Genomic DNA, 57,671 nt, shown 5'->3' on the forward strand with positions numbered 1-57,671 from the left:
ATATATGGACATTATAATCGTCTAATTCTGGACAGGCAATACCGTCAACTTTTGGTCATTTTGGGATGGCAATAACATCTAAGTACAAAATGAAAAGTTTCAGTGTTTGTTCATAACTTGCTAATGTTTTTCTAGATAAATTTTTTGAATCACAGTAAAGCATAAAATTATCTAAGTGATCTTCAATCCCAGACAAAACAAAAAACCTCCCTAAATCTTGGTATGACCCAATAAATAGGAAGGTTTAAAATTAACCGGTATTTAATTAAAAATTAGTTGGTTACTTATGTCAGTGTTCCAATAATTACAATTTAACTATAAACCCTTGATAAGCTTGGCTTTCACCGCCATTAGCTTGCCTTATGCTCCAAACGAAGCTTATCCGCAACCATCGCGATGAATTCTGAATTTGTCGGCTTTGCTTTCGTCATACTAACTGTATATCCGAACAGAGAGGAGATTGATTCAATATTCCCTCTGCTCCATGCAACTTCAATTGCATGCCGAATAGCCCTTTCAACGCGGGAAGCAGTTGTGTTGTATTTTTTGGCGATGTCCGGGTATAACACCTTTGTAATGGATCCAAGTAATTCAATATCGTTATAGACCATAGAGATGGCTTCACGTAAATATAAATATCCTTTAATATGTGCTGGCACACCGATTTCATGGATAATGCTCGTGATGCTGGCATCAAGGTTTTTTCCTTTGCCATGAGAGGATTCATTCGATGATCTAACAGAGGAGCTAGCACGTTTTATTAGCGGTGCCGCATTTCCGCTTACTTGGCGGATATGACTCGCTAAGCCTTCCATATCAAAAGGTTTTAAAATAAAGTATGCTGCTCCAAGGTCTACCGCTTTTTTCGTAACATCCTCTTGTCCAAATGCTGTAAGCATAATGACATTAGGCTGCGGACGGTCCATTTGTCTTAATCTTTCTAACACACCTAGGCCATCTAAATGCGGCATAATAATATCTAATACCAATACATCAGGATCTTTTTCTTTTTCTTTTAACATATTTAAACATTCTTGGCCATTATACGCAACGCCTAGAACTTCAATATCATCTTGACTTGAGAGATATTCCTCTAATAAACCAACAAGTTCACGGTTATCATCAACAATACAATCCTTAATTTTTTTCACAAATCTTCCTCCTCAGTCTCGTTTTGCCATTATGTCTTATATCTATACATGATTATACCTAAACAAATTCGACAATGTGAGTAAAATTCCTTTATTTTTATAAAAAAACTTTAAAAAGCAGAGTTTATCATTATATACCTTCAATTTGCTCCTTTTTTCGACTAAAAACGCCATTTGACTTTTTGAGACTAAGGTTGTTTTGTCGAAAAATCTTTTCAACTTTATTTTACATAAATCCCAATTAAAATAAAAGCAGAAAATGAAAAATACGCCAAGAAATTGAAATTTCCTGGCGTATTACCATTTTTTTCTTAACTTACCTTTTGTTTTTGTTTTGAATAAATATCAATTCCTGCTTCATTTAGCATCCATTCAATGTGAACACCGTACCCGCTTGTTGGATCATTTACGAAAACATGTGTGACCGCACCGATCACCTTTCCATTTTGGATAATTGGGCTGCCGCTCATCCCTTGAACGATCCCGCCTGTTTTATCTAATAATTTTTCATCGGTGATTTTTATGACCATTCCTTTTGTTGCAGGAAATTTTTGCGGAACAGAGCTGACTACTTCTACATCAAACTGTTCAACTTTGTCATCCTCAACAACTGTTAAAATTTTTGCAGGACCTTCTTTTACTTCATTCGAAAGCGCGATCGGTATGGCTTTATCCATTATCCAATTGCGAATATCTTGATTAAGCTCCCCAAAAATTCCAAATGGACTGTTACGTGTAATGCTGCCAATGACTTCACGATCTCCAGAAAAGCGAGCAAGCTTTTCTCCAGGATTACCGTTGCTGCCTTTTTCAATCGATGTTACGGTCGATCGCACGATTTGTCCATCCTCAACAACAATTGGTTTTTTCGTATCCATATCAGAGATAACATGTCCTAATGCACCGTACTTTTTTGACTTAGGATCATAAAAAGTCATCGTCCCGATTCCTGCCGCAGAATCACGAATGTACAAACCAATTCGATAAGATTGATCATTTTCATCTTTAAGAGGATAAAGCTTTGTTTTCACTTCTTTTTCTTCTCTGGATAGAATTAAATCAAGAGGTTTTCCTGTTTTCCCAGCTTCTTGAATAAACGGGGTTACATCACTCATTTGTTCAATTTTTGTGCCATTGATGCTTGTAATGATGTCTCCGACCTGAACACCAGCTAATTCACCCGGAGATTTCTTTCCTTCAGTTGTATTGATTTGGTGATGTCCAACCACCAAAACGCCAAGGGTATTTAATTTTACACCAATTGATTGTCCGCCTGGAATCACTTTAAAATCTGGAAGAACATTTACGCCAACCTTTTTAACAGGAAAGCCTGCAAGATCAAATACAACTGCACCTTCTCCCGCTTTTTTACCATGAACATCAAGTGTTTTACCATCACTATTCTTTTGAACTGTAAATGCCTCTTGTACATCTAGTTGCGAAGCCGTTACAGGAATTGAACTTTCCACGCTCACTTGCTGTGACTCAAACACCGACAAACTTGTTGGTATTTTAACGTATTCCTTTACTTCTTTTACAAATCCTAAACACATGAATGAAACAAGGAGAATTACACCAACTATTTTTCTCATTTTATCTATTTGCAATAACTTTCACTCTCCTCGCTCCTAACCCACACCACAACTATATATGGCTACAGTTTTAATTTAGCCTTCTCAACGCTTATTTATAACTTCAATCATTAGAAAAAAGAAGGTTTTGTTGTAAGTTTTAAGCATAATGAAATTTTTTTATCCTTAAGCAAATAAAAAGCCGCCTAAAGGCTGCTTTTTATTGTTATTTCTTTGACGTATGGGCTAAAGCAAGCAGCTCTTTTGCATGCTCCTTTGAAAGCTCGGTCACTTCTACTCCAGCAATCATACGACCAATCTCTTTAATTTTTTCTTCTTCATTAAGTGGCTTTACACTCGTTTTTGTTCGACCTGATTTGGTTTCTTTCGCAATATATAGATGGGTATCTGCCATTGCAGCAACTTGAGGAAGGTGGGTAATGCATAAGACCTGTGAGCCATTTGAAACGCGATAAATTTTTTCTGCAATCGCTTGTGCGACACGTCCGCTTACACCTGTATCCACTTCATCAAATATGATCGATGTAATCCCTTGGTGTTGGGAAAAAATGCTTTTCATTGCTAACATAATTCGTGACAGCTCTCCTCCAGATGCTGTTTTACTTAAAGGCTTTAAAGGTTCACCAGGATTAGTCGATAAATAGAATTCTACATCATCCACACCGGTTGGAGTAAATTTCACTTCGTTAAATGTGGTTATTTTTTCTGCAAAATGTACGTTAAAGGTTGTTTTTTCCATATATAGCTCTTTTAACTCGCGATGAATTTCATCTGTTAATATATCAGCGAAGTTTCTTCGAATACTTGTTAGGTTTTTTGCTTCAATTGCCAAATCCTTAAGAATCGAATCAAGCTCTTTTTTTAATTTATGCAGGTGACTGTCACGATTTTGAATTTGATCGATTTCCTCTTCAATACGTGCCGAATACGTTAAAATCTCTTTTACTGTTTGCCCATATTTACGTTTTAAATGAGTAATTTCATTTAATCGACCCTCAACAAAATTTAAACGCTCCGGATCAAATTCCAATGAATCCAATTCATTTCGAACTTGATAGGAAAGATCCTCAAGTAAATAATACGCATTTGAAATGGTTTCCGATAATTCCTTTAATGTTGCATTGATTGAGGAGACATCTTCTAAATTGCTCATTGCATGTCCGACCCAGTCCAATCCCTTTTGCTCACCATGAAGGGAATTGTAGCTGTTTTTTAAGGCTTCATAGATTTTTTCAAAATTGGAAATTTGATTTTTTTCCTTCTGAAGTAGCTCATCTTCATTAGGCTGTAATTCTGCTTTTTCAATTTCATCTAATTGAAACTGAAGGAGATCAAGACGGTGAGCCATTTCCTGTTCATTTTCGGAAAGTTGTTTGATTTTTTTCTGTAAATTATCAAAGCTTTTAAATATTTGAAAATAAGCATCTATCGCTTGTCTCACTTTTTTTCCGCCATATTGATCAAGCAATGTTAAATGATTTTCCTCATTCATAAGCTCCTGGTTATCATGCTGTCCATGAATATCAACTAAACACTGGCCGATTTCTCTCAGAATGGCAATTGTAACCAGCTTTCCATTTATTCGGCAAATACTTTTACCTGAGGAAGCTACATCTCTGCGTAAAACAATCATTCCATCACTGATATCGATTCCGAAGTTTTCACATTTTGTATAAACTGGATGTTGTTCATCATCAATGAGAAATAACCCTTCAAGCTCAGCTCGTTTTTCCCCAAATCGGACAAATTCCGAGGACCCTCTAGCCCCCGCAAGTAAATGGATTGCATCAATTATAATCGATTTTCCCGCTCCAGTTTCACCTGTTAACACCGTTAATCCTTTTTCAAAGGAAATCGTTAATGATTCAATTATGGCAAAGTTTTTTATTGATAATTCCGCTAGCAAACAGAATCACACCTCTTTTGGATAAATGTATTCATATTTCTTTATCATACTTGATTTATCAGCTGCCTTTAACTGAAACCTTTGAATGGATGAAAATCCTTAAATTTACAGCATATCTAAGAAACGTTCAGAAATCGTTTCAGTATCCTTTGCAGTTCTGCAGATGATTAAGATTGTATCATCACCGCAAATGGTCCCTAGTACCTCATCCCAATCAAGATTATCAATTAAGGCACCAATAGCATTGGCATTTCCAGGAAGAGTCTTCATCACAAGCATATGTCCGGCAGAGTCGATTTTAACAAAGGCATCCATAAGTGCACGCTTTAGTTTTTGTAATGGGTTAAAGCGCTGATCTGCTGGCAGGCTGTATTTATAACGCCCATCAAGCATCGGCACTTTTACTAAATGTAATTCTTTAATATCACGAGAAACCGTTGCCTGTGTAACATTAAAGCCCATTCCTTTTAATAAATCAACTAATTCATCTTGTGTTTCAATATCATTATTTGAAATGATTTCTCGAATTTTAATATGTCTTTGCCCTTTATTCATAAAAGCACCCCTTTTGCAATGATGCATATCTTTTTAATTTTGCATGTTTATACTTTTCATCTTATATTAAAAACCTTAAAATGTACAGGTTTTAAAAAGATTAAGTCTAGAAATACTGCATAAAAAGCTGAGTAAAGGGGGAATCATTATAATTTTAGAATAAAATCACACATTCACTTTTTGCATGAATATCCAGAACATTCCGATTCTATAAAAATTCATGACAATCCATAAAGAAAACTCGTCGACTGGCGAGCCTGAAAGGCGAAGACAGAGGCGTAGGTGCTCTTATATTTTATACTTAAAATTGGCCACTACGTCGAATTCCTTCTTCGCTGGCAATTTATGCTTTCTTAAAACTTGAAAAAAACAGGATCATAGCATATGCTATTCTTCCTGCTTAGCTTTTTGTTTATTTTCTTTTAAAGTGGAATGAGCTGCCTCGACAATGACAGGAGCTGATTTCTCCAAGTGGTTTTTTCCTTGTTCTTTTACACCTTCATAACGAAGATGTAATAAAAATTCAATATTTCCATCTCCACCTGTTATCGGTGAATAAGATAGGTTATAGACATCAAACCCCTCTTTTAACGAAAACTCAATCATTTCCTCTAATACAAGCTCATGAACTTTTGGATCACGTACGATCCCTTTTTTGCCTACTAACTCTCTTCCGGCTTCAAATTGCGGTTTAACTAAGGCGACAACATCACTATGAGCCACTAAAATCGTTTTTAGCACAGGCAATATCAGCTTTAGTGAAATAAAAGAAACATCTATCGAAGCGAATTCCGGCAACCCTTCCTGAAAATCAGCAGGTGTTGCATACCGGAAATTGGTTCTTTCCATGACAACAACTCGCTCATCCTGCCTAAGCTTCCATGCTAATTGATTGTAGCCAACATCTAACGCATATGAAAGCTTAGCACCATTTTGCAGAGCACAATCCGTAAAGCCGCCGGTTGAGGAGCCAATATCGATCATGATTTTATCCTTAACATCAATGTCAAACTCTTTAAGTGCTTTCTCAAGCTTTAGTCCCCCGCGGCTAACATAGGGAAGTGTATTCCCTTTTATTGTTAAGACGATATCACGGGAAACTTTTTCACCTGGCTTGTCTAAGCGTTCTTCATTACCATATACGAGGCCTGCCATGATCGCACGCTTCGCTTTTTCTCTTGTTTCAAACAAGCCGTTTTCAACAAGAAGAATATCTACTCGTTCTTTTTTCGTACTCATGATCTTAATACCCTTTTCTCTTTTTCAGGCATCATCGCTCTTAATTGTGCCACAACATCTTCTTTCGTCATCCCGATTTCTTCAAGAAGTTTCGACACACTGCCATGCTCAATAAAACGATCAGGAATACCCATTCTTGAAATCAGTGATTGATGATAATTATGTTCTTGAGCAAACTCTAAAATAGAACTGCCAAAACCTCCTTGCAAAACAGCTTCCTCAATCGTCAGCACTGGTATTTGCTCTGTAAAGATTTCATGAAGCATTTGGTCATCTAAAGGTTTAATAAATCGTGCATTGACAACACGTATCGCTTTACCTTGTTTAGCCATAATCTCTGCGGCTTCCATTGCCATTTCAATCGTCGTACCAAAGGTAAGTATCACCGCATCGCTGCCTTCTCTAAGAACTTCCCAAGTACCAATTGGGATTTCTTTTAGCTCTTCATCCATTTTCACTCCGATACCGTTACCGCGCGGATAGCGAAGAGCAATTGGGCCATCATTATATTTTAAAGCTGTATTAACTAAGTGCTGTCCTTCATTTTCATCCTTTGCCATCATAATGACCATATTTGGCAAATGTCTTAAAAAGGCAATATCAAACACACCTTGATGTGTTTCCCCATCTGCACCGACTAGTCCTGCACGATCAATACCGATGAAGACATTTAAATTTTGGCGGCAAATATCATGAACAACCTGGTCATATGCACGTTGTAAGAAGGTTGAATAGATGGCCAGAAATGGTTTCATATTTTGCGTGGCAAGCCCTGCTGCCATCGTTGCAGCATGCTGCTCGGCAATTCCTACATCGAACATCCGATCCGGAAACTCCTCTGCGAATGCTTCAAGCTTTGAACCAACCGGCATAGCTGGAGTAATTGCGACAATCCGCTCATCTTCTCGAGCGAGTTTACGTACGGTTTCACTAACAAGCTTGCTCCACGCAGGACCGACAACTTTTGGCTTTACGAAATCACCCGTTTCAATTTTATAGGGTCCTGTTCCATGCCAAGTACCGATGGTATCTGTTTCAGCAGGTTGATACCCTTTTCCTTTCTTCGTAATCACGTGAAAAAGAACGGGGCCTGATGTCTTTTTAGCGTATTGAAGATTTTCAAATAAATCTTCGTAATTATGGCCATCGATCGGACCTAAATAAGTAAATCCTAATTCTTCAAAAAATACTCCTGATACAAGCATGTATTTCAGGCTGTCCTTCACTCTTTCAGCAGTTGAAGCAAGCTTTCCGCCTACAGCAGGTATTTTCTTTAATAAATATTCAAGTTCATCTTTTACCCAATGATACTTGCCTGCTGTTCTAAGGCGCCCAAGCACATTATGAAGTGCACCAACGTTTGGAGCAATCGACATTTCATTATCGTTAAGAACTACGATAATATCTTTTTTCTCATGACCAATATGATTAAGAGCTTCAAGAGCCATCCCGCCGGTAAGAGCTCCATCACCTATAATCGGAATGATATGCTCTTTTGTTTTCTTTAAATCTCTAGCTATAACCATTCCCATTGCAGCCGATAATGATGTTGAACTATGACCGGTTTCCCATACATCATGCTCACTCTCATTTCGTTTCGGAAAGCCGCATAAGCCTTTGTATTGACGAAGCGTATCAAATTCATTCGCTCTTCCTGTCAAAATTTTATGAACATAGGATTGATGGCCAACATCCCAAATAAATTTATCCTTTGGACTTTCAAAAACTTTGTGAAGGGCGATGGTTAGTTCAACCACACCTAAATTCGGCCCAATATGCCCTCCTGTTTCTGATAGCTTTTCAATTAAAAATTGCCTGATTTCCGCACTTAGCTTTTCAAGTTCATTAATGGAAAGCTTTTTTAAAAAGCGCGGGTCTTTAATGGATAGAAGATCCAAATGGATCACTCACTTTCGGATTCAGTTTGATTCTATATGACTGTTTACTTTTATACATTATATTCTCTTCTTTATATTTTAATGTAAACTTCTTATATTTAAAAATGGATGAAATAAGATTTATACATCGAATAACTATGCGCAAGCAAAAACTTACCATAAAATAACGGTAATTACAATGATTAAAGTGAGGGGCACCTTGCTTTCAGAATGAAAATAGTATAAAAACCGCTACCAATCGGGAACGGTTTTAAAATCTATACTTGATTAATGGTCTCTATTTGCCATTAAGTCACACATTTGATAAAGCAATTCAGACCGAACTGATAAATTGTTGAGAATCTCTTTTGCAAAGTCGATATGATCATTAAGTTTTTCCTTTGCTCCTTGCATTGTTAAAATAGAAGGATAAGTTGTCTTTTCATTTATTGTATCAGAACCAACTGGTTTTCCTAAAATCATTTGGTTTCCTTCAATATCTAAAATATCATCGCGAATTTGGAAGGCAATACCAAGGTGGTAAGCAAACTTTCGCAAGTTATCGATATCCTCTTCAGGAGCCCCTGCTAAAATGGCGCCAGAAATAATGCTAAAGCCTAAAAGCTTGGCGGTCTTATTTTCATGAATGGATTGAAGCTCAGAAAGTGTTAGCTTTTTGACTTCCCCTTCCATATCTGATACTTGTCCGCCAACCATTCCCTCTGCACCAGCTGCATTTACAAGCTCTGAGACAATTCTAAGCTTCTTGTCAGCTGGCAGTAGTTGGTCATTGACAATTAATGAAAAGCTTTGAGTTAATAATCCGTCTCCAGCCAAAACTGCCAATGCTTCTCCAAAAACCTTATGGTTCGTTGGCTTTCCACGTCTTAAATCATCATCATCCATACAAGGAAGATCATCATGAATAAGTGAATACGTGTGAATCATTTCAACAGCACAAGCTGTACCAATCCCTAAATCTTCTGATTGTTTGTATGTATGAAGCAGGGCTAACACAAGAATTGGACGAAGCCGTTTCCCCCCTGCTTCTAATGAATATCTCATGGCCTCCTTTAATGAATGAGGTGCTTGAAGCTTTTCAATATATGACGGCAGGGCATTTTCAATTATCTGTTTACGTGAATGTAAAAATTGATTAAGCTGTATGGTCACGCTTTTTCTTCCTCCTGCAGCTCAAATGGCTTTAATTGCCCATCTTCACGTAAAATATAGTCCATTTGCTTTTCAACTTGCTGAAGTTTATCATGGCAAAGCTTGGAAAGTTCCATTCCTTTTTGAAAATAATCAATTGCCATTTCCAGAGGGACATCCCCCTCCTCAAGTTTGCCAACAATTTCTTCTAATTTTTGCATGGCAGCTTCAAAAGACACTTCATCTTTTTTGGGTTGTTCTTTACTCATTTATGGATCGCTCCTCTATTCCCTGTACTTGACAATCCAATTGTCCATCTTTTAACTGTACTTTTATTGTCTGACCTTGTTCAATATGCTCAATGCTTTTGATCAGCTTATTTTCATAATATACAAGGCTGTAGCCCCTGTCCATTACCTTTAACGGGCTCAGTGCATTTAGTTTAGCAATTGCTTCATTAAATTGCGAATGTTTTACGGTTAATAGTGAATTCATTTCACGCTTAAGCTTTTTAATGTAAGATTCATATGCGTCTTTTGAGCGATTAATCTGCTCTTTGGGATGTACATTTGCAAGCCTGTTTTTCAAATAGGTGAATGCATCTAACTTATGATTGACAGCCCTTTTTCCTTCCTTTTGAAGACGTTCTACTAGCATATCCAGCTGCTGCTCCTTTTGTAAATAAAGCTGTTTTGGATACCTGAAGGCATAAGAAGTTTGTAAATGGTTTAACCGATCTTTTTTTGAGGTTATTTTTTCCCGAATGGATCTCTTCAATCGATTTTGACGATCTATTATCCGATCCATTAACTCGGAAAAATGAGGTACAGCTAGTTCGGCAGCACCCGTCGGCGTAGGGGCACGCAAATCTGCTACAAAATCGGCAATCGTATAGTCTGTTTCATGACCGACTGCAGAGATAATTGGTATCTGTGAAGCAAAAATTTCCCGAGCTACAATTTCTTCATTAAACGCCCATAGCTCTTCAATCGATCCTCCACCACGTCCAACGATTAATACATCAAGTGTTCCCAATTGGTTGGCTATTTTGATTGCTTTTGCTACAGAGGCACCTGCTTGAACCCCTTGTACAAGAGCTGGGATAAGGATGACCTTAGCTAGAGGATAACGGCGATTGATCGTCGTTAAAATATCACGGATTGCAGCACCTGTAGGTGAGGTAATAACCCCGATCTGGTTTGGATATTTTGGAATCGGCTTCTTATGAACTTGATCAAAAAGTCCTTCTTTCTGTAATGTCCTTTTTAATTCCTCATAGGCTAAATAAAGGCTGCCAATGCCATCCGGCTGCATTTCTTTGACATAAACCTGGTAACCTCCGCTTTGCTCATAAACCGAAATTTCACCACGAAGCAGCACCTTCATTCCGTTCTTAGGTTTGAATTTAAGCGTTTTATTTGAACCGGCAAACATGACAGCTTGAATTCTCGCCTTTTCATCTTTTAGGGTAAAATACATATGTCCCCGGCTATGCAAATTAAAGTTGGAAATCTCCCCCTTTATCCAAATGTCTGCTAAATGAGGATCCACATCAAATTTTCGTTTAATATACTTTGTCAAGGCTGTAACGGTTACATATTTTATTTCACTCATAGGACACTCCCCTTAACCTGCACAGTAACGTTTCGTGCAGGGATGAGGACGGAGCAAAAATATGAATCTCCGTCCTCTATAAATACTTATTTTTTTTCAAGAAACTGTTTTGCAGATTGGACTGTATTATGTGCCAGCATTGTAATCGTCATTGGCCCAACTCCGCCTGGAACTGGTGTCAGGTAGCTTGCCACCTCTTTTGCTTCGTCAAAAACAACATCACCGCATAATTTGCCGGTTTCGAGTCTGTTTACACCTACATCAATAACAACCGCACCTGGTTTAATGTCTGCACCTTTAATGAAATTAGCTCGGCCAACAGCAGCTACTAAAATATCTGCCTCTTTTGTATACGAAGATAAATCTTTCGTTTTTGAATGGCAGTAGGTAACCGTAGCATGTTCATTTAGCAGAAGCTGTCCAACTGGTTTCCCAACAATATTACTTCTTCCAACTACAACAACATTCTTGCCTGTAATTTCAACTCCAACTGATTTAATCATTTCAACAATTCCCGCTGGTGTACAAGGTAAAAATGTATCTTGACCCGTCATCATACGGCCAATATTGATCGGATGAAAACCATCTACATCCTTTTCAGGCGAAATTTTTTCAACAACCGCTGTTTCATTAATATGTGAAGGAAGCGGCAATTGGACTAAGATCCCATGATATTCGTTATTGTTATTATAATGGTCAATAACATCAAGTAATTCTTTTTCTGTTAATGATTCAGGGAAGTGCTCTAATTTAAAACCTACACCGATTTCTTCAGCAGCCTTTTGTTTTCCTCTAATATAGGAGAGTGATGCAGGATTGTCACCAACTAAAATAACCACAAGCTTTGGTAATAATCCTTGTGCTTTAATTTGCTCTACCTCTTTAGCAAGCTCACTTCTTTTGGTTTGCGATAATTGTTTTCCATCAATAATTGTTGCTGCCATTTCTATTTCCTCCTCATTCTACCTTAAACCTTTAAAGATTTTGTTTAATTTTAGAGAGAACACCGTTGACGAATTTACTTGAATGATCATCACCAAACGCTTTAGCTAATTCCACAGCTTCATCTAAGGTTACATTAGCCGGGATATCCTCCTCATACTTCAGCTCATAAGCAGCCATACGAAGAATTGTTTTATCAATATTTGCTAAGCGATCAATTGTCCAGTTCACAAGGTGTGGAGCAATTAGCTCATCGAGTTCCTTTTGATGCTCAATTGTTCCGAAAACCAGCTTATTCATAAATTGATCCGGATCTGCGTCGTCTAGTACATGCTCAATGGCTTCGTTTGGATCTATCTTGCTTACATTCACTTGAAATAGCGCCTGTAGTGCCTTTTCTCTTGCTGTTCTTCGTTTCATTCTTCTTGCTCCTTTAATTAATTAGAAATGTCGAATGTCATAATGTGATCATACCACATCTAACAGTCAGATTCATGCCGAAAATGAAGGTTTTTATGTAATTTCCGAATGAAAAGGGTTTAACCTCAAAAAATATTCGTTATTTATTTTTTCTTCTACTTACAATATAACCATGCTATAAACATTCTATTAATCGTGCAATATTTTTACTATCAACTAATGATAGTGTCATTCTTAAAAACAAAAGAAAACCAAAGGGACATTCCCTCTGGTTTTACTTTTTACATCTCTTGATCTACCTCTATTTCCTGTGTTTTTGCTTCAAATTGAACGCCAACAACATGGATGTTTACTTCATTAACTTCTAATGCAGTCATGTTAAGTAAAGCTTGGCGGATGTTGTCTTGAATTTTCTGAGCAACGGTTGGAATAGATACACCGAAAATCATCACACAGTATACATCGATAATGATACCTTCTTCAGCAAGCTCAACCTTTACACCCTTGCCGTGGTTTTTCTTTCCTAAACGCTCTACGACGCCTGCAGCAAAGTTTCCTCTCATTGAGGCTACACCTTCAATTTCAGATGCTGCGATACCGGCGATTACTTCAATCACCTCAGGAGCAATCTCTACCTTGCCTAAGCCGTTGTACTCTTGATTCATTTCTAAAACATTATTAGTTTCTTTCAAGCCTCAGCACCTCCAAATGATTTTACGAATCCATGATCTTATACAATTCTAAAAACTTGGTGTTAAAATCACCTGAAACAAATTTTTCATGTTCAAGAAGCCGTAAATGGAATGGAATGGTTGTTGAAATCCCTTCGATAACGAACTCACTTAAAGCACGCTTCATTCGGGCAATAGCCTCTTCTCTTGTCGCGCCATATGTAATTAGCTTTGCGATCATTGAATCATAAAACGGTGGAATGGAGTATCCCGGATAGACCGCTGAATCTACTCTAACACCTAGACCACCAGGGGGCAAGTACATCTCAATTTTCCCTGGAGAAGGCATAAAGTTCTTTTCCGGATTTTCGGCATTGATACGACATTCAATCGCCCAACCATTAAAAGTAACATCCTCTTGCGCGACAGATAGTTTTTCACCCGAAGCAACTTTAATTTGTTCTTTAATTAAGTCAATGCCTGTTACCATTTCCGTTACAGGATGTTCGACTTGAATACGAGTGTTCATTTCCATAAAGTAAAACTTCTTGTTAATGTGATCAAAAATAAACTCAACTGTTCCCGCGCCAGTATAGTCAACAGCAGCAGCAGCCTTAACAGCAGCCTCTCCCATTTGTGCACGAATGGTTTCATCAAGGGCTGGTGATGGCGTTTCTTCTAGCAGTTTTTGGAGTCTGCGCTGAATTGAGCAGTCACGTTCACCAAGATGAATAACATTTCCATGTGAATCAGCCAATACTTGAATTTCTACATGACGGAAATCCTCGATGTATTTCTCAATATAAACACCAGGATTACCAAATGCAGTAGCCGCTTCCTGCTGGGTAATTTCGATCCCTTTCACAAGAGCCGGCTCATCTTGGGTTACGCGAATACCTTTTCCGCCTCCGCCTGCCGTTGCTTTTATTATAACAGGATATCCCATATCATTTGCCAGCATTTTTGCTTCATCGATATTCTCAATAATTCCTCTTGAGCCTGGGACAATTGGTACACCTGCTTCACGCATTGTTTCTCTTGCCACATCTTTCGTTCCCATTTTAGAAATGGCTTCTGCACTAGGACCGATAAAAATAATATTGCATTCTTTGCACAGCTCTGCGAAATCAGCATTTTCTGCTAGAAAGCCGTAGCCTGGATGAATGGCATCACTGCCTGTCAATTTTGCAACACTAATGATATTTGTAAAATTTAAATAGCTATCCTTCGAAGCAGTTGGACCAATACAGTATGCTTCATCAGCAAGCTGTACATGCAATGCATCACGATCAGCTTCTGAAAAAACAGCAACTGTTTCGATTTCCAATTCTTTACATGCCCGAATGATTCGGACAGCAATTTCTCCTCGATTCGCAATAAGTACCTTCTTTATCATCATCAAAACTCCTTACTCAGGCTTTACAAGGAATAAAGGCTGACCATACTCGACAAGCTGTCCATTTTGAACGAGTATTTCGACGATCTCACCCTTCACTTCTGCTTCAATTTCATTGAAGAGCTTCATTGCCTCTACGATACATACAACAGTATCTTTATTTACTTTAGAACCTACTTCAACATAATTGCCGGCTTCAGGTGAAGAAGCAGCATAAAACGTTCCTACCATCGGGGAGGTAATCTTATGTAAATTGGCTGTATCTGCTTTTGGCTCTTCTACTTGGTGTTGTTTTGGAGCCTCTACTGCAGCTGCTTGTTGTTGTACTGGTGGAGCTTGTACAGTTTCAACAGCAGGTGAAGTGACAATATTACGTACGACTGTTTCTACCTCTTGTGATTGCTTTTTCATTTTTATTTTTGAACCTTCATGTTCGAATGAAAATTCATTAATTGAGGAACAATCGATTAATTTAATGATTTCTCTAATTTCTTGTATTTTTAGCATGCTTAGGCACCCCTTTAATTCTATAATCATGTACAAAAAACATGATCTCCTAATTTATAGGCTAGTACTAAAACTAAGTCCCATACTAACATCTTACGATACATTACGGGAGAAATTCAACAATAATTGTACCCATTTCCTCAGGTTTCTAGTGATAATATAAATGAAAACGCAAGGCTCTGAGCATTCTGCGACATTCATAAGACGCTCAAGAATAGAAGGTATTCTTTTACCTTCTATTCCTGAATAGCTAGACCCAAGAGGAGTTAGGTGCTGGCAGTCAAATACGCGACGTCCTGTCGCACGGCATGCACTTGCACGTCCTGTGCTTCGGAGCTAGACACAAAAACTAAGTACAAAAAGTTATATTTTCTTCCTTATCCCCAAGTCCTAAAAGTAAAGACTTCGTTTTCTTATACTAACATTCTTAAGATTTAAAATTCTAATACAACAAAAAACCTATAGGGTAGACATTTAAAGTGTCTACTCTATAGGATCTTTTTAATCACTATGTTCTTTTTATTTATTGTTCAAATGTTACAATCACTTCATCTGTATTGTCCATTTCATCTCTAACAAGCTTTAAAATCTTGTTAGCTGCGGACGCGTCATGATCTTTTGCTTTAACAGTAATTTTGACTTCGTCGCCTTCTGCACGTACTAAAGCATCATCATAGCCTTGTGATTTAATAAGTGTTTCAAGTGTTGCTTCTTTTTTGGCTGCTTCCGCTAATGCTTCCATTTCATCTTTTGCTTTGCTTTTTTCTTCAGGAGTTGCTTCATTGCTTGCAACAGTTGCTTCTAAATCCTCGACTAATTTGCTGCGATTGGCATCTAGCTCCAGTCGTAATTCTGCGAATAATTCATCACTAGACACTTGGGAAATAACTGTACCATCTTCAAGTTCTTCTGTTTGAACTTCACCTTCTGTAGATTCTTCTTCTGCTTCCCCTTCAGATGTGCCTTTTTCACCAGCTTTACCTTCATCTGCAGGTTGTTTTTCCTCAGTTGGCTGCTTTTCCTCTGCCGGTTGTTTTTCTTCAGCTGGCTGTTTTTCTTCTGCCGGTTGTTTTTCCTCTACAGCAGGCTGTTCTTCGGCTACTTCTTCCGCTGTTGTATCTTCAGTAACCTCTTTTTCGTTTTCAGTCATGACGACATTGCTAGGATCCCCTTCAGGAGATGTCACGTAATAAACAGATAGCACCACCACTAAACTTAACATTGTCAGCAACCACACCGTTTGTTTTTTCAACATCATCTATTCATCCTCCTTTATTTTTTTCGAAGCAACGGCTACACGATGGCTAGGTACATCTAAAACACGCGTAACCGACTCAACTATGGTTTGCTTTATATGAATGTTGTCAGCACCCTGGGCGACAATTAAAACACCGCGAATCTCAGGTTTTTTTGTTTCTACGATGATCGGAGTCTCTTTTTCCCCCTCTTGAATAATGACAACCTTATTATCTGATGAACTATCTTCTACGATTCTTTTACCGCCTTCTGGATCGGTTTCTTCAGTGACTTGTGATTGATTGACACTGTCTTTTTCAACCACCTTTCGTCCTGTCGAGTCAACATTTACGACTACAGATACATTCCCTACACCAGAAATCGTTTCTAATACCTCTTTTAATTGATTTTCATATTCTGCTTCATAATCAGATATAGTGCGAGTATTTTCTCCCTTTGTTTGCTTAAACACTTCTGTACTTACTTCAGTAGAGGTAGAAGAAACTGGAAGTGCATTATTTTCTTGGTCATTACCAGTAAATAGATTGCTAATAAGCATAAACGCAATCCCTAATACAAAAACAAGGACAAAATATTGATATTTTGATGGTTTCTTAGAATCTGACTGGCCAAGTAACGACTTTAGCTTTTGGATGAAGCTATCTTTACTGCTCATTTAATGACACCTCCCCCCCTTCCAATTCGAGTGAGATTTTTTCTTCTTGTACTTCCCATATTTTTGCTAGAAATGCTGTAATGTCATCGGAATTGAGCTTTGTTTCTGTAGCAGTTTCAACATCCTTTGATAGGTTAATTGAAACAGGTTCAACTTCTTCTACCGCCTCTACTCCATCTTTGTTAGCTTCCTCCGTTGCTACATTCGGTTCCAAGATGACCTTAATATGCTGCAGATCCTTATGCGAATCTATGATATCTGCTTGTGCGGATTCGGAAAGAAGGATTTTATCAATCGTTACATCATAGTTTTTCACCAGCTCCTCTTTTACCATCGTTTTCATTTGGACAGCCATTTGTTCTAAAATATATGCACGTTGTGAGGCTTGTATTTCTTTTTTCTGAAATTCTATTGAATTTTTTACTTCATTTTCTTGCGATGGACCAGCAGATTGAAATTCTGAGAGGATTTCTGTCATATCTGCAGAAAATAAGGTGAAGATTGGATTGATGATGACGATAATCAATAATAAGCTGATCACCATTTTTGCATATTTCTGCATAGAAGAATTTGGCAAAAGTAAATCAATGACTACGGCTAGTAAAATAAAGACAATGATATTGGTAATCCAATCTGTTAAAAACTCCAAAGCGGATTCCTCCTCACCTCATCATAATCGTTAAATTTCCTGCAGCGATGATGACGGTTAAGCTTAAAAAAAACATGAGTGAAACAATAGCCAAAGCTGCAAAGATATAGATAACACTTTTACTAATGATGTCAAGGCAAGTGATAACAGGACCACCGCCAAGTGGCTGGAGAATCGAGGCTGCTAGTTTATAGATAAACGCAAGTGATAACACTTTAATCGCCGGAAATGCCGCAATAAATAACAGGATCGCAACCCCTATCACCCCGACCGTATTCTTTAATAAGATGGATGCACTTATAACCGTATCCGTTGCATCGGTAAACATCCTGCCGAGCACAGGAATGAAATTTCCGGTAATGAATTTTGCCGTTCGAATCGTTATGCCGTCCGTAACCGCGGCAGAAGCCCCTTGGACCGAAATAACACCGAGAAAAATGGTTAAAAACGATGCGAGCAGACCAATGCTGATATTTCTAAGAAGTCCTGCAAGCTGTGTAACCTTGTATTGATCTGTTAAGGTACTAACAATATTTAATAAAGCGGAAAGAAATAGCAGCGGCAGCACAATATTCTGAATCAACAACCCGCTCGTATTCATTAAAAAGATAATAACCGGATGAAAAAAAGCAGCAGAGGCTAGTCCACCTGAAGAAGCCATTAAAGCTAATAACAGCGGAATCAACGCAAGAATAAAATTTGTCATAGAGTGAATGGCATCGTTTGTATATTGAATCGCAACATGAAAGCTATTCAGCGCAATAATGATCAGAACCATATAGACAAGCGCGTAGGCAACCTTGCTTACCGTGCTTTGATTGAATGCATTTTGCAATAACTGCAAAAGCATGCTGAAAACCGTTAAAAGAATTAAAGTACCTAATAATTTTCCATTGGCAATTAGCTCGTGAAATAAAAATTGCAAAAAGGCTTTCATCCATTCCTGAAAGGATAGTTCCTTTTCCCCGCTTAAAAATTGCAGCAAACTTCCTTTTTGGCTTTCAGGTAAAAAGCCGCCATATTCTGTCATCACTTTATCCCAATAGGTTCTTATATCCTCCACATCGAGCTTTTCTACCTGCTCCTCAACCAGCACGCTGGCATTAGGCAGTTCAGCTTGTTCCGTCTGTTCTGTTTGTTGGGGTGTCTCAGAGGCTTGTACATTTATTGGGATGATTAGAAAAAAAGTAATAAAAAGAAGGGAAAGCGCCGTTTTCATGAATCCACCTCCAACTAATCCTAAACCATTAAGATGAACCTGGAATCATTCCAAGAACAGTTTCAATTATGACGGATAAAATCGGAATTGCCATTGTCAGGATCAGGATCTTTCCTCCAAGCTCAATCTTTGAAGCAATCGCACCTTGTCCCGCATCTTTTGTGATTTGCGCCCCAAATTCAGCAATATAGGCAATCCCGATAATTTTTAAGATAGTTTCAACATAAATAAGATTGACATTCGCATTTATCGCAATTCGTTCAACCATTCGTATAATTTCATACACTTGATCAATTAAAAATAAAAAAATCACACAGCCAACAAATACAACAAGCATAAAGGCGAAGGAAGGCTTTTGCTCTTTTACGATTAGGGCTAAAAAGGTGGCGATTAACCCCAGTCCGACGATTTGAATGATTTCGATAACAGTCCCCTCCTTACCCTTGGAAAAGAAAGACCGATTTTATTTTTTTAAATAAATCATCTACAATTGATGCAACCATGAACAAGATATAAATAAAGCCTATTAGTGTCACCCATTGTGCATATTCTTTTTTCCCCATTTGATCTAATATGGTGTGAAGGAATGCAACGACGATTCCTATCCCGGCAATTTGAAAGATCGTATTAATATCTACGCCCACCTTCGACGACTCCCTTCCACTTCTACATCAGTAATATTACAACGAGCAATCCTGCTAAAACACCTAAGCTTTTCATCATACGTTCATAGCGATTTTGCCGATCAATGGCATCAGCTTCTTCTCTCTGTAAGTGTGAAAGCGTTAGCTTGATATGTTTTTGCTGTGAGATTCGATCATGCTGACCAAGTGTTTCGCCAAACTGTTTCAATACTTCATACTCACCCTGTTTTAATGCGGTCATGTTCCAAATGCTTTGAAGACTTTCCTCCCAGGCCCCTTTTACACTCGTATGGCCTTTGACAAGCTTGTTGGCGAATTGTTCAAAAAACAATGATAATGGTTTAGGTAATTGCTTTGAGATATTTTGAGCCGCAACGATTAATGAAGTATGCCCATACATAATCTCTGCTTCTAATGATTGAAGGGCTACCTTTAATTGTCTGAGCTGCCTCGTTCTTTCACTAAAATGTTTTGCCATTTCGAAGCCTGCCCATGTTGTTGCAAGAATAATGAGGATTGCACCCATCCACTTAATCATTTAGTCACACTTCTTTCTAAAATTAACTGCTCGCCATGCTGATTAAGAATTTGCTGAACGGTTCCAGGGCCGTTTTTTCTAGACAACTCCAAGTATCGATCAAACACTTTCGCTTCAAATAACGTCCTTAGTGTTGGGCGATTCATTAAGTCACCGGCATGATATCCATGTACAGTCACAAATAACTGAACACCTGCATGTACGGCTTCCATAACAGCCTCTGCATCTTCCTTCGTTCCTATCTCATCTACAATCAATACATCAGGACTCATGGAACGAATCATCATCATCATGCCTTCAGCTTTTGGACACGCGTCCAGCACATCAACCCGTTCACCAAGCTGATGCTGCGGAACTCCCTTTACACATCCTGCAATTTCCGATCGTTCATCAACAATGCCTACCTTGTTTGATTCGATCTGATGAAAACCACTGCTTATAATTCTTGCAAGATCCCTAAGCAAAGTCGTTTTCCCTGTTTGCGGCGGTCCAATGATGAGCGTATTCAACCATTTCCCGTCATATAAATAAGGAATGTACCTTTCAGCAACTCCAAGCTTTTCCTTTGCAATCCGGATATTAAAGGATGTGACATCCCGAATCGCTTTAACTCGTCCACCTTCTGTAATCACTCGTCCAGAAAGACCGACACGATGTCCTCCGCAAACCGTTATATATCCCTTTTTCAACTCTTCTTCCAGTGTATAAATTGAATATTGGCTTAGCTCGTTTAAAAGATTGATCGAGTCTTCATACGTTGTGATAGATGATAGGAAAACAGGTTTACCCATGATGACAACCTCCACCCTTTTCATCACACGGATACGTATCTCTTCAATTCGAGCAATACTAGCAGGATGTAGTTTCTTAATCTGATGACTAATTGAATCCGGAAGCATCTCAATAATTTCTTTCACACCGCTTCCTCCTATAAGGCTATTCGTTACTTTCAATGTATGCATGCTTGACCACATTCATGACTTAATTGTCCTGATGATTTTTACCGCTACTTATAAATGCCGAATAAAATAAAAAATACACCCAAGCCGATAAAAATCAATTTTGCATATGACAATTGGTCGGCAATATGAAAGATCCCAATTGTCATTGTGACAATAAAAATAACCGGACCCACAATAGCAAGTAGCGAATTAATTGTAACCGCTTTTTTTACATCATTGAACACTAACATTAAGATAGCTGCGGTTAATTCAATTGAAGCGGACACAAAGCGTAAACCAGCCATCGTTAAAACCGTTGAATCAAAATGAGAGAAAAATCGTTTCATGTGGTCCTCCTAAAATATAGTTTGTACACCATATGCGAGAGGGCGGAGATTTAGACAAAGAAGGTTGATATTTAGATAAAAAAGGAATTAAACAGGGAGTGTAATTATTTGTTACATACAAAAAGAGGCGCCCTAAATGGACACCTCTTCTTTAATTTTATTGTCTATGCACGTGAAACGTAAGAAGCTTCAGCCGTATTAATAATTAAGCGATCCCCTTCATTAATAAAGAATGGAACTTGAACAGATAAACCAGTTTCTAACTTAGCTGGCTTAGAGCCGCCTGATGCAGTATCACCTTTAATGCCAGGCTCAGTTTCTACAACCTCCAGCTCGACTGTGTTTGGCAATTCAACACCTAATGTCTCTGTACCAAACATCATGATTTGTACTTCCATGTTTTCTTTTAAGAATTTTAATTCATATTCAATTTGAGCTGAAGATAATTCAATTTGGTCATATGTTTCTGTATCCATGAATGCATGTTGATCGCCATTTGCATAAAGATATTGCATTCTGCGTGTTTCAATTTGAGCTCTTGCTACTTTTTCACCGGCACGGAACGTTTTCTCTTGAACAGCTCCTGTGCGTAAATTACGTAGTTTTGAACGAACAAATGCAGCACCTTTACCTGGCTTAACATGCTGGAAATCCATGACGCGCCAAATGCCGTTATCCACCTCAATCGTTAATCCTGTACGAAAATCGTTAACTGAAATCATGAAAAAAGTCCTCCTAATAGCTTAAATAAGGGATGTAAAGATTCTACCTTAAACTTGTTAAGTTAGTCTCTATTCCTATATGTAAAAGTATTCCCTATTACAAAATAATAAGATCTTTTGGTGAATGAGTAAGCGACTCATTTCCGCTTTCTGTAATTACTGTATCATCTTCAATTCTGACGCCGCCTAGACCAGCTATATAAATCCCAGGTTCAACAGTTACCACCATGCCTGGTTCAAGAATTGTATCAGATCTAAAGGATAAAGCAGGTCCTTCATGGACTTCCATTCCTAAACCGTGGCCAGTTGAATGTCCGAAATACTCACCATAGCCTTGTTCAGTAATATAGTCCCTGGTAAGTGCATCTGCCTCTTTCCCTGACATACCTGGATTTATTCCATTCATGCCGCGCATTTGTGCTTCAAGAACAATTGCATAGATATTCTTCAGCTCATCACTTGGCTGGCCTATGGCAAACGTTCTCGTGATATCTGAACAGTATCCTTTGTAGTATGCACCAAAATCAAGTGTAACAAAATCACCTTTTTCAATTTCTTTGTTACTTGCTACACCATGCGGCAAAGCAGAACGATAGCCTGAAGCAACAATCATATCAAAGGATGAGGATTCAGCACCATTTTTTCTCATAAAAAATTCAAGTTCATTTGCAACTTCAATTTCTTTTAAACCAGGTTTTACAAACGTTAAAATATGCTTATATGCAGCGTCAGCAATCTCAGCTGCTTCCTTTAATATCTTAATCTCTGCCGATGACTTAATCAAGCGTAACTTTTCAACCGCACCTGACACTGGTAAAAATTCTGTGTCTGTTAATGCATTTTTATAGGATGCATAAGCTTGATAGGTTAAATGATCCTGCTCAAAACCAAGCCTTTTAATCCCTAATTGTTTAACAACGGCTGTAACCTCTTCTATGATAGGTTTGGTATGCTTGACAATCTCATAGCCTTCTACTTCCTTTGCGGCTTGCTCTGTATAACGGAAATCAGTTATAAATACAGCTTTATCTAAAGAAATGACGGCAACACCAGAAGTACCTGTAAACCCTGTCATATATCTGCGATTAAATTTACTTGTAATTAATAGTCCATCAATTGATAATTCTTTGAATCGATTGCGGATTTTTTCTAATTTAATCATTGGTTACCTCCTCCTACTCTCTCCTTTAATGCCAGCATTCCCAGTTCATACCCTTTAAATCCCAGACCGATGATTTGTCCGATTGTGACTGGAGCTGTTACAGATGTGTGACGAAATTCCTCTCTAGCGTGAACATTTGATATATGTACTTCAATAACCGGGAGTGTTACTCCTGCAATTGCATCACGGATCGCATAACTATAATGTGTAAATGCTCCTGGGTTCAAAATAATCCCATCAAACTGACCTTCTGCTTCATGAATGGCATCGATGATATCTCCTTCATGATTTGATTGAAAACAAGTTACTTCTATCTGTTCTTTTTCACCAAACGACAATAATTTCTTTTCTAAATCTGTTAACGTTTCTGAACCATAAATGGCAGGCTCACGCAATCCAAGTCTATTGAGATTTGGACCATTTATAACTAAAATCTTCATGACAATTCTTGCACCCCTTTTCATAAGAAAATAATCTTTCATCATTAATTTCTTTTTTACGAAAAAAAAAGAATGTTCAGCTAATGAACATTCTATCACAACTCATCTCTTTCACACTATGATCTAATTCTCATTATTTGTATTTAACTCATTATAATCGAATGAAATCGAGTAGCCGACAAAAAGACCATATAAAATATAAAGGCAGACTGTTGTCACAATTGTCCCTCTTGGCAATTCAAAAATTCGCTTAAGGTCCGGGAACATCGGGTTGAGAATAAAAAAAACAAGTCCCCATAAGGCTGCTCCATATGCGATTCCAATCCACATTGAGGTAAACCGCTTTAATACGGCGTAATAAACCAATGCAACTCCTATAGAGATAACTCCGATTAATACAATGCTAATATATTCGCCAAGTGTTCCATTTTTCCAATCACCTAAAGCAATTGGCTGGAGGATAAGACTCGGTTTAATTTCGGTATAGTTCAAAATAGAAGCTAAGTATGCCAGTAAACTCCAAAATACACCGCCTATAAAACCTGTTGAAATCACCTTCCCTATTTGTGATACAGGCTTTTCCCTTTTGTTTTGCTCAAAGCGAGGATTGTCTTCTTCCTTTACATCATCTGTCTTCTTTTTATCATCTGCCATTTCACTGCACCTCCATTTACTACTATGTCCATTTTTATAAAAGTCATGTTTTTTCCCTATTTTTTACTTAAATGAAAATTACATGTCTAGTAAATAGAAGCATGGGTATAATGTAAATAAAGGAATTATTTCCAGCAGAAAACTCCCTTGGACGATTATTTTTAAAAAAAGAGCACAAACGAAGACATAATGAGCTTACCTGCAAATATCACGCTAGAGGTTTCCTTCTAAATTCTGTATTATATAGATAATAACTAAACAAAGTTTGTCTTATAACCAAAGGTGTTAGATCCTTTGAGACAGATTATGGATAAACAGAATAGATAGGTTGGTGTCTCATGTCAAATCAAAAAAAGCCTGCATATGGCGGGCAAGCTGTAATTGAGGGTGTTATGTTCGGTGGCAAGCATCATTATGTAACGGCAATCCGCAGAACGGATCAATCCATTGATTTCTTTCATTTAAAAAGAAAAAATCAACCCGTATTATCAAAGCTTAAAAAGATTCCTTTTTTACGGGGGATTGTAGCGATTATTGAGGCTAGTGCCAACGGCTCTAAGCATTTAAATTTTTCAACAGAGCGTTTTGAAGTTGACCCTAAAGATGATGAAAAAATGGCAGAAGAAAAGAAGCAAAACGAATCAAAGCTGGCGATGTGGCTTGGTATTGCCGCTGTAGGGGTTATCTCATTTTTCTTCGGAAAAGTAATTTTTACCCTTCTTCCTGTGTTCCTTGCACATTTTATGCGTCCGCTAGTGCCATCAGTTTTCGGGCAAATTCTAGTAGAAGGTGCATTCAAGCTAGTGCTGCTATTAGCATATATATATGCTATATCCTTCACACCATTGATTAAACGCGTATTCCAGTATCACGGGGCTGAACATAAAGTCATCAATACGTATGAAAACAACTTGCCGCTTACAGTGGAAAATGTACAAAGTCAGTCAAGGCTGCATTACCGATGCGGCAGCAGTTTCATCTTGTTTACTGTGATCGTCGGTATTTTCGTTTATACTCTTGTACCTTTGGATCCATTGTGGCTGCGAATCGTTAACCGTTTAGCACTTATTCCAGTCGTTCTAGGGATTTCGTTTGAAGTATTACAGCTTACAAATAAGCTTCGTGATGTACCTGTCTTACGATATTTAGGATATCCAGGACTTTGGCTCCAGCTGTTAACTACGAAAGAGCCAACAGATGACCAGGTTGAAGTCGCGATTGCAAGCTTTAATGAGCTTATGCGTAAAGAAAAGGAAACAGAAACAGAATTATCAGAACAAATCGTTTAATCTAATCTTTTTTGAAGGAAAAAAGACGGAACGACACGAATTTAAAATGAATAAATAGAAATATAGACATTTCGTTTTTTGTTGTTCCGTTAGCACTTCTATAAATATAAAGCAGTTTCCTTCATTTACCCTGTGAGGTATAGCATAAAATTGGTTTTATTCATATTGATTGGTATCTTTTATCGGAGGTGGTTATATGAATCGTCGTGTGGTGAATGGAATCGTTTTGGCAATTATTTTATTAGGTGCAGTTGGATTAATATCAACTTTACTATCTGATCCGTTGTGGCTATTAAAACAAATTGCGATCTATGCTGCTATTGCTGGAATTATTTATCTCGTCTATCGAATGGTGATGAAACGGAAATTAGGTAAGGAGTATTCCTCCTATGCCAGAGCAGCAAAGCGTTCAAAAAGACGTTTCGACGACCGCAGCAGCCGTGGTTCAAATGTCAGAAACATAGCCCATGCTAAAAAATCAACAAAAACCTCTGCCATTAAAAAGAAAAGACAACCATCACATTTAACGGTGATTGAAGGGAAAAAAGGCAAAAAGAAAAACCGTGCATTTTTCTAATAGGTCCAACTTTTAAGAAATTCGATTGTTCGACTTCTACCTAGCTCAATGAGAGCTAGTTTTTTTTCTTCATTTAAGTTCCATTCCGTTGAAACAAGATGATCGACAGGTAAAAAAATAATATTTTTCTCATGTTTGCTTGAAATGTGCCGACTGTCGTGTGCATCTTTCATCGTTTCAAATAATGCACCAAACATGTCAAATGCATTACGAATCTTTTTTTTAGGCCGCTCCTTTTCATTTGAACTTAATTTGATCCCCAGGACCGGCCTCGATTTAATCGACTTTTTCGATTGATAAAACAGCCAAATTGGAAAATTACTTAACACTCCCCCATCAACAATGATATTACTCCCTGTCGAGCTCGCAAGCCTTACCGGTTCAAAAAAATAAGGTAAGCTGCAACTCATTCTTACTGCCCTTCCTACAGAAAACGATTCAGGATTTATTCCATATTTATGAAGATCATCAGGTAGCACGATTAGTCTGCCATTTGTTAAATCAGAGGCAACAATTCGAAGTGAACCGCTTGGAATATCGGCGAATGTAGTAATTCCTTTCTTTTTTAACTTTGATATAATCCATTCTTCTAGTTTAGCTCCTTTATATAGTCCAAGATTCCAATACAAAGAAATCCATTTCATGAAAGCAAACGGCAAAAAGGATTTTCGTTCATCAAGAAACATTGTTAGGTCAACTTCTTCCATCATCTCTGCTATTTCCTCAGCAGTATATCCGGCAATAATAAAGGCAGCGATAATAGAGCCAGCACTCGTCCCTGCTAAGCGCTTAAATTTATAGCCATTTTCCTCAAGCGCTTGATATGCACCAATCAGGGCAAAGCCTTTAATCCCTCCTCCTGATAAAACACCATCAATATACATGTCCTTCCCTCCCTTTAGCCTCTACTTTATAGTGTAAGAAGCTAAAAGTGAAAATAGACCAATTGAGTGAATAACTGCTTTATGACCAAAACTACAACAAGCCCTAAAGACTTATCGCCATTTATGGGCTTGTATCATAATTTCAATGCTTCATTTTAGGATCTAATACATCGCGTAAGCCGTCACCCATCAAATTAAATCCCAATACAGTTAACATGATGGCAACCCCAGGAAAAAATAGTGTCCATGGCGCCTGAACTAAATACTGTTTTGAATCAGCGAGCATTTTTCCCCATTCAGGTGCTGGTGGTTGAGCCCCTAAACCGAGAAATCCAAGTGCAGCAGCTTCAATAATCGCTGTAGCAATCGAAAGTGTTGCTTGAACAATTATCGGTGTCAAACAATTGGGAAGGATGTGCATATATAAAATGCGCCTATCCTTCATCCCGATTGCTTTGGCAGCCATTATATACTCTTCTTGTTTGACACTTAAAACCTTTGACCTGACAAGCCGCCCAAAGTTGGGAATATTGATAATGGCAATCGCGATTAACGCATTTTGCAATGATGGTCCAAGAATAGCAACAACAGCAATCGCTAACAAAATACTCGGAAAAGCAAGCATGATATCAAAACATCGTGAAATGATCGTGTCTGCCCATTTACCATAGTAACCGGCAACAATCCCTAAGATTGTCCCAACAATTGCTGACCCCAACACTGAGAAAAAACCGACCCATAAAGAGATTCTCGCTCCATAAACAATTCGGGAAAAAATATCTCTGCCGAAATCATCTGTTCCAAACCAGTGCTCACTAGAAGGAGCTAGCAGCCTTTTGGATAATTCTTGATCTTTGAAGCCATACGGTGCAATAACCGGTGCAAGCAAGGCCAGAATAATAAAGAAGAGAACTATCCCTAATCCAATTAACGCTAATTTATTTCGACAAAAAGCTTTCCCCGCCTCTTTCCATGGAGATAATCCCTCCAACTTAACCTCGGAGGTTGTAATGGATGGTTGTTTTGCAAGCTCTGCCACTTATTTCCCCCCTTTATTTGGTTATGAATGGTAGTTAATTCGCGGATCAATCAATGCATATAACAAATCGATGATTAAGTTAATGACGACAAAGATAGCAGCAATCAATAAAATACCTGATTGAATCACAGGGTAATCTCGATAACCAATTGCATCATAAAGATACCTGCCGATTCCCGGCCACCCAAAAATCGTCTCGGTTAAAATCGCCCCTCCTAACAATAGACCTGTTTGTAGACCGATAACTGTTAAGACAGGAATGATGGCATTTTTCAAAGAGTGCTTATAAACGACCCAAAACATGCTTACACCTTTCGCTCTAGCCGTACGAATATAATCGGATTTAATCACCTCAAGCATTGTCGAACGTGTCATTCTAGCAATAATGGCCATTGGAATCGTTGCTAACGCAAAACTTGGCAGGATAAGATGCTGAATCACTTGTCCAAATTGATCCATTCTGCCTTGAATCAAGGTATCTAGTAAATAAAGATTCGTTATCGCCGTTACCGGGTTCCTAACATCTTCCCTTCCTGTTGAAGGCAGCCAGCCCAATTCAATCGAAAACGCCCATTGCTCCATCAGACCAAGCCAAAATATCGGCATTGAGACCCCGATTAAAGCAAAAATCATGGCAAGGTAATCAAACCATGAATGAGAAAACCAGGCACTAATGATTCCAGCATTTACTCCAACAAAAACAGCGATGACCATCGCAACCACGGTTAATTCAATTGTTGCAGCCAAATATGGCCAAATTTCTTCATTTATAGGTCCTCTCGTTCGTAAAGAGATTCCTAAATCACCGGTGAGGAGACCTTTTATATAATCAACATATTGGATATACCATGGCTCATCAAGACCTAATTCCCTTGTTAAGGTGGCAATGGCCTCCTTTGTTGCCTTTTGTCCAAGAATCACCTGTGCCGGGTCACCTGGTATCGCATGAATAATGGCAAAAACAATGATGGTCATTCCAAATAAAACAGGAATTAACGAAAATATACGCCGAACAGAATAAGCAATCATATCGATTCACCTCATAAATTAGGCTTTGTAAAAAGGGGAGGTCCTCTCCCCCTCCTAACCTTATTTAAATTCTACCTTTGTTAAAGGTTCTGATCCTGTCGGATGCGGCAAATAGTTTGCAAGATCACTAGATCCTGCTAATAAAGGTGTTGAATGAACTAAAGGAACCCATGGTGCATCCTCATGGATAATTTCTTGTGCCTGTTTGTATAACTCATTGCGTGTTTCTTGATTAGTTTCCGTCTGTGCCTTAATCAACACTTCATGGAGCTTATCATTGCTGTAGTAAGAATAGTTGTTGCTTCCAATACTATCCTTATCTAATAGAGTATATAAGAAGTTATCAGGATCTCCATTATCACCAGTCCAGCCAAGCATGTATGCATCGAACTCACCCTTAACCGCTTTATCTAAATAAGTCGCCCAATCGACGGACTGGATGTTTGCTTTTACGCCAATTTCAGCAAAAGATGCCTGAATGACTTCTGCAACCTTCATTCCCTCCGGCATATATGGACGTGCAACAGGCATCGCCCATAAATCCATCTCAAATCCATCAGGGTATCCAGCTTCAGCTAACAATTGCTTCGCCTTTTCCTGGTCATATTCATAATCTTTAATCTCATCATTATAGCCTTCTATTGAAGGCGGCATTGGATTTTTGGCCGGTTCTGCCTTACCGCCATAAAACGCATCAATGATCGCTTGTTTATCAATCGCATGGCTTAAGGCTTGACGGACAAGCTTGTTATCAAATGGCGGACGGTTTGTCGTAAAACCTAAATAACCAACATTCATTGAAGGTCTTTCGATTAACTGAAGCTGATCATTTCCTGTTATGGTTTCTTCATCAGAATTATTCACACCGTCCATTAAATCGATTTCGCCATTGACCAACGCGTTTAACCGCGCCGTATTTTCTGGAATCACACGGAAGATAACTTGATTTAATTTTGGATAGCCTTTTAACCAATAGTTTTCATTCTTTTCAAGCACGATTCGATCATTTTGCTTCCACTCTACAAACTTAAACGGACCTGTACCAACTGGATTTTTTCTAAAATCTTCTCCATATTTTTCAACAGCTGCCGGGCTCGCAATGCCAAATGGAGACATCGCTAAATTTTTTAAGAAAGGCGCTTGTGGTCGATTTAGCACAAATTGAACAGTATGTTCATCAATTGCTTTCACTTCTTTAATCACATGACTCTCTTCCCCTTTATAGCCGCCAAACATGCTGTAATATGGAAACTGGTCCTCATTCCCATTCATCCAGCGATTAAAATTAAAGACAACTGCCTCTGCATTAAAATCTGTCCCATCATGAAATGTAACACCTTGGCGAAGCTTGAACGTGTAAGTAAGAGCATCTTCTGATACAGTCCATGATTCTGCAAGACCCGGATGCAAGGTTGTATCCTGCTCCCCGTACGAAACCAATGTTTCAAAAATATTTTCCGTAACCTTAAACGTCTCTCCTTCAGTAGTAGTGATTGGATCCAAAGAGGTCGAATCCCCGCCACGGCCAAATACAAGCGTGTCCTTCTTTTTCGCATCATCTGATGGTTTTCCTTCAGTACCAGCCTCTTGATTTGAGCTATTGCATCCTGCTGCAATTAAACATAGTGCCAAAACCAAACTTAAAAACAACTTTACCTTTTTTCTACTCATTTGCTTACATACCCCCGTTTTTATTTTTTATCATCAAGCTGTAAGCCATTAATTAACTAAATGACATGCAACATAATGACCATCAATGCTTCGATATTCAGGTCTAACCGTTTTACAACGATCTATACAAGCTGGACATCTAGTATGAAACGCACAGCCGGACGGCGGGTTTGAAGGACTGGGAAGCTCTCCGGAAATGGTGATTGTTTCTCTTTTATAATCAGGATCGGGTATAGGAACAGCAGATAGAAGTGTTTTTGTATAGGGATGCATCGGATGTTCATAAAGCTCATCACTTTTCGCTAATTCTATTAATCTTCCTAAATACATCACCCCTACCCGGTCACTTATATGTCTGACAACTCCAAGGTCATGGGCAATAAATAGATAGGTCAGCTGAAATTGTTTCTGAATATCCTGAAGCAGATTAAGAATTTGTGCTTGAATGGAGACATCTAGAGCAGATACTGGTTCATCAGCAATAATTAATTTAGGCTTTGTCATTAAGGCTCTCGCAATCCCAATTCGTTGACGTTGACCACCGCTAAATTGATGCGGATACCTTTTTGCGTGATAACTGCTTAATCCAACGATTTCAAGCATTTCTTGTACTCGCTTTTTCCTTTCGGCTTTCGAACCAATCCCGTGAACAATAAGGGGCTCCTCCAGGATTTTTTCAATCGAGTGCCTTGGATTTAATGAAGCATATGGATCTTGGAAAACCATTTGGATATTCCGACGGGTTTTGCGTAATTCTGCTTTTGATAGTTTGGTTATCTCTTTATCTTCAAAGAGGATCTGTCCATCACTAGCCTCTACTAATCTCATGACCAATCGGGCTGTGGTAGACTTTCCGCAGCCGCTTTCTCCAACAATCCCTAATGTCTCACCCTTTTTCAAGGAGAAAGAGATGTCATCCACCGCTCTTACTTCCCCTTTTTTCTTTCCAAAAGGTCCGCCAGTTATCGGATAGTACTTTTTCAGGCCTTCAACTTTAAGAAGTAACTCTGACATCTTTATCAGCCTCCTGTTTCCCTTTATGCAAGAAGCAGCGAACCTTATGGTTAGGAAGACTCTGCTGATATAATGGCGGAGCCTCTTCAAAGCAAAGCCTTTTTGACGTTTCACATCTTTCAGCAAACTTACATCCTTTCCGCGTACTACCAGGTCGAAGGATCGTTCCAGGTATACTATATAAACGGCCTCTGTTCCCTCGCAGGTCTGGCACTGACTTTAATAGACCGATTGTATAAGGATGCTGCGGTGCTTTTAAAATCGTCCTAACATCCCCTTGTTCAACGATCTCTCCAGCGTACATCACAACCACTCGATCACAAATCTCAGCTACGACTCCTAAATCATGTGTAATAAGAATAATTGATGTATTGATGTTTCTATTTAAATTCTTCATAAGCGAGAGGATTTGAGCTTGTATGGTGACATCAAGCGCTGTAGTCGGCTCGTCCGCAATCAGTACGCGCGGGTTGCACGCCATTGCCATCGCAATCATAACCCGTTGTCTCATGCCGCCTGAAAGCTGATGGGGATATTCGGTTATTACCTCACTAGCCCTTGGTATCCCGACTAGATGCAGCAATTCTATCGTTTTTGCTTTTCGTTCTTTTTTTGTAAGCCTTGTATGTATTCGAAGTGCTTCACTTATCTGGTTACCAATCGTAAATAACGGGTTTAAAGATGTCATTGGCTCTTGAAAAATCATCGCAATTTGATTCCCTCTGATTTTCCGCAACTCTTGTTCTTTTAGCTTTGTTAGATCTCTGTTTTCAAACTCAATAGAACCATGGTCAATCTTTCCGGGAGGCCTTGGAATCAATCCCATTGTTGCTAAAGATGTTACACTCTTGCCGCTTCCTGATTCTCCAACGATTCCCAAAATCTCCCCTTCCAATAACTCAAAGCTAATTCCGTCGACTGCCGTAATGGCACTTTGGCCTGTATGAAAAGATACCTTTAAATCCTTAATTTGCAAAATCGGTCTTTCAGTCATTTCATCACCTGCCATCTTTATTTTTATAAAATTTAAAACTATCAAAATATAACAAATGCAAGTAGGGACAATTATGACACAAAACCTATTTGCCTCTTGCTAAAATTTGTCGGAAACATCCAAGAACTTTTCGACAGTTTTTATTTTCTTTTATCCCTTTAAAGCACCTTTTTTTTTAAAGCGTTGCATCTTAACACAACTAAAAACTATTGCTTTTTTCAAGCAGGAGTCAAAATTAGAGTTCTTATTCATAAAATTTTATTAAAATAATTTAGAATATAGTAACAAAATTTTAGTTAGATGCAGTCATTTTCACCTGAAATAGATGTTCAATATTTCATTTGATGACTTTTCAGCTACTATGATGGACAATTAGATTTTGGACACTCCGACTTGCAATAAAAAGCCCTATGAAGCAGGAGTTTCAATCCTGCTTCATAGGGCTTTTTTGAACTATTGTTCTTCATTATTTTTTTGAATACTTCTTAACGTATCAATCCGTTGTTCATTTTCTTCGAAGTATTGAACAAGATCACCGATGCGATCGATGGCATTCCAGCTTAAATGATGTTCAATTCCTTCTACATCATTGTAAATCTTATCATCATCAACACCAATTATTTTTAGAAACTGTTCTAACAGCTCATGGCGATATACAAGTCGTTTGCCAATTTTTTTCCCTTTATTTGTTAAGACAAGTCCACGGTATTTTTCATATATTAAGTATTCATCTTTATCAAGCTTTTGAACCATCTTTGTGACTGAGGAGGGATGTACAGCTAATGCTTCTGCTATGTCAGAAACACGGGCATATCCTTTATCTTCTATCAGTATATATATTTGCTCAATATAATCTTCCATGCTAGGTGTTGGCATGCGTTTCCCTCCAAATTGCCGATCTTTTTTAAACGAAATCATATCAATTTTACATGAGAATAATCCTCTTTACAAGAAATATGGAATCTTCGGGCTATTATCACTATTTTTTCCATTTGGGTCCTAACCACGAAAAAGGATCTGACATTTGCCAGACCCTACTTCAGTTATGCTTTTTTACAATCCGCATTTAAGCTGCGCACCGCAACTCGTACATGTATTACAGCCGCCAAGATCTTCTACTGTACCTTCACGACATACAGGACATGTATTTCCGACTTCATTTCCTATTGTAACATCTGTTGAGCGCAGATCATTAATAGTATCAACAAGAACGACTTTTCCTTTTTCTTTTGTTGCTACGTCCTCTGTCTCATCAAACGTGTTTTCTTCTGCTTTTAATGTTAATACTTGTGTGTCACGGCTTCCGTCTACATAAACTGTACCACCTTTGGCACCGCCTTTATATAAACGCTCGTAAACTTTCTCTACCTGTTCCACAGTATAGCCTTTAGGAGCATTTACCGTTTTACTGATTGAACTATCAATCCAGCGCTGGATGACACATTGTACATCTGCATGTGCCTCAGGAGCTAATTCCATTGCGGAAACAAACCATGATGGCAGATTATTAGGATCTGCTTCCGGATGGTTATCTAAATACTCTTGAACAATATCAGCTTTTACTTCAATGAATTTCCCTAATCTTCCGCTGCGGAAATAAGAGAATGAGAAGTAAGGCTCAAGTCCAGTTGATACACCAACCATTGTCCCTGTTGATCCCGTAGGTGCGACAGTTAATAGATGTGAGTTACGAATACCGAACTCTTTCACACCTTCTAATATATCAGCAGGCATTTTACTCATGAAGCCTGTTTGCGTAAATGCTTCCCGAAGACGATTGGTTTCTGCTTCATTTTCGCCAACCAAGAAAGGAAAGCTGCCTTTTTCTTTCGCTAATTCGATGGACGCACGATATGCTGTTGTTGCAATCGTTTCAAATACCTTGTCTATTAAGACATTGCCTTCTTCTGAACCATATTCTGTCTCACAATAAATAAGCAGGTCGTGCAAGCCCATTACACCAAGACCAACACGTCGTTCACCAAGTGCTTGATATTTGTTTTCCGGCAAGAAGTATGGAGTTGCATCGATGACGTTATCCTGCATTCTCACACCGACTTCAACGGTTTTTCTTAATTTATCAAAGTCGACTGTTTTTGTTTCTTTATTGGCCATTTCTGCTAAATTGACAGCAGCTAAATTACACACACTGTAAGGTGCAAGGGGTTGCTCCCCACATGGATTTGTCGCAACAACTTGTTGACCATATGCTTTTGCATTTGTCATGTCGTTTGCGTTATCGATGAAGAAAATGCCTGGCTCTGCTGAATAGGTTGCACAAATATTAATTAGGTTCCAAAGCTCTTTTGCTTTGATTTTACGATATGTGCGAACCTTGTAGCCGAGCTTTTCCCATTCGCGTACATCACCGACTTTATGCCAGTTTTCATTGTACGCCTTCATGTTTTCTTCATTGTAGCTTTCTACATCCGGGAAACGCAGTTCATAATCAGCGTCCTTTTCAACTGCATCCATAAAGTCTTTTGTTAACGTTACAGAAATATTTGCACCTGTTAGGAATTCAGAATTATGAACACTGTAATTACCGCCAGTGCGAAGTTTTATCTCTGCATCTTTGATGATTTTTTCACTGAAACCGCCTGTTCCAGGGATATTTTTGTAGTTAACGATCCCTTGGTACATGTCGATTTCCTGTTGTGTTAGCGGAGTGAATTTTAATTTATCTTGAGCGTATTTTTTGATCGCTTCATCATTTGTATTTTCGATTAAGTATCTTAGTATACGTGGATTCTGCATTTTTGAGATGATGAATTCAATGATATCAGGATGCCAATCTGCCAGCATAATCATTTGAGCTCCTCTGCGAGATCCGCCCTGCTCAACAAGATGCGTCAACTTCGCAATATCATCCAACCATGATACAGAACCAGATGATTTACCATTTACTCCGCGTGCAAGTGTATTGCGCGGACGTAAGGTTGAACCGTTTGTTCCAACACCGCCGCCGCGGCTCATGATTTCCATTACCTGCTTGCGATGCTCGGAAATGCCTTCACGTGAGTCTTTAACAAATGGCATGACATAGCAGTTAAAGTATGTTACGTCCGTTCCTGCGCCTGCTCCATAAAGAACACGACCTGCAGGAATAAAATTTAAATTAACAAGCTCTTGATAAAACTTTTCGAACCATTCTTTACGTTTTTCTTCCGTTGCTTCCACCGATGCTAATCCCGTTGCATTTCGTTTTGCAATTTGTTCGTAAAAGATTTCAAGCGGTTTCTCAATGACGTCTAACGAGCGTTTTACGATACCTGTTTCCACTTCCTCAGGTTTGTCTAAAGAATGACGATACTCCTCTTCAACAAGTACGCTTGCCGTTTTTGCTTGCCAATCAATTTCTTTAATGAATCCAAGTCCTCTTGCCGGGAATTTAGGATCCTCTTTAATCGTGAGAACGACAAAGTCTCCTTCAGAAAGGGTGATTTTCTCCGTATCCTTAAACGTATAACGGTCAAGCATAACGAGTCTTGATACACCCTTATGAGTTAACTTCATATCCTCAGTAATTGGATGAACCTGCGGAAATGCTGCGATATCTTTGTTAAGCTTCTCCACATTAATGGCCATCTTTTGCTCAGTACCAACAGTCATTGTAACAACTCCTCTATCTATCTCTCTATTAATGTTCTGATTAAACTTACCATATCCGACCACATTATTCAATATATAGTGTCTACAATTTTGCAAACAATACTATATATAGTTTTTTTGGTCAACATCCATCCAATTTGTCAAATCAAAAACTTATTAAAAAGCAAAGAAAAAGTACGATTGAATAAGATATAGTTCTAAAAAGGATGGATTTTGAAGAATTTTGTCACTTGCAAGATGAAAGTTGTCAAAAAAGATTGATTTATAAGGATTTATCATAATTTGTGTCGAAAAAATTACTTTTTGTATTCAACCGAGTACACCTTTATCAAATTGACAACAAGCTTTTATTATAATAGATTTTTATATAAATTGCATTTGTTTTACTAGCTATTTTTTCAAAGAAAAAAGACGCAACCTAAGCGATCACGTCTGCACTTATTTTCTCGTTTACCTTTTAAAATTCCACTCATCGCTCTCATATTTCTTTTTTGCTAAAGTTTCGACAATTTCAAGCTCTTCATGTGAAAGAGTATATGGCTCTAATTCAATATTCAAGCCTTTTTCAAAGCCTTCTTTAAAAGCTTTCTTCGCTTCCTCTATTATTACTGGCTTATCGCGAAGAGTATTTGTAGCAACAGCTTTGTTTTTAAAGGCACGTTGCATCCGTTCTCTAACTCGATCATTCGGATATTTAAATAGGTCAAATAACAGATCCTCATCTAAATCAAGCAGGATCGAGCCATGCTGAAGAATAACACCCTTTTGCCGTGTTTGCGCGCTCCCTGCGACTTTCCGCCCTTCAACCACAAGCTCATACCACGAAGGGGCATCAAAGCACACAGCAGAACGAGGTGACTTCAGCCCTTGCCTTTCCTCTTCCGTACGCGGAATCGCAAAATACGCATCAAGGCCCAGGTTTTTAAATCCTTCTAAAATCCCTTCTGAAATTACGCGATACGCTTCTGTTACCGTTTTAGGCATATCTGGATGCCCCTCGGAAACAATGACGCTATAGGTAAGTTCCTTATCATGCAGAACTCCGCGCCCGCCTGTCGGCCTTCTAACAAATCCTAATCCGTATTTTTTAACAGCCTCTAAATTTATCTCTTTTTCTACCTTTTGAAAATAACCGATCGAAAGAGTAGCTGGATTCCAGCCATAAAATCGAATGGTAGGCGGTATTTTCCCTGTACTATGCCAATCTAATAAAGCTTCATCCAAAGCCATATTAAACGCTGGTGAACAATTGCCCGAATCAATATATCGCCAAACTTCCTTCGTCATAACGTAACCCTTCTTTTTTAAAAATTTTACTATTTAAGTCTAGCAAAACTTTCGAAAGAAGGAAATAATATTGCATGTTAGCTAATGACAATTAAGACGAGCTTTTATATAATAAGAGAGGTTTACTTTAGAGTTCTTAAGAGCTTACAATTAGAAAAACATACATAAAAGGGGTCGAGCATTTTGACAACAACATGGTTACTCATTATTTTAGCAGCAGCACTAATCGGTTACTCTGCTTTTACTTTTTTCTATCAACGCAAAATCATGAAACACCTAACAGAAGAAGAATTCCGTACGGGCTATCGTAAAGCACAATTAATTGATGTTCGTGAACCAAACGAATTCGAAGGCGGTCATATTTTAGGTGCTAGAAATATCCCGTTATCTCAATTGCGTCAACGCTATAAAGAAATTCGTCAGGACCAGCCAGTTTATCTTTACTGCCAAAACACTGTACGCAGCGGCCGTGCAGCACAAATGCTGAAACGCAAAGGATATAGTGATTTAAATTGTTTAAAAGGCGGATTTAAAGGCTGGACAGGGAAAATAAAGAAAAAAAATGGATAAAATAAAGCAGACTCAGTACATAGCTCTTTATCAATTACGATAAGACTGTGACTGCGTCTGCTTTTTTTCTTTATTTTGCAAAGCCCATTATTTGTTTAATAACGGCCAAGCCAGATCTTTGCTCATGTTTAATTCTTTCTTGCCTGTCCTGATGCTGCTTTAGAAATGCTAAGAAACGCTCCTCACGTTCATCCGTTTGCTTTTGAACAAGTTCCCGTTCACGGCGAATTTCTTCCTTATAAAGCTCACGCTCGGATTCAGACACCTCCGACAATGAGCTGATCATTTCCTGAACATCGGAAAACTCAATACGGGCAACCTCAGTTTGCAGCTTAGCTGTTCTTGCTATCTGGTTGTTTACCGACTGCACAACATTTTGCTCCAGCTGCTTTAAGCGTTCATCTAGCTTTAGAATTCCCTGCACTTCATTCGATTCGATAAAAGCAGTAAGTTTTGCAAGCGACTGCTTTAGCTCCGAAACATCCTGCTCATCAAATTGAGCTTCTTGTTGCAATGATGAACCATTTTGATTTTGCAATAATTGCTTAATCGTTTGTGTATCTAAATTGCTTTCCTTAAACGATTTGATTTTCCTAAGCATTTCAATGTTCTCAACCGTAAGAAGCCTTGTGTTTTTGTCATCTCGTTTAAATGATAAAAACTCTGGAAATTCTTCCTCCCAGTTTTTCAATAAGTAAGCCTTTTCTCCGACTAATGAAGCCGCCTTTGAAATCGTTACATATTTTGTTGCCAATCTATCCACCAACCCTCTTTTTATTTTTTGCTAACCTATTTATTCTTCAAGGGCTGCAGCGTTTTCCTTCATGTCGACAAAGGTTCTAAAAACTAGTCATAACACTAGTGAATCTCCTGCTTTTCGGCAAGGAAGCACAAAAAAACTGACTTGCTAGTAAGAGGATCCCTACAGCAAATCAGTTTTTTCGACTTAACGTTGGTATTTTAAAATTGGCTTACGAGCAGCTGTTGTTTCATCTAGTCGTTTCACAACTGTCGTGTGCGGTGCTTCTTGAACAATTTCAGGTGTCTCTTCCGCTTCCTTGGCGATCTGAATCATTGCATCAATAAAGGAATCGAGAGTTTCTTTTGATTCCGTTTCAGTCGGCTCAATCATAATACACTCTTCAACATTTAAAGGGAAATAGATCGTTGGCGGATGATAGCCAAAATCAAGCAAACGTTTTGCAATATCAAGCGTACGTACACCAAGCTTCTTTTGACGCTTTCCGGATAACACAAATTCATGCTTGCAATGCTGATCAAATGGCAAATCATAATATGGCGCAAGACGGCGCATCATATAATTTGCATTTAAGACAGCAAATTCTGTTACAGCCTTTAATCCATCTGGCCCCATTGTACGAATATACGTATAAGCACGAACATTGATACCGAAGTTCCCATAGAATGGCTTTACACGGCCAATCGATTGCGGACGATTATAATCAAAATGATAGCCTTCTTCCGTCTTAACAAGGACAGGTTTTGGTAAAAACGGAAGAAGATCTGCTTTTACGCCAACCGGACCTGAACCTGGGCCGCCGCCCCCATGCGGTCCTGTAAATGTTTTATGAAGATTAAGATGAACGACATCAAATCCCATGTCTCCTGGACGCGCTTTGCTCAATACAGCATTTAAGTTTGCTCCATCATAATATAGCTTTCCGCCAGCATCATGGACAATTTTCGCCATTTCTAAAATATGCGCTTCAAATAATCCGAGCGTGTTAGGGTTAGTTAGCATCAATGCAGCTGTATGCTCGTCAACAACACGTCTTAAATCCTCTAAATCCACCAATCCATTTTCATCTGATTTTACCGTCACGGTTTCAAAGCCTGCAACTGTTGCTGATGCTGGATTCGTTCCATGTGCCGAGTCCGGAACAATCACTTTTGTACGTTTCAAATCATTATTGGCTTCATGATAAGCACGAATCATCATAAGTCCAGTCCATTCACCATGAGCCCCTGCCGCTGGTTGCAGCGTCACTTCATCCATGCCAGTGATTTCCTTTAAGTGCTCTTGAAGATCAAATAAAAGCTCCATTGCTCCTTGAACTGTAGACTCATCTTGTAATGGGTGAATATGCGCCAGACCAGCCATCCGCGCTACATTTTCATTGATTTTCGGATTGTATTTCATCGTACAGGATCCTAATGGATAAAAACCGGAATCAACACCATGATTGCGTTTAGATAGTGCCGTATAATGTCTCATAATATCGAGCTCAGATACTTCAGGCAGCTCTGCCTCTTCACTGCGAAGATAATCAGCAGGAATGAGTTCTTCTAATGACAATTCTTCAACCTCAAGCTCAGGCAGACTATACCCTACTCGTCCTTTTTTGCTCAGTTCAAAAATTAATGCTTGATCTTGATTATTCATTGCCATCCCCCAATTCCTTCACAAGTGTGTCAATTTCTTCTTTTGTGCGCAGCTCTGTTACAGCGATAAGCATATGGTTTTCAAGCTCAGGGTAAACTGTTCCAAGATCAAAGCCGCCGATGATCCCTTTTTCTAATAGCTGTTTATTTACTTCACGAACTGGTTTTGTTAGCTTTACAACAAATTCATTAAAAATAGGCTGTGTGAAAGGTACTTCCAATCCTGCTCTTAAACATGCATTTTTCGCATAATTGGCCTTTTGAATATTTTGAATCGCCATCTCTTTTACCCCTTGCTTGCCAAGTGCCGTCATTGCAACCGAAGCAGCAAGGGCATTTAATGCCTGGTTTGAACAAATATTGGAGGTCGCTTTATCACGGCGAATATGCTGTTCACGTGCTTGGAGCGTTAAAACAAAGCCGCGTTTTCCATTTTCATCAGTTGTTTGACCAACAAGACGTCCTGGAACCTTTCTGACCAGCTTATTCGTAACGGCAAAATATCCGCAGTGCGGGCCGCCAAATGCTGTTGGAATCCCGAATGGCTGTGCATCACCTGCAACAATATCTGCACCGAATGCGCCAGGAGGGGTTAATGCTCCTAATGCTAGTGGATTAGCTGAAACGATAAACATGCTTTTCCCAGTATGTGCGATCGGTTCAATTTCTTTTAAAGGCTCAATATGGCCAAAAAAGTTCGGATATTGAACCAATACTGCTGCAACATCATCCGACATTTCGTGTCTTAGTGCCTCTAGATCAGTTACACCATCTTTTATCGGCACTTCAACAACCTCAATATATTGGCCCTTTGCATAAGTTTTAATAACATCAAGAGATTCAGGATGTACCGCTTTTGACACAAGGACCTTTTTCTTTTTCGTTTGACCGGCAGCAAGCATTGCCGCTTCAGCTAATGCTGTCCCGCCATCATACATTGAAGAATTTGCAACATCCATACCGGTTAACTCACAAATCATTGTTTGAAATTCAAAAATGGCTTGCAGCTCACCTTGAGAAATCTCTGGCTGATATGGTGTGTAAGCAGTATAAAATTCTGAACGAGAAATCACATGATCAACGATGACCGGCATGTAATGATCATATACCCCTGCACCTAAAAATGAAGCATGGCTTCGTAAATCTTTGTTTTTAGCCGCTAATTGGGAAAGCTCTTTTAAAAGCTCTGTTTCCGATTTCGCTTTTTTAATATTGTATTCTCCTTTAAAACGAACACTTTCTGGTATATCTTGAAACAGCTCATCAACAGATTGTACACCGATGGCTTGTAGCATTTCCTGCTTATCCTGCTCGGTCATTGGTAAATAGCGATGATTCATTGCTTGTGAACCCCTCTCATAGTTGAATGTTTTTTTCTTACTATTATTTCTTTGGGCGTTTGTAAAAAGGTGTCGTTACGACAACAGCTTTTAATCTCTTTTTACGAATTTGAACTTCTACCTCTGTTCCTAGCTTTGTATATTCGGCTTTTAATAAAGCCAAACCAATGTTTTTCTTTAAGGTTGGAGATTGAGTACCAGTCGTAACAATGCCAATTTCTTCATCACCAGCAAATACTTCATACCCATGGCGTGGAATACCTTTGTCAATCAATTCAATACCGACCAATTTTCGTGCCGGGCCGTTTTCTTTTTGTTCCTTTAATACAGCTTTCCCTATAAAATCAACTTCTTTATTCGGTTTTACCGCAAACCCGATTCCTGCCTCGATTGGGGTAATATCCTTTGATAGCTCCTGTCCATAAAGCGGCAGATTTGCTTCAAAACGAAGGGTGTCACGAGCACCTAATCCACAAGGGATCACACCGTTTTCCTTCCCCGCTTCTAAAATACGTTGCCAAAGACCGACAGCATCGTCTGCAGCACAATAAATTTCAAAGCCGTCTTCACCTGTGTAACCTGTTCTTGAAACAAGTACCTTGGACCCTGCGATGTTAACACCATCTTTAAATTTAAAGAATTTTATTTCTGATAAATCCGTATCGGTAAGTGATTGCAGCACGTTTTCCGCAACTGGACCCTGAAGTGCTAAGAGAGCCACCTCATCTGATATGTTTTTAATCGTTACGTCGCCAAATAAATGAGATGTTAGCCATTCAACATCCTTTTCAATATTTGACGCATTAATCACGAGCAGGAAGTCATCCTCTGCTTTTCGATAAATAAGCAAATCGTCAACAGTTCCACCATTTTCATAACACATAGCTGTATATTGTGCGCCGCCATCCTTTAATAAAGCGACATCGTTGGTCACGATCTTTTGTAAAAAAGCTAGGCTGTCTTTCCCGCGGATCTCGACTTCTCCCATATGTGATACATCAAAAAGACCTGCTTTTGTCCGAACGGCTTCATGCTCTTCCTTAATAGAAGAAAACTGAACCGGCAAATCCCAGCCGCCAAAATCAATTGTTTTTGCACCGTAGCTTTTATACACGTTATATAATGGTGTTCGTTTTAACTCTGTCATATTGGGTAGACTCCCTTCAATTTTTGGTAAACTTATAAAGTGAGATTTAATTGAAAACATCAAAAAAAGGACATAGAACTCCCACTATCTTATAGTAGAAGTCTCTGTCCTTTTACCTGAAAGTTTACCTTATGTATAAGCGGCAAAGAACTGCTTACACTTGCCACATAAGGCTTTCCCCTTTGGTAGTTTGCTGACTTTTGCAAACACTCTCCAGAGCCGCGTCAAATAAGAGTCTTTTTGCCTGAGAGATTCACAGTTGTTTGCTCCTTCGGCGCTATATACCTTAGCTATAGTCTCTCCCCTTATTCTCATCCGCACATATTTCATTTTCAAAGTGGTTATACTACTTTAATAAATGACGATGACATTCAAACATTTCTAGTAAAGAAGAATGTAACAATTAAGAACTTTCTTTCTTCACTTACATCCTACCATGAGGGCAGGGTTTCGGCAATCTATTTTTTCCTTAACATTAAAGTTTTTTCATATAAGAATGTTCGTGTTTTTAATGATTCATTTATATTATTAGCTTTAAAGCCATTTTTTCTAACGAAATCGTGAACATTCCCTTGCAGCTTTGATTAAGAAAGGACTGTCATTCTTATGAATGTAAAGACATACTTTGATTCCTCTTGGGAGGAAGGTTTTTTTGAAAGACTAGAAAATGATGGGGTTTGGTCAAATTGGGAACTCTATAAGCTTTGCTATGAAGTGCAACAGCACACAGCCGTTCCATCATTTGAAGGCTTACAGGCGCCTAAGCACCTTCCGCATTTTACGCCGCTTCCCCATCAGTTAGAGGTAGCCCGAAGAGTTGTAGAAAAAATGAATGGAAAAGCTATTTTAGCTGATGAGGTTGGGTTAGGAAAGACAATCGAAGCAGGGCTTATTCTAAAAGAATATATGATTCGCGGCTTAGTAAAAAAGGTGTTAATTTTGGTTCCCGCCTCTCTCGTCTCCCAATGGGCCCGCGAGTTAAATGAAAAATTTTACATCCCTGCGGTCGAACAAAAGAAAAGCTATGTTTGGGAAGCTTATGATGTTGTTGTATCCTCCATCGATACTGCGAAACGAAGCCCGCATCGGGAAATCGTTTATGAACAAAACTATGATTTAGTCATTATTGATGAAGCTCATAAGCTAAAAAATAATAAAACCAAAAACTATGAATTTGTCCAAAACCTTAAGAAAAAATATTGCCTCTTGTTAACAGCAACACCTGTACAAAATAGAGTGGAAGAAATTTTTAACCTAGTTTCTTTATTAAAGCCAGGCCACTTAGGAAATGAATCTTATTTTTCAGAAGCATTTTCTGCAAAGGAACGGTCATTAGAGGACCATGAACACTTGCGTGAGCTGATTAATAAGGTCATGATCCGGAATCGCCGCGGCGATACAGGCATTGATTGGCCAAAACGTCATGTAAATACGGTACCAATTGAATTTTCAGAAACAGAACAAAATCTTTATGACACGATCACAGCATTAAAGGCTTCTTCAAAATATGCTGCCAATGCATTTTCGATCATGACTCTGCAACGTGAAGCATGCAGCAGCCGTGAAGCCGTATATATGACATTAAAGAAAATGCTCGATCGTCCTGAAGAGGAAGAAGCCGCCTTACCTAATGAGGTTATTAAGGACATTATGATTGCTATAGACGGCGTCACGCAAAATACAAAGGCACTAAAGGTCGTTGAACTGATCAAAGAGATTGATGACAAAGTTATCATCTTTACAGAATATCGGGCAACACAATTTTATCTGCAATGGTTCTTACAGCAACATGGCATTACCTCTGTTCCCTTCCGCGGGGGCTTCAAACGTGGAAAAAAAGATTGGATGAAAGAGCTCTTTAAAAATCGAGTACAAGTGCTCATTGCCACAGAAGCAGGGGGCGAAGGGATCAATCTGCAATTCTGTCACCATATCATTAACTATGACCTGCCATGGAATCCGATGAGGCTTGAACAACGAATCGGCCGGATTCACCGCTTAGGACAAGAACATGATGTGCATATATACAATATGGCCACAAAAAACACAGTAGAAGAGCATATTTTAAAGCTGCTCTACGAAAAAATAAATTTATTTGAAAAAGTCATTGGTGATCTTGATGAAATTTTAACAAAATTAGAAATTAAAAATTTCGAAGAGCATATCCAAGACATTATAATCAATTCGAAAAGTGATGGCGAGATGAAGATTAAAATGGAAAACTTAACGTCAATTCTTGATTATGCCAGTGCCTCTCAGGATCAGAGAAAGGCAGCTGGAGGAGTTCAATAAACGCAATGGCGGAAAGGTGGAATTGTCATGCAGCAGGAAAAAATTCACAGCTATTTGGAAAGTTTTTTCACAGCCAATTCTTGTGAAATTATCGAAAACGAGCCAGGTCATTTAACCGTCCAATTAACAATCGAGATGGACAAGGAATTAATGAATCGGCCCTTCTATTGGCATTACCTCGAAAAAACAAATGGAGTTCCAAACCCAATGAAGCTAACATTGATCACAGACCAACAAAAAGCACCGGCAGATTTAAAGGGCGAGGTCATGCATTTTGGTGCACCTCGCCTTCATCAAATTTTTCAAACCACCACAAAATTGGGAAGCTATATCCGCTTATTTGAAAAAGTCAATGCGTCTTATGGAAACACCCCTTTACACCCATGGCTTGGGATGAATATCATGGTTTCCTACCAATGCGACATGAAAAAGGACAAACTTTATTCCATTGGTTTACATCTCATAAGCGGTACATTAATAGAAAACTTTCAAGATAAACTAGAAACTCTTGAGCTAACACCAAAAATTCCGGACCTCTGCTTTAATTTAACACCATTAATAAGACCACAGAGCGGAATAAGAAGAATCAGGCAATTTATTGAACAAAGCATTAGCGAACAAGACCACACATGGGCAGATTCTGCTAGAAAGAGATGGAACGAGGATCTCAAACTATTAGACCACTTTTACGAAGAGTTAGACGAAAAACCGGAAAGTTATCATTTAGAAAAGGATGCTTTACGTGAACTTTATGAACCGAGAATCAATATCTCTATTCAGAATGGCGGGATTTTTTATTTAACCCAACAAGCTATTTTTTAGTAAATATTCTCTTGTGAGGCTGTTTCAAACCAATAGGTTAGAACTGTTTGAGACAGCCGTTTTATTTTATTAGCAGCTCTTTTCGACAAATTTCCCATCGGTCATTTAATAATAAATTTAAGATTCCTTAAAATTAACTTAAAGAAAAGTTTAAATAATTTACAAAAAACTATTCAAAATAGGTATTTTCACCCTTCTCATGTTACAAACATATTAAATTCACCCCAATCAAAATAATTTTTTCCAATCGACACCGTTCTGCACACTTCCTTAAAATACCTTTTTATAATAAGAATAGTTAGAAAGTCAGATATAGAAAAAGGACTTTTGAATGAATAAATATACAATATCAGTAAAAGGGCAAACCTGTTGAAAAATAGGGACGCAAAGTCACAGATCTAACGTTCTACTATGATGGCTGGGCTGCCTGAAATACAGGCTAGTATTTTAGGAGGGTAAAAAGTTGAATATTGAAATTATTGATCAAATAACTAAGGATGGCCATCTTGACCGGGAATGGGTGGAGCTCATTTTAGAAGCACTTGAAGTCGGCATTAGCGTAGAAGAAATTAAAGCGTTTTTAGCAAAGAAAGGAAATCCTGCCCTAAGTCAAGTTAGGTAAGACCATGTAAATTTTTTGCTAAGATGTTCTTCATATAAAACAAATGCCTTCTTTATATGTTATACTAGTGCTAACAAGGAAGGTGATCTTTGACGTGATTGGTCCACGAATTAAAAAATACCGAACTCAAAAAAATTTATCTTTATCTGAGCTAGCTGAAAGAGCAGGAGTTGCAAAATCCTATTTAAGTTCGATCGAACGCAATCTCCAGTCAAATCCTTCAGTTCAGTTTTTAGAAAAAGTTTCATCCGTATTAGGCGTGTCCGTTAACACCCTCCTCGATGAACAAAGTGAAACAGACCCAAAGGAACTTGACTACGAATGGAAAAAGCTCGTCCAAGACGCCATGCAGTCTGGTGTCTCCAAGGAACAATTTCGCGAGTTTTTGGAATTTACCAAATGGAAGCTACAGAATGATAATGATAAATAAGGATGAGCACGGTTGGTGATGATGATCGCCGATGTGCTCTTTTGTTTGGGATTGTTCGTTTTCTATTCTCTTCATCACGATTATTGCTATTTACAATCACTAAGGGAGAGAAATATTAATCTCCCCCGCCGCCATCTCCTCCTGAATCACCGCCAAAGCTGCTAAATGAATCATTTGAAGAATCACTATGTCTCTGTTCATGTTTAGGATCGGAATCACCTATCAAATTTGGTGGAATGAAGGTTGAGTTATGTTTTCTCGATTTTTTGTTTTTCTTGCTCTTCGTACTAACGATTACAGCTATGATCATAAAAAACAATGTAATGAAAAAAAGAGTAGAAATAATGGCTTCCATCTTTTATCCTCTCCTTTTTCGTTTTACTTTCATGTATTCAATTGTCAAACCCTTACCATCTATGAAAATGTATAGCTTTCATGTAATTGGAAATAAATACATAGTAAGGGTGGTGTCAACATGAAAAAATGGATATTTTTTCTTACTTTACTATACGGTTTAACTTTTTCTCCGGTTTCATTTTTATCGGATGCTCAGGCAGTTTCCCAAAAAACCTGGGAAGAAGTTGCTGTCAATGAAACAAAAAAACGATATCCGTTATCACAAGTACTGTTTTCACAGAAAATTTGGGACAATTCAAAAAAGGATATCACGGTAAAGCAATATCGGTTAACTTTAAGAGAAGGTATGGAGGACTTTGCGGTCTATACAACCATTACCTATGATTCTTCCACTGGCGAAATCAAAAAGATTCAGGTTATTCCTGAAGCATAAGAAAACAATAAGTGCTGGCTCTATTTAATAAAGGAGTCAGCTTTTTGATTTCTTTCATGATAACATAAATCCAGTGTGGAGGTTTTTCAAAAAATGAAAACAATTTTTAAAAGCTAATAAAAAACGATACAATTCCACTATAAATTGTACCGTTTTCAACCTCATTTTTTTCGTTTATTCAACATCAGCTTTAGAGAAAAGGGAAGGACGCCAAACCACCTATTGCTGTAAAATGTTGATGATGTTTCAACATTTTTTCGTTCTTCACGAAGCTGCTTTCTAGCTTCTTTAGGGGTATCCATATATTTGACGATTTGTTGTGTTACATATTTAACATAGTCATTAGCAGACAAGGCAAAAACACCTCTAATCTTTTGTTATCACCTCTATTTATTGCCAAAAGCCATTTATTTTAGTCGTGTTTCGATTTCATTTACGATTTCTTCAATGCTTTTATTTGATGTTTCGATCAGAAATGTGCAATCTTGATAGTGCTCTTCACGCGAAAGATATAATTCAGCAAGTTGCGCTTTTGTTTTCTTACTGGCAAGCGGTCGATTTGTATCAGTATGAATGCGATCGTAAATAATGTCTAAGTCGGCATGCAATGAGATCACATATCCATGCTTTTTCATCCATTGGCGGTTTTCTTTTTTTATGACGATTCCTCCGCCGGTGGTAATAATAACATCATCCGTAGGAAGCTCTTTAAGAATAGTCGTTTCCTCATTTCGAAAGAATTCCTCTCCATAGTTCGTAAATATCTCTTTTATCGTCATATTCAGCTTTTTCTCAATTTGTTGATCTGTATCAAGTACTGGCAAAGCAAGCTCTTTAGCCAAATATTCTCCGATTGTTGTTTTTCCTGCGCCCATAAACCCAGTCAAATAAATTGCCTTCAACGCATAAATCCTCCACGGTTTTCTTTCTACAATAACACAAGAGCTAATATTCAGACCATAAGATCATTTCATTTTTTGATAGATCAAATTGATATCTTGCTTTATTCACTTTATTTCTTATTGTTTTACATGTTAAGTGTACTTCATAAATGCTTGGAGATAATTCTTTGATTTCATATGAAAGGCTCCCATTTATTGTATTTGATTGATAAGACGTGATAGGTGTGGCTGATTGGCTTTTGATTTCCAAAAGTGACTGATCTACCGCGAGTTGCATTAAATTTTCCAGTATATAATATTGCTCTGTTTCCGAATAAAACCGTTTTTCACTAATCAGGACACTTGAAATATAAGCAACGATAAACAAACAAAAGAGGATAACACCGAGTGTGGTTGGAAAAATAAATCCTTTTTCATTCCTCATATCTCATGCCCTATCCCTCATAAATCGAAAGGTATATTGAAATTCATTTCCAGCTTTACTTACCAAAGATAACTGGATCCCAGAAGGCACCTGTTTAAATTCAAGTGTTTTTACTTTTAGTAAAAACACTTCATGTCCTGTTCCATACACCTGTCTGCGAATCATATTAGGATAGTAATGAACACTAACCAGTTTCCCTTCATTATTTGTAAAGGTTATTTCCGTTGTTTTTACAGAAAGATTCTTTGCCTCATTTAATTCTTTTTGTAATTGAATAACAAAGAGTTCCCATTCAAAAGGTTTTAAATCATCTGAATGTTGAGAGTGTGTAAGTAAAAAATGGAGGATAACGGAAAGCGATGTGATAATAATCGAATAGATAAAGAAGGATAAAATTAAATTCAAAAACGTATATCCTTTTTCATTATGAAACCAGATAACATACTGATTTTGTTTTTTCGAATGAATTTTTCCAAGATAAGCATGCCTTTGAATAATTTCTTTCCTCCTCCCATGTTAAGGTATAGTGTACATTATCCTTTACAAACTTTTCATTTAACTTTGGAGCTTGATCATAAAATACCTGTTGTGTTTTTTCGTGCAGTATCTTATAGGCTTGTAATGACTGTTGGGCGTTAAGTCTTTCTTGTGTTAAGAGAACAAGCTGAGGAATGAGAATTGTGACAATCAAGCTCCACATACTGAATGCTGCGATTGTTTCTGCAAAGGAAAATCCCTTACAATTTTTCAATATTCATCCTCCCCTTTCCAAGATAAAAAACAGCTTTATAGGTTGTTTCATGATAAGTGATGTGTAACGTTCCACTTTTTTGAATAGATCCATTGCCGTTATACGTCACCCGATTTTTAAGTGTAACTCCTTCGATTTTTATATCAGCATGGTATTTCCTTGTAAGTAAAGTTTTATTTGTATCAACTGATACCACTTTGTATTGATGCTGATCTACTAGAAATAAAATATATACGGTTGATTCATTCACTAATGCAAATTGTTGGGTAAGCAATACATCCTTTTCAAATTGATCTAAAAACGTATCTATGATTTTTTTATGATACATAGGTACAATGTTCATTATTACAGTTAAACTCATAATACTTGCAATTGATAGAACAAGCAGTGATTCGATAAGAGTAAAACCATTTTTATTGTGTTGCTGCTGCACCTTCAGTTACCTCACCATTAGCAGATATCGTCACACTGCTTCCATTTGGACATTTCGGCGATTCTCTCAAGTAACCTGCATCCACTAATTGATCCACAGTAGGCGTGGCATTGTTTTCAATTTCATATGCGGTTACTTGTGCTTGCACCATATTAATTAAGCCTTCACAGCCTTTCTCTTGAATACTAGCATTATGCTTCGTTACATTCGGTATTGTGATTAGTAATAAAACCGAGATCACTAATAGGACGATAAGCATTTCAATAAGTGTAAAACCCTTTTGATTGTTCATTTTTCCCTCCTACAAATTTTCCATCATATTGTACAATGGCAATAGCATAGATAAATAGACAAACAGAACAACTACTCCGACAAAGGCGTAAATGGTTGGTTGGATAATGGCCATCGTCTTAATAATTTTATTCTCCAGCTTTTCGATCACAAATTGACTATACATAAATAACTCCCTGGCAAGCTGTCCATTCGCTTGTCCATGTAAAATGACAAGTGCAAGCTCCTTTTCATAAAAATGGCTATCTTCAATTATTTGATGAAGCTGTACCCCCGCTTTTAATTTTTCAATAAAACGGCTGGCTTCTGTTCGATAAAATGGCAATATATTTTGCTTTTCAAAGATTTTTAGGCTTTCAAACGTAGAGAGTCCTCCCCTTAATAAATTACTAAGCTGAAGAGCAAAAAAATAGCTATGCAGCATACAGAAAATCCTTTTAACGATTGGGATTTTAATCATAATCTCCATTTGTTCATCGATCGGCTTTTTCTTAAAAATAAAAAAATAATAGAGGATGATCATTATTGTGATGATGAATCCACCTATACCACACCACTTCAACAATGCAAAAAGAACTAATAGAAATATAGAGAAAAAAGATTGTTCCAAATTCATTGAATTGTAAAGCTGCTGAAATTGCGGACTTATAACCGATTGTACAATGGAAAGGATGATACTGACGGTTATAATTAAAAAGATTGGATAGCGAAGGATTTTTGCAAGTTTATCTAAATGAGTCATTTTTTTGTGAAGAATTTCGCTGCTTGCTTTTAATGCAAATTCCATATCACCATGCTGCTCTGCAAAATAAAGGTAGCTCAATACATCGCGGTGAAAATGCAATTTGGAAAGAACTGATCGAAATGAATGCCCTGACGAAAGCTGGTTTATACAAATTAATAAGTCACTCTTTTTACTGCCTTGTTCATTGACATAAAGAAAACTTAACGCTTCGTTCAAGGTATAGCCCTTTTCAAGCATACTGCTTAACCTTTTTAAAATGTCTGCTTGCTCCTTCAAGCTCCATTTATCTTTAATCTTCATATCGAAACACCCAACGGTCATATGAATTTGGGTATAAATAACCTAAAGCAATCCCCTTTTTAATGACATCTTTCAGCATCGGATAGGAATAAGCTGCCACTTCTCCCTTTGCTTCCTTTACAACAGCAGCCAGGTTCTTACCAAAAAGTAATTCATAGACACTTAAGCGTCTTTTTTTTCTGAGCTTTTTACAGTAAGGGGGACATTCTCCTTCGCAAAAAGGGCATTTTAACTGAACAAGCCGTTGAGCAGAAACTGCAATCAAGGTTTGTTCAATCTCTGATAAACTGACATCAAACTCCAACAGCCTATAAATCGCTCCTTTTGCATCTCTTGTATGCATGGTAGATAAAACCAAATGCCCTGTTAGGCTTGCTCGTATGGCGATTTGAGCCGTCTCCCGGTCACGAATCTCACCTACCATTATGATATCAGGATCATGTCTTAAGATCGCCTTTAAACCAGCTGCATAAGTAATACCTGCTTTCTCATTTACCTGAACCTGCATCACCTCTGCACTTTTTGTTTCTACAGGGTCCTCAAGGGTAATAATATTTCGATTAAAATGACGCTTAGCATAATGAATAAGCGAATAGAGAGTTGTTGTTTTGCCTGAGCCAGTCGGACCAGTAAAAATCATCAGTCCGTGAGAATGGTTTAATATGGAGAGCAGCTTGTTTGTTGTAGCAGGAAATAATGATAGCTGTGTAATTGGCGGAATTTTTTCTTGAGGCAAAAGCCGGATAACAAGGCTTTCTTCATGGATGGTTGGCAATGTAGATAAACGAAGATGAACATTAACATTTGTTGTTGTTATGGAAAGTGCGCCATTTTGCGGCCGTCTCCTCTCTCCAATATCCATTGAGGCAAGAAATTTAAAATGCGAAATAATCCGCTCACATATTTCTTTTTTCATGCTGTGCTTTTCAATCAGATCGTCATCAATCCGGAAATGAATAAGTGTTTCTTTTTCTTTAGGAACGATGTGAATATCTGAAGCTCGTAGGGCACATGCTTCTTCAATCAGCCGTTCACTAAGTTGTTCAATGGATTGCATGGTCTCATCTCCTTTCTGTTGCTTGCTACAAGGTCATTTTACAAGATATCTAACGGAATATCACATTGAGGAAAGAGAATTTTAAAGGATGGAAAATATGTTTTCTAACAATAAAAAATCAAAAAAAGATAGATAATCATTAAAAATATGTTATAAAAACTAAAAATTAGTATATAATACTAAATGTTATTAAGGAGCAGGAAGGATATTTGAGCAGTTACATCGATGGGCTATAGCCAAGCGGTAAGGCAACGGACTTTGACTCCGTCATGCGTTGGTTCGAATCCAGCTAGCCCAGTTATAAGAAAAGCGCAAGGGCCTTGAACAGCTTTGAGCAAATAAGACGAATTGAAATAGAAGGTGCTTTTTGCCTTCAATTCCAATTTGGCTAGACCCTAGAGGGGCTAGGCTCTGGAGCTAGACACAAAAACTATGTAAAAATTTTACCGTGCGCTTATTCATATTATAAGAACTTTAAAATTTCCGAATTAAAGTCGTCTGTATACATGGCAGACGACTTTTTTACTGCTGTTCTGCCTCTTTTCGTATCTAATTTTTAATCAATGGCTCCTTTGAATTGTTTTCTTTTTGCGATCCTGTAAACGCTATTTACAAGTATGTTAGCGTTACATTATAATAATTAAAGTAATGGACTTGTATGTTAGAGTATGATTTGTCAAAAGCTATGATTATGAAGTTGTATCAATCAACCATCATTACGTTTTGAACCTGTTATCCAACAGGGCAACAATACAGCTTAGGGCAAAGCCAACAAAGGAGGGATACATATGGATCGTATGTTCCGAGTATTAGGGTTTTGGACAGGAATCTTCGCAGTTATGTTTTATCTTGGTGACATGAAGACCACGTCCTTACTATTTTTCGGACAAACCGGGTTTTTCGTCTTTTTATCTTACTTAAAATTATCAGAGCGCATGTACATTTATATTTTCGGTGCTTATTTAACAATTTTCTTTGTCGGATTTACGTATTGGACAACATTCATGATGATTCCTGGACAAACTGCGGGTCATTAATTCAAAAAAACAGGCAGCCTAGGCTGCCTGTTTTTTTAGAATCCATTTAAAAACGGATTTCTTTCCATCTCTAGTTCAATGCTTGTTTCAGGACCATGCCCAGAAAGCACAAGAGTTTCCTCTGGAAGTGTGAGAAGTTTATCATGAATGCTTTTGATTAATTGCTGATGATTTCCGCCTGGTAGGTCTGTTCTGCCAATACTGCCGGCAAACAGTGCGTCACCAGAAAAGACCAAGCCTGCTTCAGAGGAATAATAGGATACACTTCCAGGTGAATGTCCGGGTGTTTCAAAAACCTCTAAAGAAAAGCTGCCGATGTTTAATGTTCCTTCCCCTTTAATAAGTTCATCAGCAGGTGAAGCACTTATTTCCCCTGCCATAAAATATTGCGAGCCATTTAAAGAAGGGGCTGTCAGCCACTCTTTCTCATTTTTATGTACATAAACAGGGATGTTCCATTCGTTGCGAATCTCATCTACAGCACCAATATGATCAAAATGGGCATGTGTCAGTAAGATTGCTAATGGTTTTAAATGTTGCTGCTGTAAAATATTTGTTAACTTATGTGCGTCTCCGCCAGGGTCGATCACTAGGCACTCATTCTTATCGTTTGAGAAAAGATAACAATTTGTTTGCAGCGGGCCTAATGGCAGTTGTCTCCATTTCATTTTATTACCTCCAACTTATTCAATCCTCTTTTATTTTACACTATTCTTCTATTATACGATATCTCCATACATGACTGAATTTTATTATAAATGGTCATGCTATACACAAATGATGTAGATCAGTGTCCATCTAATTGGAAAATAAACTCGACAAACGTCATGAAACCGATTAAAATATTAGAAGGACTTGTTTGTATCTTGATATCATAAGCGATACAATGAAAACGATCTACATACGTAAGGAGGCTTTTTTAATGGGCTTAATTATTATTTTTGGACTTGTTACCATTCTTGCCATTTTCGGATTTATTCGTTCGCTAAGAGACAAAAATCTTCTTGGTGCTTTCTTTGCATTTGGAACATTAGCTGTATTCGGATGGTTTTCAGTTATGACTGTACTTCATCATGGATTCCCAACAGCACACTAATTCGAAAAAAACTGAAGCGCTCTAGTGCAAACGTAAAAAAACGAAGGATAAAAACCCCTTAGCAAAAATGCTAAGGGGTTTTACATTTAACCTTTTTTCATTATTTCTCATTAAGATGTCTTTGGACACTCTCAAGTTTGCCTTCCATCGTCGTTTTTTTGTCTCGGCGGTCATCAATCCGGATATTTGTAGCGACTCTTTGAATCCCTTTAGCAAATGGTGCTTCATGAATGGCTGTAATGACTTCAAATAATGTAGAAAGCTCGCCTTCAATGATCGTGTTCATTGGAGTTAATTGATACTGAATTCTCCCCTCATTTTCGTATTTCTTTAAAATATGTTGAATATCTGCTACATATTTACTTACGCTTGGATCATTTGTTCCTAGTGGAATCACGGTTACATCTACAATTGCCATCATATCTTCCTTCCTATTTCAGTTTAATAAGTTCTTTTACTGCTTTGTTCTTTATATCGATTATATGTTCATACCTTGCTCCAAAGAGTGCGTATTTACCATTTGGAGACAGTATAAGTGGAAAATTTTCCAAGTTATCTATCAGTGTTTCCTTTTTCTCTGTTTGCAGGTCAAATGCTACTAATGAAAATGAGGTCAATGTTTCATCAGCTTCAATCATATAAAACATATCTTCTTTCGCATTCATGTCGTAATAGGGAATCGCCCATTCTGAGTATAACCCAACCAAACGTGTTGACATTTCGGCTACTTGCTTTTTATTCTCCATATCATAAAACCGGACAACAGCCGTACCTTGGTCATCAACTAATTCAATGGTCGAAATTTCATTTTCGAAATTCGTATTTGCCACTACATTTTCTGAAAGAAGGGCCTCCTCTTCAGTTTCGAAATTATATGCATAAAGTGGGGCAGTAAGTGCCGGAGATTCCTGATCCCATTTGAGATAAGTTATCTCTTGATTATTCAGCCATTGTATAAATGGAATTTGAATTGGATTTGCTGTGATGCTTTGTTCCTTTACATTCATGATATATGTTTGAAATGTCCAATCCTCATTAAAACTTGAGACAAAAAGCTCCTGGTGATTCATTTGGTTCCACGTATATTGCAATTCGTACGATTCTATTTTCGTTTGAAATTTAACCTTTGCCTGTGAATCCAACACAATTAATTCAGCTTCATAGCTTGTAGGACTTGTATGAACAAGAAACAGGCTTTGATCAGAGTTTGCTTGAAGCTGGACAATTGGTGCCTCAGTTTCAAAAAAAATGGAGGATTTACCAGTAATTAGATTATATGTATGTACAGTGGAACCGCCAGAATGATTGGTAATATAAAGAATCGTTTCATCATCTTTCCAGTCAGCAACTGAATGAAAAAAGCTTTCATCTAATTCTATAGGTAGTTTGGCTTCTTTTTCTATGGATTGGTTTTTTGACGTTTGTGGAAGCTCCCTTTCAGGTGAAAGCTCATTGTTTTGTTCTGGTTGATGAGATGGATTACAGCCTGCACCAAGAAGTAGAATGAACATAAGTAGGAAAAGAATTTTACTTGCTCTCATCAACTCCTCTTTCACCCCGTTTCTCTTTATATTTAAAAGTTATTCTTCTCATAGAAAAAATACGCTTTACTATATTTACGTTAAAAAAAATGTTTTGTTTCATATTTTAGAAAAAAGCAAGTCAAAAAGGTATTGGGTGATTCCAACACCTTTTATGGTCTACATATATAAAGCAGCTAAAAAGATCCCTTTGCTTTTACGATAAATGTCATCAAATTGGGAAAACGGCAATGGATTAACACCAAACCCCAATTCTACTGTATATCCTGGCTTTCTCCAGTCATTTACATACCAATCCCTGAAACCGGCATGACTGTCAATATCCCTAACAGCCTTATAGCCGCTTAGCCTTTCAAATTCATTGACAATGTTCTCTGCCTCTTCAGGTTCTCTTCTTAAATAGCCCCAATAAATTTCCTCACCTTGGGTATGAAAAGCAAGCACACGATCGAACTGGCGCTTCCTAACAAGGTTTGCCAAGGCAATCGCTTCAGGCTCTGTTAAAGGAGCATCTCCAGGGTAATCACGAGGTGCTGGTGATTTAGGTATTTTTCGCTCTTTTTCAATTTCCCAATTAACAGGATATTGATTATTTAAATCAATTCCCCTTATATTTGCTTTCCATTGTGAGAAATCTCGGCTGTTGTTATTGATCTCAAGAACAGAGGCTTGGAATGACGATTGATCAGGTAATCCATTCAGCACTAAATCAACACCATCAGGATTTACCATTGGTACAAAAGAAATGGTTGTAGCATGATACAAGGATAAACAATTAAGATCTTCAAATTTCTCCCCGCTGACTAGTGCTTGTAAATAATCACCCAGCCAGTGCATCATAATACTCGTTGTAATCCATTCATTCGCATGAAATGAACCATTCATATGCACTTTTTTTATCCCTCTGCCTATTGTTAGCTCAATAATTGGGCTGCCTAATACACTATACCCTATAATCTCCTTTTTCATAAATGGATACATTAATAAAAGCCGGTCAATCTCTTTGAATAACCCTTTAGAATCATAAGGCTT

General features: G+C 38.0%; 65 protein-coding genes, 1 tRNA gene and 2 riboswitches (1 of these 68 running past the window's edge). Of the genes, 11 read left to right on the forward strand and 55 right to left on the reverse strand.

Annotated features, from left to right (window positions below; translation table 11 throughout):
* Positions 1 to 55: 55 nt before the first annotated feature.
* The 28 genes from Q1B07_RS05425 to Q1B07_RS05560 form a co-directional block, all read right to left on the reverse strand.
* Positions 56 to 196 carry a hypothetical protein gene (locus Q1B07_RS05425; protein WP_299095825.1) on the reverse strand — a complete coding sequence of 47 codons (141 nt, stop codon included), beginning with the start codon at positions 194 to 196 and terminating at the stop codon, positions 56 to 58.
* A 154-nt stretch (positions 197 to 350) separates the two neighbouring features.
* Positions 351 to 1,151 (reverse strand): sporulation transcription factor Spo0A, encoded by an 801-nt coding sequence (gene spo0A, locus Q1B07_RS05430; RefSeq protein WP_299832115.1) that lies wholly within the window; start codon positions 1,149 to 1,151, stop codon positions 351 to 353.
* A 311-nt stretch (positions 1,152 to 1,462) separates the two neighbouring features.
* Entirely contained in the window at positions 1,463 to 2,743 is a 1,281-nt protein-coding gene (gene spoIVB, locus Q1B07_RS05435) for a SpoIVB peptidase (RefSeq protein WP_299088092.1), read from the reverse strand.
* A gap of 205 nt (positions 2,744 to 2,948) precedes the next feature.
* Complete coding sequence (gene recN, locus Q1B07_RS05440; RefSeq protein ID WP_299088070.1) at positions 2,949 to 4,649, reverse strand: DNA repair protein RecN; 1,701 nt, start codon at positions 4,647 to 4,649, stop codon at positions 2,949 to 2,951.
* 105 nt (positions 4,650 to 4,754) lie between these two features.
* A complete protein-coding gene (gene argR / locus Q1B07_RS05445; protein ID WP_299088069.1) occupies positions 4,755 to 5,204 on the reverse strand; it encodes a transcriptional regulator ArgR in 450 nt (149 codons plus the stop codon).
* 387 nt (positions 5,205 to 5,591) lie between these two features.
* Positions 5,592 to 6,443 carry a TlyA family RNA methyltransferase gene (locus Q1B07_RS05450; RefSeq protein WP_299088068.1) on the reverse strand — a complete coding sequence of 284 codons (852 nt, stop codon included), beginning with the start codon at positions 6,441 to 6,443 and terminating at the stop codon, positions 5,592 to 5,594.
* Positions 6,440 to 8,341: a 1-deoxy-D-xylulose-5-phosphate synthase gene (dxs, locus tag Q1B07_RS05455; protein ID WP_299088067.1), complete on the reverse strand. Its 1,902-nt coding sequence runs from the start codon at positions 8,339 to 8,341 to the stop codon at positions 6,440 to 6,442. The genes Q1B07_RS05450 and dxs overlap by 4 nt, the downstream gene beginning before the upstream one ends.
* A gap of 267 nt (positions 8,342 to 8,608) precedes the next feature.
* A complete protein-coding gene (locus Q1B07_RS05460; RefSeq protein ID WP_299088066.1) occupies positions 8,609 to 9,493 on the reverse strand; it encodes a polyprenyl synthetase family protein in 885 nt (294 codons plus the stop codon).
* Positions 9,490 to 9,741, reverse strand: coding sequence for an exodeoxyribonuclease VII small subunit (locus Q1B07_RS05465; RefSeq protein ID WP_299088064.1), 252 nt, complete (start codon positions 9,739 to 9,741; stop codon positions 9,490 to 9,492). The genes Q1B07_RS05460 and Q1B07_RS05465 overlap by 4 nt, the downstream gene beginning before the upstream one ends.
* Positions 9,734 to 11,086, reverse strand: a complete 1,353-nt coding sequence (gene xseA, locus Q1B07_RS05470; RefSeq protein ID WP_299088062.1) for an exodeoxyribonuclease VII large subunit — start codon at positions 11,084 to 11,086, stop codon at positions 9,734 to 9,736. The genes Q1B07_RS05465 and xseA overlap by 8 nt, the downstream gene beginning before the upstream one ends.
* An 86-nt stretch (positions 11,087 to 11,172) precedes the next feature.
* Entirely contained in the window at positions 11,173 to 12,030 is an 858-nt protein-coding gene (gene folD, locus Q1B07_RS05475; RefSeq protein ID WP_299088061.1) for a bifunctional methylenetetrahydrofolate dehydrogenase/methenyltetrahydrofolate cyclohydrolase FolD, read from the reverse strand.
* Positions 12,031 to 12,061: 31 nt separating this feature from the next.
* Positions 12,062 to 12,448, reverse strand: a complete 387-nt coding sequence (gene nusB, locus Q1B07_RS05480; RefSeq protein ID WP_299088060.1) for a transcription antitermination factor NusB — start codon at positions 12,446 to 12,448, stop codon at positions 12,062 to 12,064.
* Positions 12,449 to 12,729: 281 nt separating this feature from the next.
* Positions 12,730 to 13,113, reverse strand: a complete 384-nt coding sequence (locus tag Q1B07_RS05485) for an Asp23/Gls24 family envelope stress response protein (RefSeq protein ID WP_299088091.1) — start codon at positions 13,111 to 13,113, stop codon at positions 12,730 to 12,732.
* Between the two features lie 49 nt (positions 13,114 to 13,162).
* Entirely contained in the window at positions 13,163 to 14,515 is a 1,353-nt protein-coding gene (gene accC, locus Q1B07_RS05490) for an acetyl-CoA carboxylase biotin carboxylase subunit (protein WP_299088059.1), read from the reverse strand.
* Between the two features lie 12 nt (positions 14,516 to 14,527).
* A complete protein-coding gene (accB, locus tag Q1B07_RS05495; RefSeq protein WP_299088057.1) occupies positions 14,528 to 15,022 on the reverse strand; it encodes an acetyl-CoA carboxylase biotin carboxyl carrier protein in 495 nt (164 codons plus the stop codon).
* A 523-nt stretch (positions 15,023 to 15,545) separates the two neighbouring features.
* Entirely contained in the window at positions 15,546 to 16,277 is a 732-nt protein-coding gene (locus Q1B07_RS05500; RefSeq protein WP_299088088.1) for a SpoIIIAH-like family protein, read from the reverse strand.
* Positions 16,278 to 16,280: 3 nt separating this feature from the next.
* Positions 16,281 to 16,934, reverse strand: coding sequence for a stage III sporulation protein AG (spoIIIAG, locus tag Q1B07_RS05505; RefSeq protein ID WP_299088055.1), 654 nt, complete (start codon positions 16,932 to 16,934; stop codon positions 16,281 to 16,283).
* Entirely contained in the window at positions 16,924 to 17,583 is a 660-nt protein-coding gene (gene spoIIIAF / locus Q1B07_RS05510) for a stage III sporulation protein AF (protein WP_299088053.1), read from the reverse strand. The genes spoIIIAG and spoIIIAF overlap by 11 nt, the downstream gene beginning before the upstream one ends.
* Before the next feature lie 13 nt (positions 17,584 to 17,596).
* On the reverse strand, positions 17,597 to 18,802 hold the full coding sequence (gene spoIIIAE / locus Q1B07_RS05515) for a stage III sporulation protein AE (RefSeq protein WP_299088051.1): 1,206 nt from the start codon (positions 18,800 to 18,802) through the stop codon (positions 17,597 to 17,599).
* 28 nt (positions 18,803 to 18,830) lie between these two features.
* Positions 18,831 to 19,226 carry a stage III sporulation protein AD gene (spoIIIAD, locus tag Q1B07_RS05520; protein ID WP_299088085.1) on the reverse strand — a complete coding sequence of 132 codons (396 nt, stop codon included), beginning with the start codon at positions 19,224 to 19,226 and terminating at the stop codon, positions 18,831 to 18,833.
* A gap of 13 nt (positions 19,227 to 19,239) precedes the next feature.
* Positions 19,240 to 19,446 (reverse strand): stage III sporulation protein AC, encoded by a 207-nt coding sequence (spoIIIAC, locus tag Q1B07_RS05525; RefSeq protein ID WP_026558844.1) that lies wholly within the window; start codon positions 19,444 to 19,446, stop codon positions 19,240 to 19,242.
* Between the two features lie 22 nt (positions 19,447 to 19,468).
* Positions 19,469 to 19,984: a stage III sporulation protein SpoIIIAB gene (gene spoIIIAB, locus Q1B07_RS05530; protein WP_299088040.1), complete on the reverse strand. Its 516-nt coding sequence runs from the start codon at positions 19,982 to 19,984 to the stop codon at positions 19,469 to 19,471.
* Positions 19,981 to 20,901 (reverse strand): stage III sporulation protein AA, encoded by a 921-nt coding sequence (gene spoIIIAA, locus Q1B07_RS05535; protein ID WP_299088037.1) that lies wholly within the window; start codon positions 20,899 to 20,901, stop codon positions 19,981 to 19,983. The genes spoIIIAB and spoIIIAA overlap by 4 nt, the downstream gene beginning before the upstream one ends.
* A gap of 89 nt (positions 20,902 to 20,990) precedes the next feature.
* A complete protein-coding gene (locus Q1B07_RS05540) occupies positions 20,991 to 21,272 on the reverse strand; it encodes a YqhV family protein (RefSeq protein WP_299088034.1) in 282 nt (93 codons plus the stop codon).
* Positions 21,273 to 21,436: 164 nt separating this feature from the next.
* On the reverse strand, positions 21,437 to 21,994 hold the full coding sequence (gene efp, locus Q1B07_RS05545; RefSeq protein ID WP_299088032.1) for an elongation factor P: 558 nt from the start codon (positions 21,992 to 21,994) through the stop codon (positions 21,437 to 21,439).
* Between the two features lie 97 nt (positions 21,995 to 22,091).
* Positions 22,092 to 23,156: a Xaa-Pro peptidase family protein gene (locus Q1B07_RS05550; protein WP_299088029.1), complete on the reverse strand. Its 1,065-nt coding sequence runs from the start codon at positions 23,154 to 23,156 to the stop codon at positions 22,092 to 22,094.
* On the reverse strand, positions 23,153 to 23,620 hold the full coding sequence (gene aroQ, locus Q1B07_RS05555; protein WP_299088082.1) for a type II 3-dehydroquinate dehydratase: 468 nt from the start codon (positions 23,618 to 23,620) through the stop codon (positions 23,153 to 23,155). The genes Q1B07_RS05550 and aroQ overlap by 4 nt, the downstream gene beginning before the upstream one ends.
* 99 nt (positions 23,621 to 23,719) lie before the next feature.
* A complete protein-coding gene (locus tag Q1B07_RS05560; protein ID WP_299088026.1) occupies positions 23,720 to 24,250 on the reverse strand; it encodes a YqhR family membrane protein in 531 nt (176 codons plus the stop codon).
* Positions 24,251 to 24,588: 338 nt separating this feature from the next.
* Between Q1B07_RS05560 and Q1B07_RS05565 the strand changes: the two genes are divergently transcribed.
* Positions 24,589 to 25,539: a DUF1385 domain-containing protein gene (locus tag Q1B07_RS05565; RefSeq protein WP_299088024.1), complete on the forward strand. Its 951-nt coding sequence runs from the start codon at positions 24,589 to 24,591 to the stop codon at positions 25,537 to 25,539.
* A 196-nt stretch (positions 25,540 to 25,735) separates the two neighbouring features.
* A complete protein-coding gene (locus Q1B07_RS05570) occupies positions 25,736 to 26,116 on the forward strand; it encodes an SA1362 family protein (protein WP_299088022.1) in 381 nt (126 codons plus the stop codon).
* Here the strand turns inward: Q1B07_RS05570 and Q1B07_RS05575 are convergent.
* From Q1B07_RS05575 to Q1B07_RS05615, 9 genes are all read right to left on the reverse strand, one after another.
* Positions 26,113 to 27,000, reverse strand: coding sequence for a patatin-like phospholipase family protein (locus Q1B07_RS05575; protein WP_299088020.1), 888 nt, complete (start codon positions 26,998 to 27,000; stop codon positions 26,113 to 26,115). The genes Q1B07_RS05570 and Q1B07_RS05575 overlap by 4 nt on opposite strands.
* Positions 27,001 to 27,142: 142 nt before the next feature.
* On the reverse strand, positions 27,143 to 28,039 hold the full coding sequence (gene nikC, locus Q1B07_RS05580) for a nickel transporter permease (RefSeq protein WP_299088018.1): 897 nt from the start codon (positions 28,037 to 28,039) through the stop codon (positions 27,143 to 27,145).
* 21 nt (positions 28,040 to 28,060) lie between these two features.
* Positions 28,061 to 29,068: an ABC transporter permease gene (locus Q1B07_RS05585; RefSeq protein WP_299088016.1), complete on the reverse strand. Its 1,008-nt coding sequence runs from the start codon at positions 29,066 to 29,068 to the stop codon at positions 28,061 to 28,063.
* A 60-nt stretch (positions 29,069 to 29,128) separates the two neighbouring features.
* Complete coding sequence (locus Q1B07_RS05590) at positions 29,129 to 30,739, reverse strand: ABC transporter substrate-binding protein (protein ID WP_299088015.1); 1,611 nt, start codon at positions 30,737 to 30,739, stop codon at positions 29,129 to 29,131.
* Between the two features lie 48 nt (positions 30,740 to 30,787).
* On the reverse strand, positions 30,788 to 31,753 hold the full coding sequence (locus Q1B07_RS05595; RefSeq protein ID WP_299088012.1) for a dipeptide ABC transporter ATP-binding protein: 966 nt from the start codon (positions 31,751 to 31,753) through the stop codon (positions 30,788 to 30,790).
* Positions 31,734 to 32,747 (reverse strand): ABC transporter ATP-binding protein, encoded by a 1,014-nt coding sequence (locus tag Q1B07_RS05600; protein WP_299088010.1) that lies wholly within the window; start codon positions 32,745 to 32,747, stop codon positions 31,734 to 31,736. Before Q1B07_RS05600 ends, Q1B07_RS05595 begins: the two co-directional genes overlap by 20 nt.
* A 453-nt stretch (positions 32,748 to 33,200) precedes the next feature.
* Positions 33,201 to 33,623 carry a transcriptional regulator MntR gene (gene mntR / locus Q1B07_RS05605; RefSeq protein ID WP_046513334.1) on the reverse strand — a complete coding sequence of 141 codons (423 nt, stop codon included), beginning with the start codon at positions 33,621 to 33,623 and terminating at the stop codon, positions 33,201 to 33,203.
* A gap of 177 nt (positions 33,624 to 33,800) precedes the next feature.
* Positions 33,801 to 36,359: a vitamin B12-dependent ribonucleotide reductase gene (locus tag Q1B07_RS05610; protein WP_299832132.1), complete on the reverse strand. Its 2,559-nt coding sequence runs from the start codon at positions 36,357 to 36,359 to the stop codon at positions 33,801 to 33,803.
* Positions 36,360 to 36,809: 450 nt separating this feature from the next.
* On the reverse strand, positions 36,810 to 37,646 hold the full coding sequence (locus tag Q1B07_RS05615) for a biotin/lipoate A/B protein ligase family protein (protein WP_299088002.1): 837 nt from the start codon (positions 37,644 to 37,646) through the stop codon (positions 36,810 to 36,812).
* A 183-nt stretch (positions 37,647 to 37,829) separates the two neighbouring features.
* Between Q1B07_RS05615 and Q1B07_RS05620 the strand changes: the two genes are divergently transcribed.
* Positions 37,830 to 38,216, forward strand: coding sequence for a rhodanese-like domain-containing protein (locus tag Q1B07_RS05620; RefSeq protein ID WP_299087999.1), 387 nt, complete (start codon positions 37,830 to 37,832; stop codon positions 38,214 to 38,216).
* 70 nt (positions 38,217 to 38,286) lie between these two features.
* Here the strand turns inward: Q1B07_RS05620 and Q1B07_RS05625 are convergent, their stop codons facing one another.
* From Q1B07_RS05625 to gcvT, 4 genes are all read right to left on the reverse strand, one after another.
* Positions 38,287 to 38,970 carry a helix-turn-helix domain-containing protein gene (locus tag Q1B07_RS05625; protein WP_299087996.1) on the reverse strand — a complete coding sequence of 228 codons (684 nt, stop codon included), beginning with the start codon at positions 38,968 to 38,970 and terminating at the stop codon, positions 38,287 to 38,289.
* A gap of 192 nt (positions 38,971 to 39,162) precedes the next feature.
* Positions 39,163 to 40,620 (reverse strand): aminomethyl-transferring glycine dehydrogenase subunit GcvPB, encoded by a 1,458-nt coding sequence (gene gcvPB, locus Q1B07_RS05630; protein WP_299087993.1) that lies wholly within the window; start codon positions 40,618 to 40,620, stop codon positions 39,163 to 39,165.
* Positions 40,613 to 41,959, reverse strand: coding sequence for an aminomethyl-transferring glycine dehydrogenase subunit GcvPA (gcvPA, locus tag Q1B07_RS05635; protein ID WP_299087990.1), 1,347 nt, complete (start codon positions 41,957 to 41,959; stop codon positions 40,613 to 40,615). Before gcvPA ends, gcvPB begins: the two co-directional genes overlap by 8 nt.
* A 43-nt stretch (positions 41,960 to 42,002) precedes the next feature.
* Positions 42,003 to 43,106, reverse strand: a complete 1,104-nt coding sequence (gene gcvT, locus Q1B07_RS05640; RefSeq protein ID WP_299087987.1) for a glycine cleavage system aminomethyltransferase GcvT — start codon at positions 43,104 to 43,106, stop codon at positions 42,003 to 42,005.
* Between the two features lie 222 nt (positions 43,107 to 43,328).
* A riboswitch (glycine riboswitch) is annotated at positions 43,329 to 43,421 on the reverse strand.
* A gap of 291 nt (positions 43,422 to 43,712) precedes the next feature.
* Here gcvT and Q1B07_RS05645 point away from each other — a divergent pair.
* From Q1B07_RS05645 to Q1B07_RS05660, 4 genes are all read left to right on the forward strand, one after another.
* Entirely contained in the window at positions 43,713 to 45,398 is a 1,686-nt protein-coding gene (locus Q1B07_RS05645; RefSeq protein ID WP_299087984.1) for a DEAD/DEAH box helicase, read from the forward strand.
* A gap of 27 nt (positions 45,399 to 45,425) precedes the next feature.
* Complete coding sequence (locus Q1B07_RS05650) at positions 45,426 to 46,220, forward strand: YqhG family protein (RefSeq protein WP_299087983.1); 795 nt, start codon at positions 45,426 to 45,428, stop codon at positions 46,218 to 46,220.
* Between the two features lie 349 nt (positions 46,221 to 46,569).
* Positions 46,570 to 46,651, forward strand: a riboswitch (cyclic di-GMP riboswitch).
* A 32-nt stretch (positions 46,652 to 46,683) separates the two neighbouring features.
* Positions 46,684 to 46,842, forward strand: a complete 159-nt coding sequence (locus Q1B07_RS05655; protein ID WP_299087981.1) for an anti-repressor SinI family protein — start codon at positions 46,684 to 46,686, stop codon at positions 46,840 to 46,842.
* A gap of 43 nt (positions 46,843 to 46,885) precedes the next feature.
* A complete protein-coding gene (locus tag Q1B07_RS05660) occupies positions 46,886 to 47,272 on the forward strand; it encodes a helix-turn-helix domain-containing protein (RefSeq protein WP_299087978.1) in 387 nt (128 codons plus the stop codon).
* A 115-nt stretch (positions 47,273 to 47,387) separates the two neighbouring features.
* Here Q1B07_RS05660 and Q1B07_RS05665 read toward each other — a convergent pair whose 3' ends face one another.
* Positions 47,388 to 47,627: a hypothetical protein gene (locus Q1B07_RS05665; protein WP_299087976.1), complete on the reverse strand. Its 240-nt coding sequence runs from the start codon at positions 47,625 to 47,627 to the stop codon at positions 47,388 to 47,390.
* Between the two features lie 120 nt (positions 47,628 to 47,747).
* On the opposite strand from Q1B07_RS05665, the gene Q1B07_RS05670 reads away from it, so the two are divergent.
* Complete coding sequence (locus Q1B07_RS05670; protein ID WP_299087973.1) at positions 47,748 to 48,062, forward strand: DUF3889 domain-containing protein; 315 nt, start codon at positions 47,748 to 47,750, stop codon at positions 48,060 to 48,062.
* Positions 48,063 to 48,223: 161 nt separating this feature from the next.
* Here the strand turns inward: Q1B07_RS05670 and Q1B07_RS05675 are convergent, their stop codons facing one another.
* The 9 genes from Q1B07_RS05675 to comGA are packed head-to-tail and all read right to left on the reverse strand — an operon-like array spanning position 48,224 to position 52,965.
* Positions 48,224 to 48,415: a YqzE family protein gene (locus Q1B07_RS05675; RefSeq protein WP_299087969.1), complete on the reverse strand. Its 192-nt coding sequence runs from the start codon at positions 48,413 to 48,415 to the stop codon at positions 48,224 to 48,226.
* 54 nt (positions 48,416 to 48,469) lie between these two features.
* Positions 48,470 to 48,964 carry a shikimate kinase gene (locus Q1B07_RS05680; protein ID WP_299087967.1) on the reverse strand — a complete coding sequence of 165 codons (495 nt, stop codon included), beginning with the start codon at positions 48,962 to 48,964 and terminating at the stop codon, positions 48,470 to 48,472.
* A gap of 43 nt (positions 48,965 to 49,007) precedes the next feature.
* A complete protein-coding gene (gene comGG, locus Q1B07_RS05685) occupies positions 49,008 to 49,388 on the reverse strand; it encodes a competence type IV pilus minor pilin ComGG (protein ID WP_299087966.1) in 381 nt (126 codons plus the stop codon).
* Positions 49,389 to 49,391: 3 nt separating this feature from the next.
* The gene (comGF, locus tag Q1B07_RS05690; protein WP_366945150.1) at positions 49,392 to 49,886 is read right to left on the reverse strand and encodes a competence type IV pilus minor pilin ComGF; all 495 of its coding nucleotides are present in this window, start codon (positions 49,884 to 49,886) and stop codon (positions 49,392 to 49,394) included.
* Positions 49,813 to 50,139, reverse strand: a complete 327-nt coding sequence (comGE, locus tag Q1B07_RS05695) for a competence type IV pilus minor pilin ComGE (protein WP_299087964.1) — start codon at positions 50,137 to 50,139, stop codon at positions 49,813 to 49,815. Before comGE ends, comGF begins: the two co-directional genes overlap by 74 nt.
* On the reverse strand, positions 50,126 to 50,572 hold the full coding sequence (gene comGD, locus Q1B07_RS05700) for a competence type IV pilus minor pilin ComGD (protein ID WP_299087962.1): 447 nt from the start codon (positions 50,570 to 50,572) through the stop codon (positions 50,126 to 50,128). Before comGD ends, comGE begins: the two co-directional genes overlap by 14 nt.
* Positions 50,553 to 50,864: a competence type IV pilus major pilin ComGC gene (gene comGC, locus Q1B07_RS05705; protein WP_299087959.1), complete on the reverse strand. Its 312-nt coding sequence runs from the start codon at positions 50,862 to 50,864 to the stop codon at positions 50,553 to 50,555. The genes comGD and comGC overlap by 20 nt, the downstream gene beginning before the upstream one ends.
* 9 nt (positions 50,865 to 50,873) lie before the next feature.
* Positions 50,874 to 51,908 (reverse strand): competence type IV pilus assembly protein ComGB, encoded by a 1,035-nt coding sequence (gene comGB, locus Q1B07_RS05710; RefSeq protein WP_299087956.1) that lies wholly within the window; start codon positions 51,906 to 51,908, stop codon positions 50,874 to 50,876.
* A complete protein-coding gene (gene comGA / locus Q1B07_RS05715; RefSeq protein ID WP_299087953.1) occupies positions 51,898 to 52,965 on the reverse strand; it encodes a competence type IV pilus ATPase ComGA in 1,068 nt (355 codons plus the stop codon). The genes comGB and comGA overlap by 11 nt, the downstream gene beginning before the upstream one ends.
* A gap of 226 nt (positions 52,966 to 53,191) precedes the next feature.
* On the opposite strand from comGA, the gene Q1B07_RS05720 reads away from it, so the two are divergent.
* Both Q1B07_RS05720 and Q1B07_RS05725 read left to right on the forward strand, forming a co-directional pair.
* Positions 53,192 to 53,263: transfer RNA gene (locus Q1B07_RS05720), tRNA-Gln, on the forward strand.
* A 490-nt stretch (positions 53,264 to 53,753) separates the two neighbouring features.
* Positions 53,754 to 54,002: a DUF2626 domain-containing protein gene (locus Q1B07_RS05725; protein WP_299087950.1), complete on the forward strand. Its 249-nt coding sequence runs from the start codon at positions 53,754 to 53,756 to the stop codon at positions 54,000 to 54,002.
* 35 nt (positions 54,003 to 54,037) lie between these two features.
* On the opposite strand, the gene Q1B07_RS05730 is transcribed toward Q1B07_RS05725, so the two are convergent.
* Positions 54,038 to 54,670 carry an MBL fold metallo-hydrolase gene (locus Q1B07_RS05730; protein ID WP_299087948.1) on the reverse strand — a complete coding sequence of 211 codons (633 nt, stop codon included), beginning with the start codon at positions 54,668 to 54,670 and terminating at the stop codon, positions 54,038 to 54,040.
* Between the two features lie 254 nt (positions 54,671 to 54,924).
* On the opposite strand from Q1B07_RS05730, the gene Q1B07_RS05735 reads away from it, so the two are divergent.
* On the forward strand, positions 54,925 to 55,098 hold the full coding sequence (locus tag Q1B07_RS05735; protein ID WP_299087945.1) for a DUF2759 domain-containing protein: 174 nt from the start codon (positions 54,925 to 54,927) through the stop codon (positions 55,096 to 55,098).
* A gap of 100 nt (positions 55,099 to 55,198) precedes the next feature.
* Here Q1B07_RS05735 and Q1B07_RS05740 read toward each other — a convergent pair whose 3' ends face one another.
* From Q1B07_RS05740 to Q1B07_RS05750, 3 genes are all read right to left on the reverse strand, one after another.
* Positions 55,199 to 55,516 (reverse strand): MTH1187 family thiamine-binding protein, encoded by a 318-nt coding sequence (locus Q1B07_RS05740; RefSeq protein ID WP_299087942.1) that lies wholly within the window; start codon positions 55,514 to 55,516, stop codon positions 55,199 to 55,201.
* Between the two features lie 13 nt (positions 55,517 to 55,529).
* Complete coding sequence (locus Q1B07_RS05745; protein WP_299087941.1) at positions 55,530 to 56,639, reverse strand: hypothetical protein; 1,110 nt, start codon at positions 56,637 to 56,639, stop codon at positions 55,530 to 55,532.
* A 159-nt stretch (positions 56,640 to 56,798) separates the two neighbouring features.
* On the reverse strand, positions 56,799 to 57,671 hold the 3' portion of the coding sequence (locus Q1B07_RS05750; RefSeq protein ID WP_299087939.1) for a M14 family metallocarboxypeptidase. 252 nt of this gene lie beyond the right edge of the window; only the last 873 of its 1,125 coding nucleotides appear in the window; its start codon lies beyond the right edge, outside the window; it ends in the stop codon at positions 56,799 to 56,801.

This window comes from uncultured Metabacillus sp. (assembly GCF_947503125.1).
Classification (GTDB): domain Bacteria; phylum Bacillota; class Bacilli; order Bacillales; family Bacillaceae; genus Metabacillus.

Coding starts and splice junctions, on each gene's coding strand:
- spoIVB (WP_299088092.1), bottom strand. CDS start 2,743: ATGAGAAAAATAGTTGGTGTAATTCTCCTTGTTTCATTCATGTGTTTA.
- argR (WP_299088069.1), bottom strand. CDS start 5,204: ATGAATAAAGGGCAAAGACATATTAAAATTCGAGAAATCATTTCAAAT.
- Q1B07_RS05450 (WP_299088068.1), bottom strand. CDS start 6,443: ATGAGTACGAAAAAAGAACGAGTAGATATTCTTCTTGTTGAAAACGGC.
- Q1B07_RS05465 (WP_299088064.1), bottom strand. CDS start 9,741: ATGAGTAAAGAACAACCCAAAAAAGATGAAGTGTCTTTTGAAGCTGCC.
- xseA (WP_299088062.1), bottom strand. CDS start 11,086: ATGAGTGAAATAAAATATGTAACCGTTACAGCCTTGACAAAGTATATT.
- folD (WP_299088061.1), bottom strand. CDS start 12,030: ATGGCAGCAACAATTATTGATGGAAAACAATTATCGCAAACCAAAAGA.
- nusB (WP_299088060.1), bottom strand. CDS start 12,448: ATGAAACGAAGAACAGCAAGAGAAAAGGCACTACAGGCGCTATTTCAA.
- Q1B07_RS05485 (WP_299088091.1), bottom strand. CDS start 13,113: ATGAATCAAGAGTACAACGGCTTAGGCAAGGTAGAGATTGCTCCTGAG.
- accC (WP_299088059.1), bottom strand. CDS start 14,515: ATGATAAAGAAGGTACTTATTGCGAATCGAGGAGAAATTGCTGTCCGA.
- accB (WP_299088057.1), bottom strand. CDS start 15,022: ATGCTAAAAATACAAGAAATTAGAGAAATCATTAAATTAATCGATTGT.
- Q1B07_RS05500 (WP_299088088.1), bottom strand. CDS start 16,277: ATGTTGAAAAAACAAACGGTGTGGTTGCTGACAATGTTAAGTTTAGTG.
- spoIIIAG (WP_299088055.1), bottom strand. CDS start 16,934: ATGAGCAGTAAAGATAGCTTCATCCAAAAGCTAAAGTCGTTACTTGGC.
- spoIIIAE (WP_299088051.1), bottom strand. CDS start 18,802: ATGAAAACGGCGCTTTCCCTTCTTTTTATTACTTTTTTTCTAATCATC.
- spoIIIAB (WP_299088040.1), bottom strand. CDS start 19,984: ATGATTAAGTGGATGGGTGCAATCCTCATTATTCTTGCAACAACATGG.
- Q1B07_RS05540 (WP_299088034.1), bottom strand. CDS start 21,272: ATGAAACGATTTTTCTCTCATTTTGATTCAACGGTTTTAACGATGGCT.
- efp (WP_299088032.1), bottom strand. CDS start 21,994: ATGATTTCAGTTAACGATTTTCGTACAGGATTAACGATTGAGGTGGAT.
- Q1B07_RS05550 (WP_299088029.1), bottom strand. CDS start 23,156: ATGATTAAATTAGAAAAAATCCGCAATCGATTCAAAGAATTATCAATT.
- aroQ (WP_299088082.1), bottom strand. CDS start 23,620: ATGAAAAGGGGTGCAAGAATTGTCATGAAGATTTTAGTTATAAATGGT.
- Q1B07_RS05560 (WP_299088026.1), bottom strand. CDS start 24,250: ATGGCAGATGATAAAAAGAAGACAGATGATGTAAAGGAAGAAGACAAT.
- Q1B07_RS05565 (WP_299088024.1), top strand. CDS start 24,589: ATGTCAAATCAAAAAAAGCCTGCATATGGCGGGCAAGCTGTAATTGAG.
- Q1B07_RS05570 (WP_299088022.1), top strand. CDS start 25,736: ATGAATCGTCGTGTGGTGAATGGAATCGTTTTGGCAATTATTTTATTA.
- Q1B07_RS05575 (WP_299088020.1), bottom strand. CDS start 27,000: ATGTATATTGATGGTGTTTTATCAGGAGGAGGGATTAAAGGCTTTGCC.
- Q1B07_RS05585 (WP_299088016.1), bottom strand. CDS start 29,068: ATGATTGCTTATTCTGTTCGGCGTATATTTTCGTTAATTCCTGTTTTA.
- Q1B07_RS05590 (WP_299088015.1), bottom strand. CDS start 30,739: ATGAGTAGAAAAAAGGTAAAGTTGTTTTTAAGTTTGGTTTTGGCACTA.
- Q1B07_RS05595 (WP_299088012.1), bottom strand. CDS start 31,753: ATGTCAGAGTTACTTCTTAAAGTTGAAGGCCTGAAAAAGTACTATCCG.
- Q1B07_RS05600 (WP_299088010.1), bottom strand. CDS start 32,747: ATGACTGAAAGACCGATTTTGCAAATTAAGGATTTAAAGGTATCTTTT.
- mntR (WP_046513334.1), bottom strand. CDS start 33,623: ATGCCAACACCTAGCATGGAAGATTATATTGAGCAAATATATATACTG.
- Q1B07_RS05610 (WP_299832132.1), bottom strand. CDS start 36,359: ATGACTGTTGGTACTGAGCAAAAGATGGCCATTAATGTGGAGAAGCTT.
- Q1B07_RS05615 (WP_299088002.1), bottom strand. CDS start 37,646: ATGACGAAGGAAGTTTGGCGATATATTGATTCGGGCAATTGTTCACCA.
- gcvPB (WP_299087993.1), bottom strand. CDS start 40,620: ATGAATAATCAAGATCAAGCATTAATTTTTGAACTGAGCAAAAAAGGA.
- gcvPA (WP_299087990.1), bottom strand. CDS start 41,959: ATGAATCATCGCTATTTACCAATGACCGAGCAGGATAAGCAGGAAATG.
- gcvT (WP_299087987.1), bottom strand. CDS start 43,106: ATGACAGAGTTAAAACGAACACCATTATATAACGTGTATAAAAGCTAC.
- Q1B07_RS05645 (WP_299087984.1), top strand. CDS start 43,713: ATGAATGTAAAGACATACTTTGATTCCTCTTGGGAGGAAGGTTTTTTT.
- Q1B07_RS05650 (WP_299087983.1), top strand. CDS start 45,426: ATGCAGCAGGAAAAAATTCACAGCTATTTGGAAAGTTTTTTCACAGCC.
- Q1B07_RS05660 (WP_299087978.1), top strand. CDS start 46,886: ATGCCTTCTTTATATGTTATACTAGTGCTAACAAGGAAGGTGATCTTT.
- Q1B07_RS05665 (WP_299087976.1), bottom strand. CDS start 47,627: ATGGAAGCCATTATTTCTACTCTTTTTTTCATTACATTGTTTTTTATG.
- Q1B07_RS05670 (WP_299087973.1), top strand. CDS start 47,748: ATGAAAAAATGGATATTTTTTCTTACTTTACTATACGGTTTAACTTTT.
- comGG (WP_299087966.1), bottom strand. CDS start 49,388: ATGAGGAATGAAAAAGGATTTATTTTTCCAACCACACTCGGTGTTATC.
- comGC (WP_299087959.1), bottom strand. CDS start 50,864: ATGAACAATCAAAAGGGTTTTACACTTATTGAAATGCTTATCGTCCTA.
- comGB (WP_299087956.1), bottom strand. CDS start 51,908: ATGAAGATTAAAGATAAATGGAGCTTGAAGGAGCAAGCAGACATTTTA.
- comGA (WP_299087953.1), bottom strand. CDS start 52,965: ATGCAATCCATTGAACAACTTAGTGAACGGCTGATTGAAGAAGCATGT.
- Q1B07_RS05725 (WP_299087950.1), top strand. CDS start 53,754: ATGGATCGTATGTTCCGAGTATTAGGGTTTTGGACAGGAATCTTCGCA.
- Q1B07_RS05730 (WP_299087948.1), bottom strand. CDS start 54,670: ATGAAATGGAGACAACTGCCATTAGGCCCGCTGCAAACAAATTGTTAT.
- Q1B07_RS05735 (WP_299087945.1), top strand. CDS start 54,925: ATGGGCTTAATTATTATTTTTGGACTTGTTACCATTCTTGCCATTTTC.
- Q1B07_RS05740 (WP_299087942.1), bottom strand. CDS start 55,516: ATGGCAATTGTAGATGTAACCGTGATTCCACTAGGAACAAATGATCCA.
- Q1B07_RS05745 (WP_299087941.1), bottom strand. CDS start 56,639: ATGAGAGCAAGTAAAATTCTTTTCCTACTTATGTTCATTCTACTTCTT.